Source organism: Streptomyces sp. NPDC051940, from assembly GCF_040680895.1.
GTDB lineage: Bacteria > Actinomycetota > Actinomycetes > Streptomycetales > Streptomycetaceae > Streptomyces.
In genome coordinates, this window is the sequence record NZ_JBFAXR010000013.1 from 57,672 (window position 1) to 102,704 (window position 45,033).

The 45,033-nt window shown below is 73.1% G+C and carries 38 protein-coding genes (1 of these 38 cut by a window edge); 11 read left to right on the forward strand and 27 right to left on the reverse strand.

What is annotated here, in order from left to right; translation table 11 throughout:
• The 3 genes from AB0M28_RS08470 to AB0M28_RS08480 all read right to left on the reverse strand — a co-directional run.
• Window positions 1–967, reverse strand: partial view of an immune inhibitor A domain-containing protein gene (locus tag AB0M28_RS08470; RefSeq protein WP_365399790.1) — the beginning only. It extends 1,895 nt beyond the left edge of the window; the window shows 967 of its 2,862 coding nt (coding positions 1–967); it begins with the start codon at window positions 965–967; its stop codon lies beyond the left edge, outside the window.
• Between the two features lie 189 nt (window positions 968–1,156).
• The gene (locus AB0M28_RS08475) at window positions 1,157–1,618 is read right to left on the reverse strand and encodes a DUF4259 domain-containing protein (protein ID WP_365399793.1); all 462 of its coding nucleotides are present in this window, start codon (window positions 1,616–1,618) and stop codon (window positions 1,157–1,159) included.
• 700 nt (window positions 1,619–2,318) lie between these two features.
• Window positions 2,319–3,731, reverse strand: coding sequence for a cation:dicarboxylase symporter family transporter (locus AB0M28_RS08480; RefSeq protein ID WP_365399796.1), 1,413 nt, complete (start codon window positions 3,729–3,731; stop codon window positions 2,319–2,321).
• A 119-nt stretch (window positions 3,732–3,850) separates the two neighbouring features.
• On the opposite strand from AB0M28_RS08480, the gene AB0M28_RS08485 reads away from it, so the two are divergent.
• The 5 genes from AB0M28_RS08485 to AB0M28_RS08505 all read left to right on the forward strand — a co-directional run bounded on the left by AB0M28_RS08485 (window position 3,851) and on the right by AB0M28_RS08505 (window position 9,605).
• Window positions 3,851–5,560, forward strand: a complete 1,710-nt coding sequence (locus AB0M28_RS08485) for a sensor histidine kinase (RefSeq protein WP_365399799.1) — start codon at window positions 3,851–3,853, stop codon at window positions 5,558–5,560.
• Complete coding sequence (locus AB0M28_RS08490) at window positions 5,557–6,276, forward strand: response regulator (protein ID WP_365399801.1); 720 nt, start codon at window positions 5,557–5,559, stop codon at window positions 6,274–6,276. The genes AB0M28_RS08485 and AB0M28_RS08490 overlap by 4 nt, the downstream gene beginning before the upstream one ends.
• A gap of 183 nt (window positions 6,277–6,459) precedes the next feature.
• Window positions 6,460–7,824 carry an extracellular solute-binding protein gene (locus AB0M28_RS08495; protein WP_365399910.1) on the forward strand — a complete coding sequence of 455 codons (1,365 nt, stop codon included), beginning with the start codon at window positions 6,460–6,462 and terminating at the stop codon, window positions 7,822–7,824.
• Window positions 7,825–7,904: 80 nt separating this feature from the next.
• Window positions 7,905–8,759 (forward strand): sugar ABC transporter permease, encoded by an 855-nt coding sequence (locus tag AB0M28_RS08500; RefSeq protein WP_365399913.1) that lies wholly within the window; start codon window positions 7,905–7,907, stop codon window positions 8,757–8,759.
• Window positions 8,760–9,605: a carbohydrate ABC transporter permease gene (locus AB0M28_RS08505; RefSeq protein WP_365399803.1), complete on the forward strand. Its 846-nt coding sequence runs from the start codon at window positions 8,760–8,762 to the stop codon at window positions 9,603–9,605. It abuts the gene before it with no gap.
• A 74-nt stretch (window positions 9,606–9,679) separates the two neighbouring features.
• Here the strand turns inward: AB0M28_RS08505 and pyk are convergent, their stop codons facing one another.
• From pyk to pta, 3 genes are read right to left on the reverse strand one after another with little or no spacing between them, the layout of a single operon-like run.
• Window positions 9,680–11,107, reverse strand: coding sequence for a pyruvate kinase (gene pyk / locus AB0M28_RS08510; protein ID WP_365399806.1), 1,428 nt, complete (start codon window positions 11,105–11,107; stop codon window positions 9,680–9,682).
• A 51-nt stretch (window positions 11,108–11,158) separates the two neighbouring features.
• Window positions 11,159–12,313 carry an acetate kinase gene (locus AB0M28_RS08515; RefSeq protein WP_365399809.1) on the reverse strand — a complete coding sequence of 385 codons (1,155 nt, stop codon included), beginning with the start codon at window positions 12,311–12,313 and terminating at the stop codon, window positions 11,159–11,161.
• Between the two features lie 37 nt (window positions 12,314–12,350).
• Window positions 12,351–14,471 carry a phosphate acetyltransferase gene (gene pta / locus AB0M28_RS08520; protein WP_365399812.1) on the reverse strand — a complete coding sequence of 707 codons (2,121 nt, stop codon included), beginning with the start codon at window positions 14,469–14,471 and terminating at the stop codon, window positions 12,351–12,353.
• 510 nt (window positions 14,472–14,981) lie between these two features.
• On the opposite strand from pta, the gene AB0M28_RS08525 reads away from it, so the two are divergent.
• Entirely contained in the window at window positions 14,982–16,007 is a 1,026-nt protein-coding gene (locus AB0M28_RS08525) for a 6-phosphofructokinase (RefSeq protein WP_365399815.1), read from the forward strand.
• Window positions 16,008–16,092: 85 nt separating this feature from the next.
• Here AB0M28_RS08525 and AB0M28_RS08530 read toward each other — a convergent pair whose 3' ends face one another.
• The 4 genes from AB0M28_RS08530 to AB0M28_RS08545 form a co-directional block, all read right to left on the reverse strand.
• The gene (locus AB0M28_RS08530) at window positions 16,093–17,286 is read right to left on the reverse strand and encodes a hypothetical protein (RefSeq protein ID WP_365399818.1); all 1,194 of its coding nucleotides are present in this window, start codon (window positions 17,284–17,286) and stop codon (window positions 16,093–16,095) included.
• Entirely contained in the window at window positions 17,276–17,896 is a 621-nt protein-coding gene (locus tag AB0M28_RS08535; protein ID WP_365399821.1) for a DUF6114 domain-containing protein, read from the reverse strand. Before AB0M28_RS08535 ends, AB0M28_RS08530 begins: the two co-directional genes overlap by 11 nt.
• Window positions 17,897–17,990: 94 nt before the next feature.
• A complete protein-coding gene (locus AB0M28_RS08540; RefSeq protein WP_365399824.1) occupies window positions 17,991–18,626 on the reverse strand; it encodes a DUF6230 family protein in 636 nt (211 codons plus the stop codon).
• 490 nt (window positions 18,627–19,116) lie between these two features.
• Entirely contained in the window at window positions 19,117–20,097 is a 981-nt protein-coding gene (locus AB0M28_RS08545; protein WP_365399827.1) for a tetratricopeptide repeat protein, read from the reverse strand.
• A 235-nt stretch (window positions 20,098–20,332) separates the two neighbouring features.
• Between AB0M28_RS08545 and AB0M28_RS08550 the strand changes: the two genes are divergently transcribed.
• A complete protein-coding gene (locus AB0M28_RS08550) occupies window positions 20,333–21,016 on the forward strand; it encodes a TetR/AcrR family transcriptional regulator (protein WP_365399830.1) in 684 nt (227 codons plus the stop codon).
• On the opposite strand, the gene AB0M28_RS08555 is transcribed toward AB0M28_RS08550, so the two are convergent.
• From AB0M28_RS08555 to AB0M28_RS08635, 17 genes are all read right to left on the reverse strand, one after another.
• Entirely contained in the window at window positions 21,013–26,253 is a 5,241-nt protein-coding gene (locus AB0M28_RS08555) for a fibronectin type III domain-containing protein (protein WP_365399833.1), read from the reverse strand. The genes AB0M28_RS08550 and AB0M28_RS08555 overlap by 4 nt on opposite strands.
• Before the next feature lie 118 nt (window positions 26,254–26,371).
• A complete protein-coding gene (locus AB0M28_RS08560) occupies window positions 26,372–27,154 on the reverse strand; it encodes an enoyl-CoA hydratase/isomerase family protein (protein ID WP_365399836.1) in 783 nt (260 codons plus the stop codon).
• Window positions 27,151–27,585: a DUF1707 domain-containing protein gene (locus tag AB0M28_RS08565; RefSeq protein WP_365399839.1), complete on the reverse strand. Its 435-nt coding sequence runs from the start codon at window positions 27,583–27,585 to the stop codon at window positions 27,151–27,153. The genes AB0M28_RS08560 and AB0M28_RS08565 overlap by 4 nt, the downstream gene beginning before the upstream one ends.
• Window positions 27,578–28,798 (reverse strand): FAD-dependent monooxygenase, encoded by a 1,221-nt coding sequence (locus AB0M28_RS08570; protein WP_365399842.1) that lies wholly within the window; start codon window positions 28,796–28,798, stop codon window positions 27,578–27,580. The genes AB0M28_RS08565 and AB0M28_RS08570 overlap by 8 nt, the downstream gene beginning before the upstream one ends.
• A complete protein-coding gene (locus tag AB0M28_RS08575) occupies window positions 28,795–29,766 on the reverse strand; it encodes a zinc-binding dehydrogenase (protein ID WP_365399845.1) in 972 nt (323 codons plus the stop codon). Before AB0M28_RS08575 ends, AB0M28_RS08570 begins: the two co-directional genes overlap by 4 nt.
• Window positions 29,763–30,152: a hypothetical protein gene (locus AB0M28_RS08580; protein ID WP_365399848.1), complete on the reverse strand. Its 390-nt coding sequence runs from the start codon at window positions 30,150–30,152 to the stop codon at window positions 29,763–29,765. Before AB0M28_RS08580 ends, AB0M28_RS08575 begins: the two co-directional genes overlap by 4 nt.
• Complete coding sequence (locus AB0M28_RS08585) at window positions 30,149–32,518, reverse strand: beta-ketoacyl-[acyl-carrier-protein] synthase family protein (protein ID WP_365399851.1); 2,370 nt, start codon at window positions 32,516–32,518, stop codon at window positions 30,149–30,151. Before AB0M28_RS08585 ends, AB0M28_RS08580 begins: the two co-directional genes overlap by 4 nt.
• Window positions 32,519–32,521: 3 nt before the next feature.
• A complete protein-coding gene (locus AB0M28_RS08590; protein WP_365399854.1) occupies window positions 32,522–33,604 on the reverse strand; it encodes a hypothetical protein in 1,083 nt (360 codons plus the stop codon).
• Entirely contained in the window at window positions 33,601–34,125 is a 525-nt protein-coding gene (locus AB0M28_RS08595) for a 3-hydroxyacyl-ACP dehydratase FabZ family protein (RefSeq protein WP_365399857.1), read from the reverse strand. Before AB0M28_RS08595 ends, AB0M28_RS08590 begins: the two co-directional genes overlap by 4 nt.
• Complete coding sequence (locus AB0M28_RS08600; RefSeq protein ID WP_365399860.1) at window positions 34,112–34,393, reverse strand: phosphopantetheine-binding protein; 282 nt, start codon at window positions 34,391–34,393, stop codon at window positions 34,112–34,114. The genes AB0M28_RS08595 and AB0M28_RS08600 overlap by 14 nt, the downstream gene beginning before the upstream one ends.
• 70 nt (window positions 34,394–34,463) lie before the next feature.
• Complete coding sequence (gene fabG, locus AB0M28_RS08605) at window positions 34,464–35,222, reverse strand: 3-oxoacyl-ACP reductase FabG (protein WP_365399863.1); 759 nt, start codon at window positions 35,220–35,222, stop codon at window positions 34,464–34,466.
• Complete coding sequence (locus AB0M28_RS08610) at window positions 35,219–36,226, reverse strand: ACP S-malonyltransferase (RefSeq protein ID WP_365399865.1); 1,008 nt, start codon at window positions 36,224–36,226, stop codon at window positions 35,219–35,221. Before AB0M28_RS08610 ends, fabG begins: the two co-directional genes overlap by 4 nt.
• 685 nt (window positions 36,227–36,911) lie before the next feature.
• A complete protein-coding gene (locus AB0M28_RS08615; RefSeq protein WP_365399868.1) occupies window positions 36,912–37,442 on the reverse strand; it encodes an SCP2 sterol-binding domain-containing protein in 531 nt (176 codons plus the stop codon).
• Complete coding sequence (locus tag AB0M28_RS08620; protein WP_365399871.1) at window positions 37,439–38,602, reverse strand: ABC transporter permease; 1,164 nt, start codon at window positions 38,600–38,602, stop codon at window positions 37,439–37,441. The genes AB0M28_RS08615 and AB0M28_RS08620 overlap by 4 nt, the downstream gene beginning before the upstream one ends.
• Window positions 38,595–39,809, reverse strand: coding sequence for an ABC transporter permease (locus AB0M28_RS08625; RefSeq protein WP_365399874.1), 1,215 nt, complete (start codon window positions 39,807–39,809; stop codon window positions 38,595–38,597). Before AB0M28_RS08625 ends, AB0M28_RS08620 begins: the two co-directional genes overlap by 8 nt.
• On the reverse strand, window positions 39,802–40,794 hold the full coding sequence (locus tag AB0M28_RS08630; RefSeq protein WP_365399878.1) for an ABC transporter ATP-binding protein: 993 nt from the start codon (window positions 40,792–40,794) through the stop codon (window positions 39,802–39,804). The genes AB0M28_RS08625 and AB0M28_RS08630 overlap by 8 nt, the downstream gene beginning before the upstream one ends.
• A 151-nt stretch (window positions 40,795–40,945) precedes the next feature.
• Entirely contained in the window at window positions 40,946–41,593 is a 648-nt protein-coding gene (locus AB0M28_RS08635; protein ID WP_365399881.1) for a hypothetical protein, read from the reverse strand.
• A gap of 511 nt (window positions 41,594–42,104) precedes the next feature.
• Between AB0M28_RS08635 and AB0M28_RS08640 the strand changes: the two genes are divergently transcribed.
• The 4 genes from AB0M28_RS08640 to AB0M28_RS08655 all read left to right on the forward strand — a co-directional run bounded on the left by AB0M28_RS08640 (window position 42,105) and on the right by AB0M28_RS08655 (window position 44,987).
• Window positions 42,105–43,085, forward strand: coding sequence for a helix-turn-helix transcriptional regulator (locus AB0M28_RS08640; RefSeq protein WP_365399883.1), 981 nt, complete (start codon window positions 42,105–42,107; stop codon window positions 43,083–43,085).
• Window positions 43,086–43,422: 337 nt separating this feature from the next.
• On the forward strand, window positions 43,423–43,617 hold the full coding sequence (locus AB0M28_RS08645) for a hypothetical protein (RefSeq protein ID WP_365399885.1): 195 nt from the start codon (window positions 43,423–43,425) through the stop codon (window positions 43,615–43,617).
• Between the two features lie 78 nt (window positions 43,618–43,695).
• Window positions 43,696–44,007, forward strand: coding sequence for a hypothetical protein (locus AB0M28_RS08650; RefSeq protein ID WP_365399888.1), 312 nt, complete (start codon window positions 43,696–43,698; stop codon window positions 44,005–44,007).
• Between the two features lie 41 nt (window positions 44,008–44,048).
• Entirely contained in the window at window positions 44,049–44,987 is a 939-nt protein-coding gene (locus AB0M28_RS08655; protein WP_365399891.1) for a winged helix-turn-helix transcriptional regulator, read from the forward strand.
• Window positions 44,988–45,033: the final 46 nt, after the last annotated feature.

A 45,033-nucleotide genomic window follows, 5' to 3' on the forward strand; every position in this document is an offset into this window, starting at 1 on the left:
CGAGGGCCTTGACCGCGTCGATCGCGAGCTGTCCGGGGCCGGACGGGTTGTCCGGGTGGCCGTTCATGTCCTGCTCGGCGCCGGCCACCCAGTTGCCGTTCGCGTCCTGGGTGCAGGTGTCAGCGCCGTACCACGCCTCGGAGTGCGGGACGGTGATCCACTCGGTGGCCTCACCGGTCACGGTGTAGCGGCCCTTGGACATCTCGGAGTACATGTTGGCCATGGTGTTGCCGGAGATGTCGATGCCCTTGCGGCCGTCGGGGCCGGTGAGGTCGGGGCGGACGCGGTCGGTGTAGCCGCGCTTGGTGTAGAGGATGTCGTTGTAGTAATCGGGCGAGAAGTCCGGGATCCACAGGGAGTTGTTGTCCTTGTGGGCCGCCGTCGCCGGGTTGGGGATGTTGTTGTGCACCGGGCCGTTCTGCACGGCCGGGAAGTTCGGGTTGTCCTCCGCGGGTATGCACTCGCGCTCGTCGACGTCCGGAGTCAGGTCGTCGTCGAAGGTGGCGCGGGGGACCATGGTGCCGGTGAAGTCGTCATTGGCGTTCTGGTCGAACTCGACCAGGATCGTGAGCAGCTTCGCCTTCTGGGTCTCGCTCGCGCTCTTGAAGCGCTGGTCCTGCGGGCTCTTCCCCGAGCGCTGCCACTCCCGCTCCTGCTGCGCCAGGACCCGGCCGGTGCGGGGGTTGCCGTTGGCGTACTTGCCGAGCTGCTCGGCGAGTTCGGTCGGCTCGCTGCCGTAGATGGGCTTCCCGTCCGGCGTCCTGCCGACCTGCACCTCCTTGCTCAGCAGCTGGCCGTCCTCGGGATCGGCGTAGTTGATATAGGCGTCACCGGCATTGGGTACGTAAGTCTGCTCCGCGGCGCCGGCGCTGATCGCGACACCGCTCGTCGTGCCCGTCAGGCCGCCGACGAGGAGCGCGGTGACTCCTAATGCGGCGGAAAGTCTGAGTCTCTTGGAACGAACCATTGCCCCGGGCAATGTCTCCTCCTCGGTCGTGAAGGAAGCCTCGATCGGATCGCGTCACAACAAACTCGAACCCCTGACGCAATCACACGGTCGGACTATTCCAGCTCCCGCACGGCATGGGGAGGGGGCGAAACGCGGTATCTCCGGTTATGTACGGGGGTAGTTGGCCGTGTGGGGCGATCACCCAGGTCAGGACCGGGGGCCGCCCAGATCCTCCGCCCCGTAACCCCACAGGCCCTCCTGCTCGAGCCCCCGGGCCGCGAGCACCCGGCGCAGGCGGCGTATGACGGAGCGCCACTGAGGGCCGTGCTCCGTGTCGTCCCACAGCTCCGCCAGCTCCGATTCCGGGCCGGTTATCCGGTCCAGGGCCTTCAGCGCCAGGGCCGGCATCCAGTCCGGAATCGCACCGAGCGGCTCCTCAGGCCCGTACACGCCCACGGGGTCACCGCCGGGGAGGTCCGCGGCGATGACGGCGGCCGCGGCCACCGCGTGATCGCCGATGTCCGCCGCGAGCTCGCCCTCGGACTCGGCCGCGACCAGCAGCGCCTTCTCAACGGCCCCGATCCGCTCCCCCACCGGCAGCTCGTCGAGATCCCCCGCAAAGTCCGCCGCGTGATCGTTGTCAAACGGCCCCATACCCCAAGTACCCATACCCAGATCCTCGCAGCCACCACTGACAATCCCCCCGACCTGCGACGCCGCCGCCCGCCGCCCGCCGTCACGAGGCAAGAGGCACCAGGCACCAGGCACCAGGCACCAGGCATCGGGGCGAAGGTCGCACTCAAGCCCGTCCGGCGTTTGAGGACGAGGCGCGCACCGCCGACAAGCCGGCCACCAGGCAATAGGGCGAAGGACGCACCCCAGCCCGTCCGGCGTTTGAGGACGAGCGCCGCAGGCGCGACGCGGGCGCAGCCCGCAAAGGGGGCCCGGGGGCGAAGCCCCCGCAGCGCAACGCAACATGCAGCCCGTCCGGCGCTCGAGGACTCCGGCCGAAGGCCGGATGCGCGTCAGCCGACGCAAACGCAACCCGAAGCCCGTCCGGCGCTTGAGGACGAGGCGCGCACCGCCGACCACGCCGACCGACCGGCGGCAGGGCGAAGACCCCAAACCCAGCCCGTCCGGCGCCCGACGACGAGGCGCGCACCTCCGACGACGCCGGCCGCCCGGCGACAGGGCCAAGGCCCCAAACCCAGCCCGTCCGGCGTTTGAGGACGAGCGCCGCCAGGCGCGAAAGCGGGCGCAGCCCGCAAAAGGGGGCCCGGGGGCGGAGCCCCCGCAGCGGGAGGCGACGGGCCGGGCCCCACCCGAAGGGGAAGGCGGGCGGGGTCCGGACCCGGGGCGGGGGTACGGGTCAGGCCCGGGTGTGCTCCGCCGACGCCGCCCCACCCGGCGCAGGCGCCGGAAGAGGCACACCCGCCCCCTTCGAGAGGTCCGCCGGCGCGGACTCATCGAGCAACGTCCGCTCATCGAACGGCAACCGCCCGGCCAGCACCTCCGCCGCCCGCTCCCGATCGATCTCCTTCGTCCACGTACCCACGAGCACGCACGCCACCGCGTTCCCCGCGAAGTTGGTGAGCGCGCGGGCCTCGCTCATGAAGCGGTCGATGCCCACGATGAGCCCGACGCCGTCGACCAGCTCCGGCCGGTGCGACTGCAGTCCGCCGGCCAGCGTCGCCAGCCCCGCTCCCGTCACACCCGCCGCGCCCTTCGACGCCACGATCATGAACAGCAGCAGCGAGATCTGCTCCCCCAGCGACAGCGGATCACCCGTCGCCTCGGCGATGAACAGCGACGCCATCGTCAGATAGATCGCCGTACCGTCCAGGTTGAAGGAGTACCCCGTCGGCACCGTGATGCCCGCGACCGGACGGGACACCCCGAGGTGCTCCATCTTCGCGATGAGCCGCGGCAGCGCCGACTCGGACGACGAGGTCGACAGGATCAGCAGGAACTCCCGCGCCAGGTACTTCAGCAGCGACAGCAGGTTGATCCCGGTGACCACGCGCAGCAGCACGCCCAGCACACCGAAGACGAAGACGAAGCACGTCGCGTAGAAGCCGAGCATGATCACCGCGAGGGACTTCAGCGCGTCCACGCCCGTCTCCCCGACCACCGCCGCGATCGCGCCGAACGCGCCCACCGGCGCCGCCCACATGATCATCGCCAGCACCCGGAACACCAGCCGCTGCAGATGCTCGACCCCGCGCAGCACCGGCTCCCCGACGGAGCCCATCATCTGCAGCGCGAACCCGCACAGCAGCGCCACGAGCAGCGTCTGCAGCACCTCGCCCTCGGTGAACGCCGAGACCAGCGTGGTCGGAATGATCCCGAGCAGGAAGTCCGCGGTCGACTCGCTCGCCCCGGCGGCCTGCTCCGCGCCGACGTCCTTCGTCGCCTCGGTGAGGTGCAGACCGCTGCCCGGGTCGAGGAGGTTGCCGACGACCAGGCCGATGGCCAGGGCGACGGTCGACATGATCATGAAGTAGCCGAGCGCCAGCCCGCCGACCGCGCCGACCTTGGCGGCCTTGCGGACGGAGCCGACGCCGAGCACGATCGTGCAGAAGATGATGGGCGAGATCATCATCTTGATCAGGCTCACGAAGCCCGTGCCGATCGGCTTCAGCTCCACCGCCGTGTCGGGGGCGGCGAGGCCGACGAGGATGCCGAGCAGCACGGCCCCGATCACGGCGAGATAGAGATAGTGGGTACGGTCTCGTCTGCTGCGCTCAGGCGCGTGCGTCGTCCCGGACGGCTGCGCGGACACGGCGGTCTCCCTGTCGTCGAAGGGGTTTCGATGTCCCGGCGACTATCCATCCCGGTGTGAGCGGGGTCACTGTTACGTTCATTGAGTTCATCGATCGCGCGGAAGGCAGACTGACTACCATGCGCGTCCCCCGCCCCCGCAGCCTCGCGGGGCAGCTCTTCGCCATGCAGGTGGTGCTGATAGCCGCCGCCGTGGCGGGCTGCTCGCTGTTCGTGTACGTCAGCGAGCGCAGCCGCGCGGAGCGCTCGGCGGCCGCCCAGGCGCGGGCGGTGGCGGTGTCGGTCGCGGACTCACCCGTGGTCACGGACGCCCTCACGGGTCCCGACCCGTCGGCGGTCCTGCAGCCGTACGCCGAGCGCGTACGGCGGGACGCGCGCGTCACGTTCATCACGATCATGGCTCCGGACGGCACCCGCTTCACCCATCCCACCCCGGAGCGGATAGGCGAGAAGTTCGTCGGCCACCGGGAGCCGGCCCTGCGCGGCGAGACGTTCAGTGAGACGTTCACGGGCACCCTCGGCCCGTCCGTGCGGGTCGTCACGCCCGTACGGGCCGCGGACGGCCGGATCACCGGCCTGGTCAGCGCGGGCATCCTGCTGGAGCGGATCAGCGAGGAGGTGAGCCGGCAGGTCGTGTCGATGCTGTGGGTCGCGGTGGGGGCCCTGGCGCTGTGCGGGGCGGGCACGTACGTCATCAACGACCGGCTGCGCCGGCACACCCACGGCATGAACGCCGCGGAGCTGAGCCGCCTCTACTCGTACCACCAGGCCGCCCTGCACGGCGTACGCGAGGGTCTGCTGCTGCTCGACGGACAGCGGCGGATCGCGCTGATCAACGACGCGGGCCGGGAGCTGCTGGGTCTCACCGGCGATCCCGTCGGCCGCCCGGTGGTCGATCTGGGCCTGCCCCCGCCGCTCAACGGGGCGCTGCTCGCCGCGGAGCCCCGGGTGGACGAGCTGCACCTGACCGCCGAGCGGATCCTGGTCGTCAACACCTCACCGGTGAGCGGCGGCGAGCGCCGCGGCACGGTCGTCACGCTGCGGGACCACACGGAGCTGCAGGCCCTGTCGGGCGAGCTGGACTCCGTACGGGGCTTCGCGGACGCGCTGCGCTCCCAGGCGCACGAGGCGGCGAACCGGCTGCACACGGTCGTCTCCCTCATCGAACTGGGCCGCTCCGCCGAGGCGGTGGACTTCGCCACGCACGAGCTCGAGCTGGCCCAGGCCCTGACGGACCAGGTGGTCGCGGCGGTCGGCGAGCCGGTGCTGGCGGCGCTGCTACTGGGCAAGGCGGCGCAGGCGAACGAGCGCGGCGTGGAGCTGGTGCTGGATCCCGACAGCCGGATCGACGACGGCGTGCCGCCGGCCCTCGCGGGCCGCGACCTCGTCACCGTGCTGGGCAACCTCCTCGACAACGCGATCGACGCGGCGCAGGGGGCGCAGACCCCGCGGGTGACGGTCACGGCCCGGGCGGCGGACGGCGAGCTGCTGCTGCGGGTGTCGGACACGGGGCCCGGCCTGGACCCGTCCCTCCGGGAGGAGATCTTCACCCGGGGCTGGACGACGAAGGCGGGGAAGGGGCACGGTATCGGCCTGGCCCTCGTCCACCAGGTGGTACGGCGTGCCTCGGGCACGGTCACGGTGACGGAGTCCGCGACGGGCGGAGCGGAGTTCACGGTCCGCCTGCCGCTGCGCGACGGGACGCCGGAGCCCGCGGGGCGTCCGGCCGCGGGGGACGACACGGCCGTGCCGTACGACGGCGACCCGCCCCAGGCCCCGCCCCAGCCCCTCCCCGCACAGCGCGACCGCACCCCGCAGGAGACCCGGTGACCATATCCGTGCTGATCGTCGAAGACGACCCCGTAGCCGCCGACGCCCACAAGACGTACGTCAACCGCGTCCCGGGCTTCACGGTCGCCGACACCGCCCGTACCCGGGCCGACGCCGTCCGCGTCCTCGACCGCACCCCCGTCGACCTGATCCTCCTCGACCTCTACCTCCCCGACGGCCACGGCCTCCAGCTGCTCCGCGCGCTGCGCGCCGCCGGCCACCGCGCCGACGTGATCGCCGTGACGTCCGCCCGCGATCTGGCCGTGGTCCGCGAAGGGGTCTCCCTGGGCGTCGTCCAGTACGTACTGAAGCCCTTCGCGTTCGCCACCCTCCGCGACCGGCTGGAGCGCTATCTCGACTTCCGGGCCGCCGCGGGCGGCGAGGCCGGCGGCCAGGAGGAGGTCGACCGCGCCCTGTCGGCGCTGCGCGCCCCGCAGCCCGCCGCGCTCCCCAAGGGCCTGAGCGCGCCCACGCTCAGCGCGGTGACCACCGCCCTGCGCGACGCGGACGACGAGGGTCTGACCGCGTCCGCCGCGGCCGCGGAGCTGGGCATCTCCCGGATCACGGCCCGGCGTTATCTGGAGCACCTGGTCGAGACCGGCCGCGCCGAGCGCGCCCCGCGGTACGGCCAGGTGGGCCGCCCGGAGCTGCGCTACCGCTGGCGGCGGCACCTCCCGGCCGCGACGGCGGGCACCAGCGCGCCGGAACAGGCGTAACAGCCGCCCCTCGCGGGCAACTACAACGTTGTCATCAATGTCGGCACACCCTATTGACCGGTCATTAGCACGCGCTTACGGTCACCGACATCTCAAAGCGCGCCACCCCTGATCCGTAAGAGATCCAGCGCAGTCCCAGAGCCGAGCCACGTCTCCCCCCGACCCGAGCCGCCTCAGGAGGTCCTGCCCGTGCGCCCCTCGCTACGCCCCCTCCCCCTGCTCCTGACCGCCGTGCTCGCCGCCACCGCCCTCAGCGCCTGCGGCAGCGACTCCGGCGACGACCAGAACACGGTCAAGATCCAGTACAAGCGCTCCACCGACGCCAAGAACAAGATCTTCGACCGTGAACTCGAGTCGGTGAAGAAGGAGTTCGAGGCCAAGTTCCCGGACAAGAAGGTCGAGCTGATCCCCCTCAAGGTCCCGGACGAGCAGTACTACACCAAGGTCCAGCAGATGATCAGGTCCAAGAAGACCGCCCCGGACCTGGTCTACGAGGACACCTTCCTGATCAACTCCGACATCACCGCCGGACTGCTCACCCCGCTGGACGACTACCTCAAGGACTGGGCCGACTGGGACAAGTACATCGACACGGCGAAGACCGCCGCCCAGGGCCAGGACGGCAAGGTCTACGGCGTACCGGACGGCACCGACACCCGCGGACTCTGGTACAACAAGGAGCTGTTCAAGCAGGCGGGCCTGCCGGAGGAGTGGCAGCCGAAGACCTGGGACGAGGTGCTGGGCGCCGCCCGCACGATCAAGGAGAAGCTGCCGGACGTCATCCCGATGAACGTCTACACCGGCAAGGCGGTCGGCGAGGCCGCCAGCATGCAGGGCTTCGAGATGCTGCTGTACGGCACCGAGGACACCCTGTACGACGAGAGTGCCAAGAAGTGGGTGGCCGGCAGCCAGGGCTTCAAGGACGCGCTGCAGTTCGTCGAGACGGTCTACAAGGAGAAGCTGGGCCCCGACCCGCAGGACGCCCTCGACCCGAACGTCGGCACCAAGGTCGCCACCGAGTGGCTGCCGGAGAACAAGCTGGCCATCAACCTCGACGGCTCCTGGATGTCGAACAACTGGCAGGAGACCGGCGCCAAGCCGTGGCCCGAGTGGACGGACGTCCTCGGCCAGACGGCCATGCCCACCCAGAACGGCCAGGCCCCCGGCCGCGTCTCGATGTCCGGCGGCTGGACCTGGGCCATCCCGGCCAACGCCGGCAACAAGGACCTGGCCTTCGAGTTCATGAAGGTCGCCCAGTCGCAGAAGAACTGCACCCGGCTGACCATCGCCAACGGCCAGATCGCCGTACGCGAGGACGTGGCGAGCGACCCGGACTACCAGGGCTACGTGCCGGGCATCCAGTTCTTCACCGACCTGGTGGCCGCCACCCACTACCGCCCCGCGCTGCCCGTCTACCCGCAGGTCTCCACCGCCATCCAGGAGGCGATGGAGGTGGTCACCACCGGTGACTCCTCGGTGGACGACGCCGCCAAGGCGTACGACGAACAACTGGACTCGATCAGCAAGGGCGAGGTCGTCCAGAAGTGACCGCACCCACCACCACCCCGGGTGCCGCCCTCGCGGCGGCGCCCGGGCGGGCCGGGCCGGCGCGGCCGCCGAACCGGGTCCTGCGTGCCCTGGTGCGCGGGCTGCCGGTCGGCCCCTCGCTCGCCCTGCTGCTGCTCTTCCTGGCCGGCCCGATCGCGTACTGCGTCTATATCGCCTTCACGGACCTGCAGCTCAGCGGCCAGGCGGAGTCGTCCTTCGTGGGCCTTGAGAACTTCCGCAGGGCCTTCTCCGACGACGGTTTCACCAACGCCGTCTATCTGACCCTGGTGTTCACCCTGATCTCCTCCATCGCCGGCCAGAACACCCTGGGCCTGGCGCTGGCGGGCCTGATGCTGCGGGCGTCGAAGGCCGTCCGCACCGTCACCGGCGCGATCGTGATCACCGCCTGGGTGGTGCCGGAGGTGGTGGCGGGTTTCCTGCTGTACGCCTACTTCCGCCGCGACGGGTCGCTCAACGAGATCCTCGACTGGCTCCATCTGCCCACCCAGAACTGGCTGTTCACCTGGCCGATCCTGGCGGTGTCGTTCGCCAACATCTGGCGCGGCACCGCGTTCTCGATGCTGGTCTACTCGGCCGCGCTCTCCGAGATCCCCAAGGAGATCACCGAGGCCGCCGAGGTGGACGGCGCGGGCGGCTGGCGCCGGGTCTGGCATGTCACGCTGCCGATGATCCGCCGCTCCATCGGCACCAACCTGATGCTCAACACCCTGCAGACGCTGTCGGTCTTCGGCCTGATCTGGGCGATGACCCGCGGCGGGCCGGGCGACCGCAGCCAGACCCTGCCGCTGTTCATGTACGAGCAGGCGTTCAAGAACAACCTGATCGGCTACGGCACGGCGGTGGCCCTGCTGCTGTTGCTGGTGGGCGCGCTGTTCTCGCTGGTCTATCTGCGCATGCTGCGCACGGAGGTGTGAGTGTCCTCGCTGCTGACGAACCGGGCGCGACGCCACTCCCGCCGGCTGGCCGCCGACGCCGGACTGCTCGTCGCGTCGCTGGCGTTCGCGCTGCCGCTGCTGTGGCTGGTGCTGTCGAGTCTCGACACCGACGCCGGGCTGACGGTGAAGCTGCCCGACGCGTACACCTGGGACAACTTCGACCAGGTGCTCACCCCCGAGATGACCTTCACCCCGCTGCTCAACAGCCTGCTGCTGTGCGGCGGGGCGACGCTGGTGACGGTGGTGTGCGCGGCGCTCGCGGCGTATCCGCTGTCGCGCTTCCCGTCCCGGCTGAACCGTCCGTTCATGCTGACGATCCTGTTCACCACCAGCCTGCCGATCACCGCGATCATGGTGCCGGTGTACGGCCTGTTCGTACAGATCAATCTGATCGACACGATGTGGGGCACGGCGCTGTTCATGGCCGCGGCCCAGCTGCCCTTCGCCATCTGGCTGATGAAGAACTTCATGGACGGCGTGCCGAAGGTGCTGGAGGAGGCGGCCTGGACGGACGGGGCGTCCTCGATGCAGGCGCTGGTGCGGGTGATCCTGCCGCTGATGGGGCCGGGCGTCGTGGTCGTGACGATCTTCTCGTTCATCATGATGTGGGGGAACTTCTTCGTCCCCTTCATGCTGCTGCTGACCCCGGACCAGTTCCCCGCGTCCGTCTCGATCTTCGAGTTCTTCGGCAACACGGGCTCGGTGGTGTACGGGCAGCTGGCGGCGTTCTCCATCATCTACTCCACGCCGGCGGTGCTGCTGTACGTCCTGATCGCCCGCCGTCTCGGCGGCGGCTTCGCGCTGGGCGGCGCGGTCAAGGGGTGAGGCGCGGCCGGTCGCCGTCACGCGTCAGGGGCACCCCTTCGCCGATGGGGTGCCCCTGAGGTGTGTACCGGGCGTCAGCCCTGCTCGCCGCCCAGGTGGTGGACCCGGACCATGTTGGTGGTGCCGGGGACACCGGGCGGGGAGCCGGCCGTGATGATCATGACGTCGCCGCGGTTGTAGCGCTCGAGGCGCAGCAGCTCGGCGTCCACCAGGTCGACCATCGCGTCGGTGTTCTCGACGTACCGCACCTGGATCGGCTCGACGCCCCAGCTGAGGGTGAGCTGGTTGCGGGTGGAGGCGTCCGTGGTGAACGCGAGGATCGGCTGGGAGGCCCGGTAGCGGGAGAGCCGGCGGGCGGTGTCGCCGGACTTGGTGAACGCGACCAGGGTCTTGGCGTCCAGGAAGTCCGCGATCTCGCAGGCGGCACGGGCCACGGAGCCGCCCTGGGTGCGCGGCTTCTTGCCCGGCACCAGCGGCTGCAGACCGCGCGAGAGCAGCTCGCCCTCGGCGGCCTCGACGATCCGCGACATGGTCTTCACGGTCTCGATCGGGTACTTGCCGACCGAGGACTCGGCGGAGAGCATCACCGCGTCGGCGCCGTCGAGGATGGCGTTGGCGACGTCGGAGGCCTCGGCGCGGGTCGGCCGCGAGGAGTTGATCATCGACTCCATCATCTGGGTCGCGACGATCACCGGCTTGGCGTTGCGCCGGCACATCTCCACCAGGCGCTTCTGCACCACCGGGACCTTCTCCAGCGGATACTCCACCGCGAGGTCGCCGCGGGCGACCATGACGGCGTCGAAGGCCAGGACGACCTCCTCCATGTTCTCCACGGCCTGCGGCTTCTCCACCTTGGCGATGACGGGGACCCGGCGGCCCACCTCGTCCATCACCCGGTGCACGTCGCGTACGTCGCTCGCGTCGCGGACGAAGGACAGGGCCACCATGTCGGCGCCCATCCGCAGGGCGAACCTGAGGTCCTCGATGTCCTTCTCGGACAGGGCGGGGACGTTCACCGCGACGCCGGGCAGGTTGATGCCCTTGTGGTCGGAGATCACGCCGCCCTCGATCACGATGCAGCGGACCTCGGGCCCGGCCACCTCGGTGACCTCCAGGGCCACGGCGCCGTCGTTGATCAGGATCCGCTCGCCGGGCGAGCAGTCGCCCGGCAGACCCTTGTAGGTGGTGCCGCAGATGGTCTTGTCGCCGGGGACGTCCTCGGTGGTGATGGTGAACTCGTCGCCGCGCTCGAGTTCGACCGGCCCCTCGGCGAAGGTCTCCAGGCGGATCTTGGGGCCCTGCAGGTCGGCGAGGACGCCGATGGGCTTCCCGGTCTCCTCCGACGCCTTGCGGACGCGCGCGTAGCGCTCCTCGTGCTCGGCGTGGCTGCCGTGGCTGAAGTTGAAACGGGCGACGTTCATGCCCGCCTCGACCAGCGACTTCAGCTGTTCGTAGGAGTCGACGGCGGGACCCAGGGTGCAGACGATTTTGGCTCGGCGCATGACGACGATCCTATCGGTTTGTTTCGATGGGGAATTTACTGGGTTCTCTCTTCACGATGTCCTGCCGCCCAGCAGAGAGTACGCCTGGGTGGCGATCTCCAGCTCCTCGTCGGTGGGTACGACGGCCACGGCCACCCGGCTGTCGTCGGCGGAGATGACCCGGGCGGCCGTGCTGCGCAGGGCGTTGCGTACCGGGTCCAGCTCGATGCCGAGGGCGCCCAGCCCCCGCATCGACGCCTCCCGGACGGCGGCGGAGTTCTCCCCGACCCCGGCGGTGAAGGCGATCGCGTCGACCTCGCCGAGGACGGCGGTGAAGGCGCCGACGTACTTGCGGATCCGGTGGCAGTACACGTCGAAGGCGAGGCGGGCGGAGGCGTCGCCCTCGCCGATCCGGCGGCCGATCTCGCGCATGTCGTTGTCGCCGCACAACCCGACAAGGCCGCTGCGCTTGTTCAGCAGGCCGTCGATCTCGTCGATGCCCATACCGCCCGTACGGGCCAGATGGAAGATCACGGCGGGGTCGACATCGCCGCTGCGGGTGCCCATCACCAGCCCTTCGAGCGGGGTGAGCCCCATCGACGTATCGACACAGCGACCCTGCTCGACGGCGGAGGCGCTGGCGCCGTTGCCGAGGTGCAGCACGATCACGTTCACCTCCTCGGGCGCCCGGCCCAGCAGCGCGGCGGTGGCGCGCGAGACGTACGCGTGGGAGGTGCCGTGGAAGCCGTAGCGGCGGATCTGGAAGCGGTCGGCGGTGGCCGCGTCGATCGCGTAGCGGGCCGCCGCCTCCGGGATCGTGGCGTGGAAGGCCGTGTCGAAGACGGCGACCTGCGGCAGGTCGGGGCGCAGCGCGCGGGCCACCTCGATGCCGGTGATGTTCGCCGGGTTGTGCAGCGGGGCCAGCGGGACGAGCTTCTGCATCTCGGCGACGACCTCGTCGTCGATGAGGGTGGGCTCGGTGAACCGGGTGCCGCCGTGCACGGCGCGGTGGCCGATCACCGCCAGCCGGGGGTCGTCCAGCCCGTGCCCGGCGGCGGCCAGCTCGGCGGAGACGATGCGCAGCGCCTCGGTGTGGTCGGCGACCTCGCCCTCGCCGATCCGCTCCACGATGCCCTGGGCCAGGCGGTTGTGTGTCGCCATGTCGATGAGTTGGTACTTCAGGGACGAGGACCCCGAGTTGAGGACCAGGACCCGGGTCGCGGTCATGGGGTCCGGTCTCCTTGCTCTCCGTGCGCCTGGATCGTCATGGGCTCTGCTCTCCCTGCGCCTGGATGGCCGTGATGGCCACGGTGTTGACGATGTCCTGTACGAGCGCCCCGCGCGAGAGGTCGTTGACCGGCTTGTTCAGGCCCTGCAGCACCGGGCCGACGGCGATCGCGCCGGCGGAGCGCTGGACGGCCTTGTAGGTGTTGTTGCCGGTGTTGAGGTCGGGGAAGACGAGCACCGTCGCCTGGCCGGCGACCGGGGAGCCGGGTGCCTTGGCGGCGGCCACGGTCGGGTCGACGGCGGCGTCGTACTGGATCGGCCCCTCGATCAGCAGATCGGGGCGCCGGCTCCTGACGATCTCCGTCGCCGCGCGCACCTTGTCCACGTCCGCTCCCGTACCGGACGTGCCCGTGGAGTACGACAGCATGGCCACCCGCGGCTGGACGCCGAACTTGGCGGCCGTCGCCGCCGACTGGATCGCGATGTCGGCGAGCTGCTCCGCGTCCGGGTCCGGGTTGATGGCGCAGTCGCCGTACACGAGGACCTTGTCGGCCAGGCACATGAAGAAGACGGACGAGACGATCGACGCGCCGGGAGCGGTCTTGATCACCTCGAACGCGGGGCGGATGGTCGCGGCCGTCGAGTGCACCGAACCGGAGACCATGGCGTCCGCCAGGCCCTCCTGCACCATCAGGGTGCCGAAGTAGTTCACGTCGGCCACCACGTCGTGGGCCAGCTCGACGGAGACGCCCTTGTGCGCGCGGTACTTGGCGTACACCTCGGCGAAGGAGTCGCGCAGCGGCGAGGTCGCGGGGTCGATCACGCGGGCGTGCGCGACGGCCGGGTCTTCGGGCTGCTCGCCCGCGGCCAGCAGCCGCAGGCCGATCCCGAGCTCCGCGACGGCCTTGCGGACGGCCGCCTCGTCGCCGAGCAGCGTCAGATCGCAGACGTTGCGCCGCAGGATCACCTCCGCCGCGCGCAGCACGCGCTCCTCCGTCCCCTCCGGCAGCACCACGTGCCGACGGTCGGACTGCGCGCGCTCGATCAGCATGTGCTCGAACATCATCGGGGTGACGCGGCCGGTGGGCGCCACGCTCAGCCTGCTGGTGAGCTGCGCGCCGTCCACGTGCGACTCGAAGAGCCCCAACGCGATGTCCGCCTTGCGCGGGGTGGCGGCGGTGAGCTTGCCCTCCAGGGCGACCAGCTCCGCGGCGGTGGGGAAGGACCCGCCCGGGACGGCGAGCAGCGGCGTCCCCGGCGCGAGCCGGGCCGCCAGCGCCATGGTCTCCTCGCCCGGCCGCAACCCAAGGGTGAGCAGCACGCCGGCGATCGCGGGCGAGCCCGCGGAGTGCGCGGCCAGGGCGCCGATCAGCAGGTCGGCCCGGTCGCCGGGCGTGATCACGAGCGCGCCGGGCTTCAGGGCGGGCAGGAACGCGGGGAGCATCGCGCCGCCGAAGACGTAGTCCCGCACGTCGCGGGCCAGACCCGAGGCGTCGCCCATCAGCACCTCGGCGCCGAGGGCGGCCTTGACCTGGGAGACGGTGGGGGCGGACAGCGCGGGGTCCTCGGGCAGGACGTAGACGGGCACCGGCAGATGACCGCCGAGTTCGCGCGCGGCCTGCTGCGCGTGGGCGTCGTCGACGCGGTTCGCGACCATCGCCAGTACGTCGCAGCCCAGCGACGTGTACGCGTGGTGGGCGTTGCGGACCTCGGCGACGACGGTGTCGGCCTCCTGGCCGCTGCCGCTGACGACGGGGATGACGACGGCGCCGCACTCGTTCGCGAGCCTCGCGTTGAGGGCGAGTTCGGCGGGGATGTTGGTGTCGGCGTAGTCGGTGCCCAGGACGAGGACGGCCTCGTAGTCGGCGGCGATGTCGTGGTAGCGCTGCACGAGCCTCGAGACGAGCTCGTCGCTCCCGTGCTCGGCCTGTACGGCGGACGCCTCCGCGTAGCCCATGCCCAGCACGGAGCCGGGCGGCTGGCCCAGCCGGTACCGCGCGCGCAGCAGGTCGAACACCGGGTCCGTGCCGTCGTGGGCCAGCGGCCGGAACACGCCGACGCGGTCGACCTGCCTCGTGAGCAGCTCCATCATGCCGAGCTCGATCACCTGGCGGCCGTCGCCGCGGCCGACGCCGGTGACATAGACGCTGCGAGTCACGTTCTGACGTCTCCGTTACGTAGCGTTACGCGCGGTGTGCGGCAGTATCCGCGGTCTGACCATACCTTCGGGGGGATGCGCGTCGCGCGCTGGGTGGGGTGGGTCGGGGTGCGGGGTGGGGTCGGAGCCGGGTGGGTGGGGGTGCCGTAGGTGGGGGTGCCGTGGGTGGGGGTGCCGTGGGTGGGGGTCCGGTGGGTGGGGGTCCGGTGGGTGGGGGTCCGGTGGACGGGGGTCCGGTGGGCGGGTTACGCCGGGCGCCACCAGCCCCCTTCAGCGTGACCCGCGCCGATCCAGCCCGTCCGGCGTTTGAGGACGAGGCGCGCAGCGCCGACCCGCGTCAGCCGGCGTGAGGCGACCTGCCCGCGGAGGCGTTCGAGGACCCGGCCGGAGGCGCGGCACCCAGCCGCCGGCGTGAGGCGACAAGCGTTACGCAAGCCGGGCGTGAAAGAATCGATTCCGCGCACACAATCGCACCAATCGACGCAAACCGACCAGGAACCCGGGAGAACCATGCGCATCGGAGTGCTCACCGCGGGCGGCGACTGCCCCGGCCTGAACGCGGTCATCAGGTCGGTGGTGCACCGCGCCCTTGCCGGGCACGGCGACGAGGTCATCGGATTCGAGGACGGCTTCAAGGGCCTGCTGGAAGGCCGCTACCGCAAGCTCGACCTCAACGCCGTCAGCGGCATCCTGGCGCGCGGCGGCACCATCCTCGGCTCCTCCCGGCTGGAGCGCGCCCGGCTGCGCCAGGCCTGCGAGGAGACCGAGGACCTCAGCCGCGAGCTGGGCCTGGACGCCCTGATCCCCATCGGCGGCGAGGGCACCCTCACCGCCTCCAGCATGCTCGCGGACGCCGGGCTGCCCGTCGTGGGCGTGCCCAAGACCATCGACAACGACATCTCCGCCACCGACCGCACCTTCGGCTTCGACACCGCCGTCGGCGTCGCCACCGAGGCCATCGACCGGCTGAAGACGACCGCCGAGTCGCACCAGCGCGTGATGGTCGTCGAGGTGATGGGGCGGCACGCCGGGTGGATCGCGCTCGAGTCGGGCATGGCCGGCGGCGCGCACGGAATCTGCCTGCCGGAGCGCCCGTTCTCCGTGGACGCGATCTGCAGGATGGTGGAGGAGCGCTTCTCCCGCGGCAAGAAGTTCGCCGTGGTCTGCGTCGCCGAGGGCGCCCACCCCGCCGAGGGGCAGATGGAGTACAAGAAGGGCGAGATCGACCAGTACGGCCACGAGCGCTTCCTGGGCATCGGCAACCGGCTCGCCGGGGAGCTGGAGAAGCGCCTCGGCAAGGAGGCCAAGCCGGTCATCCTCGGCCACGTCCAGCGCGGCGGCGTCCCCACGGCGTACGACCGCGTACTCGCGACCCGCTTCGGTTGGCACGCGGTGGAGGCCGTGCACCGCGGCGACTTCGGCATGATGACCGCGCTGCGCGGCACGGACATCGTGATGGCCCCGCTCGCCCAAGCGGTCACCGAGCTGAAGACCGTGCCGGGGAACCGGATGGACGAGGCCGAGTCCGTCTTCTGAGCCCCACAGGACCACAGCGCAGAGGGGCGCCACCCCGTCCAGGGTGGCGCCCCTCGCGGCTCCCGGAGGTTCGGGGCCCCGCGTACTACTCGATCGTCTGGTCCATCCCGTGCAGCGTCAGCGTGCCGCCGAACTGGCCCGCCTGCTTGACCGTGGCGTGCGTGAAGAACACCTCTTCGATCTGCACCGGCGGCGGGAAGCCCGGGCTGAACTGGATCGGGATGACCCCGAACAGCAGGCCCGTCAGCGACTCGGTGTACATCGTCACGACGCCGTCCGTCATCGTGGACGTGGAGCCCTCGTCCGTACGGACGTGGGTGGTCCTCTCCCCCGGGCCCTGCACGATCTGGTGCAGGTCCTTGATCTCGACGCCCTTCGCGGCCGTGAACTTCAGGACCGGCTTGATGGTGCCGTCCTGCGTCTTGACCTTCACGATGCCCTCGTACTTCAGGCCGTGCAGGTCCAGGCGCGTGGTCTTCAGCGTCCACGGCTCGTTCGGCAGCAGCGGGATGCCCGGCTCGACGTCCGCGTCGGCGAGCGCCTGCGCGTCCCTCTCCGGGCACGGGAAGCGCTCCTTGCCGTCCTCGCCCGTGGTGGAGTCGGAGCCGGACTCGGCGGTCTTCGTCTCCGCGGTCTTCTCCACCTCCTTGACCTCCACGCCGGCCTTCTCGGCCGCCTCGCGGATCTCGTCCTCGGTCGAGGCCGACGGCGAGGTGCTGTCGGAGGTGGACGGGTCCGAGGCGGCGGGCGCCTCGGTCTCCGTGGTGGTCGTCGTCTCCGTCGTCTGCGCCGTGTCGTCCGGCGCGGAGAGCAGGTCGCCGATCGCGTCGCCTATGCCCAGCGGGTCGAGCGGGTTCGTCGTCTCGCTCTGCGTGGGGCTCGGCGACGGGCTCGCCGTGCCGTCGGAGTCCGGGGCCGTCTGCGTCTGCGCTGTCGGCGACGATGTCGGGTCGGGCGAGGCGCTGGCCGACGGGGACGGCGAGGCGTCCGGCTTCGCGGTCTCCTCCGGCTTCGCCGTCTGCTCCTCCTCCGGCTGTACGTCGGGCTGCGTCACGCACGGGCCGGGGGCGTACGGGTTGACCGGGTTGTCGTCGGCGACGGCCGGCCGGGGGCTGAGCGTCAGCCCCAGCAGGACGGCCGTGGGCATCGACGCCAGCGCGGCCGCCTTGCCCGCCTGCAGCTTGTACTTGGACAGGAGGGACTTGCGGGGCGCCGCGTGCCGCGGACCCGTGCGCCGCAGCGGCATCTGCTCGTCGGAGACGGGCTGCTCACTGCGCATACGATCCCCCACTGGGCGCCTTGGTCACGGAGATGGTCGCGCTGCTGCGGCCGGCGTCCTCCGGGCCGGGCTCCTCGGCCTGCGGCTCGGACGCGGCGGGCTCGGGGGTGTACGGGGCCGCGCCCGGCAGCAGTTCCTGGCCGGAGACGTACTCGGCCTCGTCCGGGTCCGTGCCGTGGGAGCCCTCGGGGCCGGCCGGCTCACCGGCGGGCGTGGTCCCCGGCGCCCAGGCGATGGCCAGTGCGCCGCCGACCATCGCGAGCATGAAGCCGATGATGAGGCCGCCGAAGTTGGAGACCGGAATCGACACCAGGGCCAGCACCACGGCGGCCACACCGGCGAAGACCCGGACGATGGAGTGGTACCACATGGTCAGGCCGAGGGTCACCAGCAGGACGCCGATGATCAGCGCGCCGGCTCCGGCGGTGGTGGCCATCCGTACGGTCAGGGTGCCCATCTGCAGGTTGTGGTACGGCAGATACCCGATCGGGACTCCGCCGAGGATGGTGAAGAGACCCGCCCAGAACGGCCGGGTGCCGCGCCAGGTCCGGAACCGGCGCCGCCAGTGACGCAGCCAGTGCTCGTCCTGGAGGGATGGCTCGACGCTCATGGAAAAACAGCTCCCTGGTACGGCAGTACAAATCAGAGGTGGTGGGGGGAGGGGCGGGACGCCGGGCGTCCCGCCCCTCTTCAGCCTTGACGGCTCAGTAGCACTGCTTGTCGTCACCCATGTGCAGACGCAGCTTCAGGCCGCTGAGCTTGAAGGTGCCCGCGGAGGTGGCCCACGCGGTCTGCTTGACGTCCGTCAGGACGGCCTTCTCGGCCTCCTGCGCGAAGCCGCCGGGCAGCGCGGCGTCGCCGGTAGCGATACCGGGACCCTTGCTGCTGTGGTTGGCCGCGACACCGATGTTGATGTTGGTGAACACGGCGTCGGCGTCGAGCGCCGAGGAGTCGATGTAGATCTTGCGAGCGTCGACCTTGGTGCCGCTGCCGCCGGCCTCCAGCCGCAGCGTGACCTTCCCGAGACCCGGGATCGGCGTCACGACGGACTGGCACATGTCGGTGATGAGCGCCCGGTTGAAGCCGGACACCGCCACCGGGTGGTGCTGTCCCTCGTTGCCCGCCAGGTCGGTGCCCGAGTCCACGGCACCGTACTGCACCATGCCGAAGCCCTCGAGCTTACCGGCGGTGACCTTGAACTCCTGGCCGGAGACCGCGAAGGAAGCCGCGAGGGCCCCCTGCGCCAGGGCGACGCCTATCGCCGCGGTGGCGGCTACAGACGGAACCATGACCACGGCAAAGCGCTTCCATCTGGTCCCACCACGCACCTGGGACTCCATACGTTCCTCCTTCTCGGACGTACGGGAAGGAGAGCGCCGCAGGCCGGCGCGGGCAAATTCCGCCCCAGCACCGGCGATCAACTCCCGAGCGACAACCGCCGGCCGTACGTCGCGTACGGCCCATTTCGGACAGGCGCCGCCCGTTGGCAGCGACCCCCCTGTCCGCTCGGTGGGGTTCCCCTTCTCTGCGGCCGCGGCCGGATGCCGGACCGTGGTCGGGGGACCGAGCTCAGGCGAGCTTGGTGCATCTCTCGGGGGGTGCACAAGAGGTTCGTTACTTGCGAGTAACGCCCTCGTGTCGACTTACCGTCGAAGAGAAGGAGGGCAGGTACGCAGAGTCGCGGAAGATGACGACAAATCCACCGGGCAAGGTGGGGCAAAATCCGACAATCGCTGTTGTGATACTCACCGTCAGTAACGGCGGCCGCCTTTGTCAAGATTTGGCAAAGTCACGGCCGCCGTTATGCCTGTGTTATCACTTCAGAACAGCTCAGAAGAGCACGCGGGACAGCGCCATCCGCGCCTTGACCACGCGCGGGTCGTCCCCGCCGATCACCTCGAACAGCTCCAGCAGCCGCACCCGGGCGGCCTGCCGGTCGTCCCCGGCGGTGCGCGCCACGGTGTCCACGAGCCGGCCGAAGGCGTCCTCGACGTGACCGCCCACCAGGTCCAGGTCGGCGGCCCTCAGCTGCGCCTCGACATCGGACCGGTCGTCGGCCGCGGCCTTGCGCACCGCCTGCGCGTCCAGACCCTCCACCCGGCGCAGCAGCAGCGCCTGGGCCAGGCCCAGCTTGGCCTCGGTGTTGCCCGGGTCCTCCGCCAGCACGTTCTCGTACGCCTGGACGGCACCGCCCAGATCGCCGCGGTCCAGCGCCTCGGCGGCGGCGGTCAGCGGACCGTCGTACGGACCGGCCGGGACCTCGCGCTCGGCGGGGGCGGCGCCGTCCCCGGCCGGCAGGCCGACGATCCCGAACTGCTGCTCGGCGACCTCGATCAGCTGGTCCAGGACCTGGCGGATCTGCGGCTCGGGCGTGACACCGGTGAACAGCGGTACGGGCTGGCCCGCCACGATCGCGACGATCGCCGGGATGCCCTGGATGCCGAGCTGCTGGCTGAACGCCTGGAAGACCATCTGGTTGGCGTCGACGTCGATCTTCGCCAGCACGAAACGGCCCGCGTACTCCTCGGTCAGCCGCTCCAGCACCGGGCTGAGCTGCTTGCAGGGCTGGCACCACTCGGCCCAGAAGTCGATGACGACGGGCACCTCGGTGGAGCGCTGCATGACCTCCTGCTGGAAGGTCGCCTCGTCGACGTCGACGACCAGCGGGACGGCCGGCGCCGGCGCGCCGCCGGCGGCCTGCTGCCGCTCGCGTTCCGCGCGGGCCTGCTCCGCCTTCTCCTTGGCCTCGGCGGCCGCCTTCACCGCGGCGAGGTCGACGGCGCCGCTCATGGACATATTGCGTGGCTGCATACGTCCATCCTCCCCGATGTCCGGGCCTGCCGGGCCCTGCCCCCGATGGTTGCGGGGAACTCGGCCCGGCGGCGGCCGGTTTGCGGCTGTTTCACGTGCTACGCCCTGTTCGCACCGGAATGCGGTGCTTTCATAGCTCAGCCGGGTCCCCACCCAGCAGCGTGCGGTTGTCGCTCGGTTTCGCTACGGGTCGTAGCGTAACTCATTCGCGCTACTCCGGGGTAGGGTCCGCGGCATGAGCCGCAGCACATCGGCCGCCGGTACGGACCCGGGGCCGGGAACACCGCAGGACCCGGGCGCCGCCGCCCGCCGCACCGGCCGCCCGCGCAGTGCCGCCGCCGACCGCGCGATCCTCGGGGCGACCCGGGCGGCCCTGGTCGAGCTGGGCTGGAGCAGGCTGACGCTGGGGGACGTCGCGGCCCGGGCCGGCGTCGCCAAGACCACCCTGTACCGCCGCTGGCCCGGGAAGAACGAGCTGGTCGTGGACGCGCTGGCGGAGCTCTTCGACGAGCTGGAGCTGCCCGCCGACGGGGGCAGCCTGGACGCGGACATCGCCGGGGTGGTGCTGCAGTTCGCCGCGCTGCTGGAGCGCCCCGAGGTGCGCACCGCGCTGATGGCGGTGGTCGTCGAGGCCACGCACGACGACGAGCTGCGCACGCGCATCCGCCGGGCGATCGTGGACCGGCAGAAGCGCCTGGTGCTGCAGGGCCGCGCCCGCGCCCGCCGCCGCGGCGAGCTCGCCCCGGACGAGGATCCGGCCGAGGCGGCCCGCCAGGCGGACCTGATCTTCGACGTGGTGGCCGGCACGGTCGTCCACCGCACCCTGGTGAGCTGCGAGGACGTGGACCCGGCCTGGGCCCGCTCGCTGGCCGCCCTGGTGGCGGCCGGACTGGGAGCGGGCCCGGCGGACCGGACCTAGGTAGCGCTCACCACCCTCACCTTGAAGGACCCGGTCGCGACCCCCGGCGGCAGGACGGCCAGCAGGTACGTCCCGGTCTCCGGCAGGTCCACGGGGTCGAACAGGGTGGGCGGGCTGCCGCAGTCGCCGAAGGCGACCAGCGCCCCGGAGGGGGCGAGCAGCAGATAGTCCACGTAACCGTCGCCCAGGTCGGTGACCGTCTGCGAGCAGGTCGCCGAGATCCGCTGCCCGGCGGTGCCGGAGAAGGCGACGTACGCGTCCTGGCCGATCGCGGTGGTCGCGAAGGACACCTCGGGCCCGTCCACGGCGGCGTCCGCGAAGACGTCGTCGGGCACCGCGTACAGCCGCATCCTGAGCGTGCCGTAGGAGACGCCCGGCGGCGCGACGGAGATCGTGTACGTCCCGTCCGCGGGCAGCGCGGTCGTGTCGAACATCGTCGGCGGCGCGAAGCAGAGCCCGAACTGCACCTGGTTGCCGTCCGGATCGGAGAGCACGTAGTTGACGAAGCCGTCCTCCGGCCGGTCCGTGAGCGTCTCGGCGCAGCTGACGTAGATCCGCTGTCCGGCGCTCCCGGTGAAGGTGACGCTCGCCTTCTGGCCGGGCGCGGTCGTCGTGACGCCGACCTCGGGACCGCCGACGGACGCCGTGGCCGACACGTCGGGCGGCGGGGAGTACAGCCGTACGGTGAAGGTGCCGGTGGCGATGCCCGGCGGGCTGACATGGATGGTGTACGTGCCGGTGGCCGGCAGCGTCTGGGTGTCGAAGAGCAGCGGCGGCGACGCGCAGTCGCCGACGGTGATCACCGTGCCCCCGGCGTCCCGCAGCTGGTACGTCGGGTTGAGTCCGGCGTTGTTCTGCAGGGTCTGCGCACAGCTCACGTACAGCCGCTGCCCGGCGCTGCCGGAGAAGGTGAAGCGCGCCTTCTGGCCGGTGGCGGTGGTGGTGAGCGTGACCGGCTGGCCCCCGATGGCGGCGGTGGCGGTGGCGTCCGGCGGCGGTGAGTAGAGCCGGACGGTCATGGTGCCCGTCATCAGCGCCCGGGGTTTGAGCCACAGCTTGTACGTGCCCGTCTTCTCCAGCGTGAGCGTGTCGAACAGCACGGGCTTGCGGTCGCAGTAGCCGGGCGTCGCCGCGTAGTCGAAGGCGCCGCCGGGGCCGTTGAGCACGTACAGCGGGAGCTTGCCGGCCGCGTTGAGCATGGTGTGGCTGCAGGTGACGAAGAGCCGCTGGCCGGCCGTGCCGTCGAAGGTCACCCAGCCGGACTGGCCGACGGCGGTGGTGGTGACGGAGACGTCCGGACCGCCCGGGGTGGCCGTCTTGAGGATGTCCGGCGGCACCCGGTAGATCGTGATCGTCGTGCTGACCGTGACGAGGGCCGAGGGGTCGATCCTGATCTGGTAGGTGCCCGTCGACTCCAGCGTCTGGGTGTCGAAGAGCGTGGGCGCGATGGTCAGCTGGTAGGGGTTGAGGGGCTGGTTGCAGATGCTGGCGGAGTTCATGAAGTCGGTGGTCGCGTTGCCGATCGGGTCGTACAGCTCGTACATCACGTAGTCGCCCGCGGTGTTGCCCGTCATCTTCTGCGTGCAGGTGACGTGGATGCGGTCGCCGATGGCCGCGTTGAAGGAGAGGGTGCCCTCCTGGCCGGGCTTGACGGTGGCCAGGACGGTGGCGCCGCCGCCGATGGCCGCGGTCGCCGTGACGTCCGACGGCACGGCGTACAGGCGCAGGGCCGCCGTACCGGTCGAGGCGGCGGAGGGGTAGACGCGCAGGGTGTAGGTGCCCGTGGTGGCGGTCGTCACCGTGTCGAAGAGGGCGCCGTTGGACATGCACTCCTCGGCGCTGTAGTTGAGCTGGTTGCCCGCCGGGTCGAAGAGGTAGTAGTCGGTCCAGCCCCAGTTGGTGCGGGGGATGTCCTGCGTGCAGGCGATGTAGAGCCGCTGTCCGGCGGTGCCGGCGAAGGTGACGGTCCCGGTCTGGCCGGGGGCGGTGATCGTCACGGGCGCCGCCGGTCCGTCCACCTGCGCCGTCGCGGTGGCGGGGGCGGGAACGGAGTGCAGCTGGACGGTGACGGTGCCGGTCTCGCCGTAGTAGGGGGAGCTGAAGCGCACCTTGTACGTGCCGGTCGAGGGCAGCGTGACCGTGCCGAGGCTCGGCCCGTCGCCGCAGCTGCGCGAGCTGCCGACCGCCGCGCCGGTGGGGCCGTAGATCCGCTGGTCGCCGCGGGCGGTGCTGGTGCAGGCGACGTACATCAGCTGTCCCGCGGTGCCGCTGAAGCTGAACTCGGCGTACTGGCCGGGCACGGTGGTGGTCGCCGACGCCGCCGACCCGTCGACGGCGGCGGTCGCGGTGGCGGGGTTCGGCACCGCGAGGACGCGCAGCTTCGCGCCGCCGGTGCCGTCGTCGCTGTCGACGCTCATCCGCAGGGTGTGGGTGCCGGTGTCGGAGAGCTCGACACCGGGCAGCATCGCCGGGGTGCCGGGCTCGCAGCTGCCCGAGTCGCTCCAGTAGCCGTCGGGGTCGTACAGCGTGAAGTCGACGGCCGGTCCGTCCGGGTCGGTGGGGACGCAGGTGACGGTGATCCGCTGCCCCGCCGTGCCGGCGAAGGTGACGCTGCCCTGCTGCCAGCGGGCCGTGGTGGTGAGGGTCACCTCGGGTCCGCCGACGGTCGTGCTGAGCGTGACCGGAGCGGGGCGCAGGCCGAGGACGGCCTCCACCGTGCCCGCGCCGTCGCCCGTGGGGGTCACCAGATAGGTGTACGTACCGGTGGCGGGGACCGTGAAGTCGCCGCCGTAGCCGAGCCAGTTGCCGACGGAGTCCAGGATGTAGGAGCTGGTGCCGGACGCGCCTGCGGCCAGCGACGACTCCAGCCGGGCCTGCTGGCCGGCCTGTGCGGAGAAGGTGAAGCGGACCGACTGGCCGTAGGTGACGGTCGTGGCGTACGTGCCACCGTCGAGCGCCGCGCTCACCGTCTTGTCCCCCGGCACGGTCAGCAGGCTGAGGGCGAGGGTGCCGGTGGCGGCCTCCTGCGCGTTGACGAGCACGGTGTACGTGCCGGACTGGGCCAGGGTCACCGTGCCGATGTAGCCGCTGCCCGACTCCACGCAGGAGCCGGTGCTGAGGATCGCGCCCGACGGGTCGAGCAGCTGCCCGCCGAGGCACTCGCCCCACGCTCCGGAGGTGCCGGAGACGGTGTAGCGGGTGAACAGCCGGGTGCCGGCGGTGCCGTTGAAGGTGACGCGGCCGACCTGGCCGGGGGCGCTGATCTGCACCTGGGCGGGCGCGCCGCCGACGGTGGCGGTGGTGCTGACGTCGGCGGGCACGGTGGCCACCTTCGCCTTGTACGTGGCCAGTCCGGCCTCGGGCGTGATGGTGAGGGTGTACGTGCCGGTGGCGGTCAGGGTGAGCGGGCCGAGCAGCTCGGACGCCTCGTAGGTGTAGAAGAGGTACGGGCGGGAGGCGAGCGTGTTCCCGGCGGGGTCCCGCAGGACGACCGAGGCGGATTCGAGGGCCGAGACGGTCATGGCCGTGACCATGATGCGGCTGCCGGACTGGCCGGTGAAGGTGAAGACGGACGCCTCACCGCTCGCGGTGGTCGTCTGCGCGACGGCGGGACCGTCGACCGTCAGCGAGGCCGTCGACTCGGTGCCGGCAAGGGCCGCGGTGGGCCGGGCCGTCGCCAGCGGGGTGACGGACCCGGACTTGGCGGAACGCGCGCCGGTACCCGTCTCGTTGGCGGCCGTCACGGTGAAGGTGTAGCGCGTGCCGTTCTTCAGCCCGGTGACGACGGCGCTGGTCGCGCCGGTGGTCCGCGCCCGCACCCCGCCGGGCGAGGCGGTGACGACGTACCCGGTGACGGCGGCGCCGCCGTCCGACGCGGGCGGCCGCCAGCTCACGGTGGCCTGCCCGGGTCCGGCCTCGGCGCGGACCTTGGTGGCCCTGCCGGGGGCGGCTGCCTTACGGAAGTACCCGCGCGCGCCGACGTCGACCGCGGCCTGCGCGGAGGCGGACACCGCGATGCCGCCGGCCGCGGAGGGCGGTACGAGATCGAGCCCGGCGGCGGACTCCCGGGCGCCGAAGCAGGCCGCCGGGGCGGTCCGCGCCCTGACGCCCGCGGGCGGGCGCGCGGTGACGCAGCCCGCGCGGGCGGCGCCGTCGGCCGTGGTGTGGACGGCGTACGCCTGGACGTCCTCGGGGCGGACCGAACCCGGTGCGAGGGGGCCGGACTCGGCGCTCCCGGTCCGGGAGCGCAGCACCGTCCGGGGGGTGAGGGCGTGGAAGACGGACCCGGCCCGCGGGGAGGTGGGGCGCAGGTAGTAGCCGCGCAGCCGGACGGTCAGCGAGGCACCGGCGTCGGCGGTGAGGGCGAGCCTGCCGCCGCGCGCGACGGCCAGGGTGTCGAAGGCGGTGGTCCGCTCCCCCGGCGCGAAGCACAGGGACGGCCCGCCCGCGCCGCGGGCGCTCACACAGCCGGCGTCCTTGGCCGCGCGGACGTCGAGGCTGACGGCCACGGCGGCGATCTCGTCGGGGTCGGGCAGCGTGCCGAGGTCCTTCAGCCGGACCTCGGCCGCCTTGCCCGCGGTCAGGGTGCGGCCGTCGAGCAGCGTCGTCGCGGGCTGCGAGACGAAGGTGCCGCCCGGTGTACGGGTCCGGGCGGAGGTGTAGTAGCCGCGCAGCCGCAGCTCGACGCGGGCGGAGGCGGAGGCGCGCACGGCGATCCGCCCGTCGGCGGCGGGGCGGACGATCTCGTACGTCACCGAGTCGCGCCCCCGGACCAGCGGCGCGGTCTGCGTCAACGTCCGTCCCGGGGCGCCGAGTTCGAGGGTGCCCGCGCCGCCGGGGGCGGTCACCCGCACGCTCACGGCCAGTGCCTGCACCTCGGCCGGCGCGGGCAGTCCGGTCAGTCCGGCGGCGGAGGTCACCGCCGTCTCCCCGGCGGTGAGGGTGCGGGCCAGCAGGGGGGTGCCGGGGAGGGTGACGTACTGTCCGGCGGCCGGGCGCAGCACCGGTCGGCCGCCCTGCGGGGCGCGGGACTCCTTGCCGACGGGGTCCTTCTCCGGCGTGGGGCCGGGTTTCGCGGAGGGGCCGGGTTTCGGCGACGGGTCCGTCTTCGCGTCCGGTTCCGCGGTGGCGGCCGCGGCCCGGTGGGGCTGGTCGGGGGCCGCCGCGGCGGCGTTCTGGAGCGGCAGCAGGACTAAGGCGAGCAGGGCGGCGCACGCGCCCAGGGGCAGGCGTCTCATGGGGGCAGGTCCTCGTTCTCCAAGGCCGGTTGTACGGGGCGGTGGGGGCCGTACGGGTCCGGGGGCGGGCCGCCCGGTCTGCCCGCGGCCCGTGGGGGACGGACCGGCCGGACAGGCCCTACTCGCCGGCGAACACCGCTGCGCGCGGACCTTGGTGCAAGAACGACTCCACACCATGCCGTAGATCGCTCGACTCGAACAAGGGCGCCACGGTGCCCGGCAGTTGGCCGTCCGCGCGGGCCACGCCGCCCGTCCGCCAGTCGCGCAGCACCTGCTTGGCGGCCGCGTACGCCCGGGTGGGCCCGGCCGCCAGGCCCCGGGTGAGCCGCAGGGCGCGCTCGTCGAAACCGGCGGCGGGCAGCAGCCGGTCGACCACGCCCCACCGCTCGAGGGTCTCGGCGACGACGATGTCGCCGGTCAGCACGAGCAGCCGGGCGCGTCCGGGGCCGGCCCGCTCGGCCAGCCGCTGGGTGCCGCCCATGCACGGGGTGAGGCCGACCGTGCGCTCGGTGAGGCCGAAGCTGGCCCGCTCCGAGGCGACGATCAGATCGCAGGCCAGGGCGAGTTCGAAGGCCCAGGTGAGGCAGATGCCGTGGGCGGCGAAGACCGTCGGGCAGGGCAGCGCCTCGACGGCCGCCGTCAGCGCCAGGAACTCCGCGCACAGCGCGGCCCCTTGCCGGGCGTCCGTGGTGTCACTGAACAGCTGGACGTCGACGCCCGCGCTGACCATCCGGCCGGTGGCGCGGAAGTGCACGGCGCGCGGCGGGACGGCGGCGAGCCCGGCGAGCGCGGCGGGGAGTTCCTCGCGCATCGCCGCGTCGTAGAGGTTGCGCGGCGGCGAGCGGAAGGTCACGACCGCCAGGCCGTCGTCGCGGTCCACGCTCAGGGTCTTCCCGTTCATCGCCGGTTCCTCCTGCGGGTGCGTACCGTCCTGGCCCGCCAGTACGGGCGGGTGCTGAGGGTGAGCGCCGCGAGGGCGGCGCCCGCCGGGCCGGCGACCCACAGCGGCCAGGGGTAGCCGGGGTGCGCCGTGGTCACGGTGACCAGGGCGTAGACGACGGTGCTGACCGCGGTGCCCGTGGCGTACAGGGTCCACAGCAGCCGCAGCGCCCCGGGCATCCGGCGGCGTGGAGGTGACGCTGTCAGCGCGCCGCCGGGCGTCGGCAGGTCGCCCACCAGCGGGCGGAGTTCGCCGTGGGTGCGCACCTGGTAGAGGCGGCCGAGCCGCTGCTCGTGCTCCGTCCGGTCCAGCCGCCCGTCGGCGTAGCCCGCGGCGAGCAGCGCGGCGGCGGTGTCCCGTTCCTGGTCGGAGATCCTGCGCTGGTCATGCACGGCTGATCGCCTCCTCCGCGGCCGTCCGGGCTGTCGTCGGCGCGGCGCACACGCACCGCCCGGTTTCGTGGTGGTCGAGATAGCAGGCGAGTTCGCGGGCGGCCCGGTCCAGGTCCGCCGGGTCGCCGTTCGAGTGCGCCCGGCTGAGCAGTCGAACGGTCCCGAACCGTTCGCGCGCCCACCGGCCGGTGGCCTCGCCGGCGGTCCGGCGCTCCGTCTCGTACTCCGTGAGCAGCCCGGGTCCGCCCCGGCCGCGCACCAGCGCGGTGAGCCGTCCGGTCAGCGCCGCCACGTCCGCCAGCCCCAGGTTGAGCCCCGAGGCCCCGGTCGGCGGCAGTTCGTGCGCCGCGTCCCCGGCCCGCACCACGCGGCCCACGGCGTACCGCTGGGCGACGCGGTGGGCGGAGTCGGAGAACCGCACGCCGCGGACCGCCACGTCCGGCACGGGCCCCCCGGTGACGGCCGCCAGCAACTCCCGTACCCGCGGCAGGGGGTAGTCGGCGGCGGTCTCGGTCCGGCCCGCGAGGGTCATCAGGATCCAGTCCCGGTCGCCGTCGACCACCAGCAGCGCCACCGGCTGCCGGTCGCCGAGGAGATAGCTGATGAACGCCTCCCGCCCCGCCACCAGCGGCCTGAGCGGGGCGTCCACCCGGATGCTCACCTGGCGCATCATCCGGCGCCGGATCCCCGCCCCCGGCAGGGCGTCGCCGGCGCCGAGGCCCCGGCAACCGTCGGCCAGCACGACGTAGTCGGCCGTGGGCCGGACCACCCCGCCGTCCGGTGTGCGGACGGTCAGCGTGACGTGGTCCGGCGCCTGGTCCACGGCGAGCGCCGTGCAGGAGTGGTGCACCGCGCCGCGCACGCGGGCGGCGAGGACGTGCTCCAGCCGGTCCTGGGTGCACAGCACCCGGTCCGGACGGGCGGAGGACTCGATACGGAGCAGTTCGGGGCCGGTGAGGTCGCGGGCGGCGAGGATGCGCTCCGTCCAGTCGCCGGGCAGCGCGGCGGCGCGGACCGCCGGGCCGGCGCCGAGTGCGTGCAGCAGCGCCATCGAACGGGCGCTGACCACCCGGGCCTTGGGGTAGTCGGTGGGGCCGGTGCCCCGGTCGACGGCCGCCGCGTCCACGCCCGCGCGGCGCAGGGCGAGCAGCGCCGCCATGCCCACGGGGCCGGCGCCGGCGATGAGCACCTCGTGGTGCCGGTCGGGGGTCATGGCCGCAGCACCAGCTTCCCCTCGCTGGAGCCCGACTCCAGCAGGGCGTGCGCGTGGCGGGCCGCGGAGAGCGGGAGTTCGGTCACCGGCAGGGTGATCCGGCCGGCGGCGGCCTCGGCGACGAGTTCGCGCAGGGCGGGGGCGATCTCCTTGGCGCTGAGGGTGAGTTCGCGGCCCAGGAACCAGGTGCGCAGGCCCAGGTTGCGGCGTACGTCGAGGAAGGCGGCGGGCAGTTCGCCGAGGTCGGGCGGTCCGCCCGCGCGGCCGTAGAGCACGGCGGTGCCGCCCGGGCGCAGCATGCGGAAGGAGTCCGCGAAGCCGGGCCCGGCGACCGGGTCCAGCACCACGCACGCCCCGTAGCCCCAGGCGGCGCGGCGCACGGCCCGCACGGGGTCGGCCGTGCGGTCCACGGTGTGCGTCCAGCCCGCCGCGCGGGCCAGTTCGGCCTTGCGGGGCGAGGAGACGAGACCGATGGAGCGTACGGGCCGGCGGGCCAGGAGCCCGCCCAGCCAGTGGCCGACGCCGCCCGCCGCCGCGTACGCCGCCACGGCGCGGGTGCCGGCGGGGACGAAGCGTTCCAGCAGGAACCAGGCGGTGAGCCCCGCCGTCGGGATGCCCGCCGCGAGCGCGTCGTCCACCCCGTCGGGCAGCTTCGCGGCCGTACGGGCCCACGCCAGGGCGTACTCGGCGCACCCGCCGCCGCGGGCGAGGGCGACGACGCGGTCGCCGGGGGCGAAGTCCGTCACCCCCGGGCCCGTCTCCTCGACGACGCCCACCACGTCGGTGCCGGGCACGGTGGGGAAGGCCAGGCCCTCCTCTCCGCGGCGCCGGTTCTCGACGTCGTGGAAGTTCAGGCCGATGGCCGTCACGCGGACCAGCAGGGTGCCCGCCCGCACCTCGGGCACGGGCAGGTCGGCGGTCCGCAGCACGTCGGTGCCGCCGACGCCGGTCTGCACCAGCGCCCTCACGGCACACCGCCCAGCAGCGCCGCCACCGCGAGCCCGTCGCTGTGGGCGAGGGACAGCGACGGCGGCGGGCCGTCAAGGCCCGCGATGCGCAGGGCGGGGGCGCAGCCGTGGCGCCGCAGTACCTCGACGTCCCTCGCGGTCAGGCCGGGCAGCAGGCGGAGCACCGCCAGCTTGGCGGCCATGATCGCCGCGGCCCGCTCGGCGGGGCGGGCGGTGCCGAGCGAGGCCCGTTCGGTGGCGGTGAGGGACGCCGCCCAGCCGGGGTCGGGGAGCGGTCCGTAGGGGACGGCGGCGAAGGCGGCCGGGTACGGGACCGGGCCGTGGAGCACGGCCGCCGGGTACGGGGCCGGGCCGTCGGGTACGGCGGCCGGGTACGGGGCGTTCACCGTCCCACCACCAGCGAGCCGTAGGTGCCGCCGATGGAGAACGCGTTGGCCATCACCGCGTCCCGCCCCAGCTCCGCGGTCGTGCCGTGCGCCACGTGCGCCACCCGGCCGGCGCCCACCGGATCGGTCAGCCCCGCCGTCGGCGGGATCCGGCCGGTGTCCAGCGCGACGAGCGCCGCGAGCAGCGCCACCGCCCCGCTCGCCCCCTGGGTCTCCCCCACGGCCGCCTTGGTGGCCGAGACGGGGATGCGCGGGCCGAACACCCGGGACAGCACGCCCGTTTCGAGCGAGTCGAGCATCAGCGCGCCGCTCGCCACCGCCGAGACGTACCCGATGTCGTCGGGGGTGAGCCCCGCCCGCCCGACCGCCCGGTGCAGCACGGCCTCCCACTGGGTGCCGCGCGGGTCGAGCTCCTTGCGCCGGGCGTCCTTCGGCAGCGCGTCGCCGCCGACGGCGGAGCCGAGCACCGCGCCGTAGCGGCGGGCGCCCCGCCGCGCGGCCGACCCGGCGCGCTCCAGGATGAACGCGACGCCCGCCGAGCCGAGGTTGATCCCCGCGCTGCCGCGCTGGAACGGCAGCGCCCGCTCGTCGGCCATGTACCGCTGCTGCGGGCCCGGGGTCGACAGGTGCAGCCGGGTCAGCTCCTCGGCGCCGATCACGATGGCGTGCTCCACGTCGCCGCGGGCCACGAGGGTACGGGCGTACTCCACGGCGTGCACCGCGGCCACGGAGCCGGAGCTGAACGTGGAACGCGGGCCGCGCAGCCGCATCGCCTTGCAGACGTGCCCGGAGGCGGAGGTGAACACGGTGTTGGGGAAGAGCACCGGGCTGGGCTCGCCCGCCCGGATGCTGTCGGTGAACTTGGCGATGGCGCCCAGCGGTCCGGTCGCGGTCGCCAGGATGACGGCGGTGCCGGTGCGCTCCGCGGCGGTCAGCCGCAGTCCGGCGTCGGTCCACGCCTGGCGGGCCACGGTGAGCGCGAGCCGGCCGAGGGTGTCCATCTGCCGCCAGTCGCCGAGCGAGGCCACCCCGCGCGGGTCGAGGGCGGGCAGTTCGCCGACGTGCGCGGCGGGCAGACCGGCGGCGTCGAAGCCGCGCGCCGGGCCGAGTCCGTGCCGGCCGGCGAGCAGCGCGTCGCGCCACTCGGCGTAGCCGCTGCCGATGGGGCCGACGGCGCCGACGCCGGTGATGACGACGTCGTCCGTCCACCGCGAGACGGGCTCGGGGCCCAGGCCCGGACGGCAGAAGACGAGCGAGCTGTTGTCGCCGCCGAACGCGAAGTTGTTGGAAACGGCGACGTCCAGCCGCCCCGTACGGGCGGTGTTCGGCACATGGTCCAGGGCCGGTTCGGCGCCCTCGGGGAAGCCCGCGGTGGGGAACAGCGTCTGCTCGCGCAGCGCCAGCACCGTGGCGGCCGCCTCGATCGCGCCGGTCGCCCCGAGGGTGTGGCCGGTGACGGGCTTGATGCTGGTGAGCGGCACCCCGGGGGCGCGCTCGCCGAACATCAGCCGGTGGGCCTTGGTCTCCATCCGGTCGTTGGGCGGGGTGCCGGTGCCGTGGCCGCACACGTAGTCCACGTCGTCGGCGACGAAACCGGCCCGGTGCAGCGCCCGCGTCATGGCGAGCACGGCCCCCTTGCCGCTGGGGTCGGGGGCGGTGATGTGGTACGCGTCGCCCGACGAACCCCAGCCCTTCAGCTCGGCGTAGACCGTCGCGCCGCGCGCCTTCGCCCGCTCCCACGGCTCCAGCACCAGGATCCCGGCGCCCTCGCCGAGCACCAGCCCGTCGGACTCGCTGTAGGCGCGGCAGCCGTCGGGCGACAGCGCCTGAAGGCTGGTGAAGCCGTGCCAGGTCGGCGCGAACAGCTGGTCCACGCCGCCCGCGATCATCAGGTCCGTCTCCCCGGCGAGCAGCCGCTCCGCGGCCTGGCCGAGCGCGGCGGCACCGGCCGTGCACGCGGTGGAGACCACCGTGCGCGGACCGGTGACGCCGAGCTCCGCGGCGACGTGGTCGGCGCTGGCGTAGAGGAACTGGGCGTACCCGTCGTCGTAGAAGCCCGCCTGGCACTGGCCGAGCGAGATGCCGACGCGGGAGGGGTCGTACGAGGGGAGGTCGGCGCCCGCGTCGGCGACCGCCTCGCGCAGGGCGGCGAACAGCAGCTGCGCGACCCGGTCGCGCTCGTCGCCGACGCCGCTGTACGGCAGGTCCGCGACCTGGCCGCCGATCCGGCAGGGCGCGGAGCCGAGGTCGAGTCCGTGCACCGTGTCCACGGCGCTCTCCCCCGCGGTCAGCCGCTTCCAGAACTGCTCGGTCCCGTCGGCGCCCGCACAGCGGACGCCGATCCCGGTCACCACGACGCGGACCACGTCTCACACCTCCATCGGGGTGGTCCAGCTGGCCGGCACCACGTACGGCGCGGCGAGCGTGACGGCGCGGGCCCCGGCGGCGCTGGTGAACTCCAGCCGCGCCGCCTGCCACTGGGGGTGCACCTCGGCGATGCCGAGCTGGCCGCCGTAACCGGGCGAGTGCACGACGTGCCGCACCCGGCCGACGTGCTCGCCCGCGACGAACAGCTCGTCACCCGGCGCCAGTTCGCCCTCGGCGACGCCGATGCCGATCGGACGGGTGCCGCGCGCCGCGGCGCGCTGGGCGAGGACGGCGTCGCGGCCGGTGAACTCCTCCTTGGACAGGTCCACCAGCCAGTTCAGCCCGGTGGTCAGCACCGTGGAGTCCGGGCCCGCCTCGCGGTGCAGCACCGGCTGGCGGACCTCCAGCATCGCCGTCTCCAGCGCCCGGTGGCCGACCACGACGGCCCGCTCCTCCAGGGCCTCCCACACGCGGGGTGCCACTTCCCGGGGGACGAAGAGGGTGTAGCCGTACTCGCCGGTCAGGCCGATCCGGGCCAGGACCGCCTCCACGCCGTCGAGTTCGGCCGGCAGCAGCGACTCGTAGGCCAGCGACACGTAGTCCTCGCCGAACACCTCGGCGACGGGCCGCCACGCCTGCGGGCCCTCGATGGCGTACACGGCGTACTCACCGGCCAGGTCGGCCGCCTCGGCGAGGAGGTCGTCGCCGGCCGCCGCGTCGTGCAGCGCCCGCAGGACGGCGTCCGCGCGGCCGGGGCCGCAGTGCACGAGGTAGTCCTCCTCGGCGACGGACAGCACGACCACGACGTCGACGAGGCCGCCGTCCTCGCGCAGCACCAGCGAGCTGCGCGCCTGCTCCGGGGCGAGGAACTCCACGTCCCGCGAGAGCGCCCGGTTCAGCAGGGCCGCCGCGTCCGGGCCGCTCACCCGGAGCGGACCGGAGCCGCTCAGGTCCAGCAGGCCCACGGCGGAGCGCAGCGCCGCGTACTCCTCCTCGTACGAGCCGAGCTGCCAGAGCACCCGGCCGCCCCCGATCTCCGCGAACTCGGCTGCCTGCGCAGACCGGTCCACCGCGACGGTGTTCATGATCCCTCCTTGACGAAACCGATCTGCAGCGAGCCCTCCGCGACCAGCACCTGGCCGACGCGGGCGCTCACACTGAACTCGAATGCCTGACCGAGCCCGGCCACCAGCGTGGTGCGCAGGCTGACGACCTCCCCGGGCGCGACGAAGTGCCGGAAGCGGATCCGCTTCACACCCGCCAGTACGCCGAGACCCGCCACGGTCCGCGGCGGCAGCGTCCCCTCCATGGCCCCGCTCCACAGCACCACCCCCGACAGCTGCCCCAGCGTCTCGATGAGCAGGACGCCGGGCAGCACGGGCCGGCCGGGGAAGTGCCCGTCGAAGTACGGCGAGCTGCGCGACGGCAGCATGACTCCGGCCGCCCGCCGCCCGGCCTCCACCTCGTCCACCCGGTCCAGCAGGGCGAACGCGGAGCGGTGCGGCAGGATCTCCGCCAGATCGGCGGCCGTCAGCGGCAGCGGCCTGCCCGCCACCTGCGGCACGGCCGGACGCCTCACCCGCAGGGCGCGCTCAGAGCTGCTCATGGACCCGCTCCGCCAGCTTGGCCACCGAGCCGAACGCCTCGCGGTCGTCGTCGTGCACGCTGACGCCGAAGAGCGCGGTCAGGCCGATGGAGATCTCCAGTGCGTCGACGCTGTCCAGCTCCAGGCCGCGGCCGAAGAGCGGCTGGTCGTCGGTGATCCACTCGGTGTCGAACGGCAGGTCGAGCCGGGTGACGAGCATCTCCCGGATCCGGCCGCACAGTTCCTGCTGCTGCTTGGCGCGCAGCCGCATGTCCTCCAAGGACGACATTGCTGTTCCCTCCATCTGGTGTGTTGTGCGCGCCGCCGTTCGGCGCGGCTGCCGGGGGCCCGGTCCGGGGTCAGTGCCGGGACAGCCCTCCGTCCACCACGAGCGTGGTGCCGGTGACGTAACTGGACTCGGGGCCGGCCAGCCAGGACACGGCCGCGGCCACCTCCTGCGGGGTGCCGGCCCGGCCGAGCGGCACGCGGGCCAGCTCGGCGCCGAGGGTGGCCTGCGGGACCGCCTTGAGCATGTCGCTCTCGACGAAGCCGGGGACGACGGCGTTGACGCGGATCCCCTGGTGCGCGACCTCGGCGGCGAGGGAGCGGGTGAGGGCGATCAGACCGGCCTTCGCGGCGGCGTAGTTGGCCTGGCCGGGCGGCCCGACCAGACCCGAGACGCTGGAGATGTTGACGACGGCGCCGGCGCCGGCCGCGGCCATCAGCCGGGTGCCCTCGCGGGCGCAGCGGAAGGCGCCGGTCAGATTGGTCTCCAGTACGGAGGACCACTTGCGGTCGCTCATCATCAGCAGATAGCCGTCGGCGGTGATGCCGGCGTTGTTGACCAGGACGTCGAGCCGGCCGCGGGAGCGGCGCACCCGCTGGAACAGCGCGCGCACCTGCTCCTCCTGCGCCACGTCCGCGGTCACCGCCTCCGCGCTGCCGCCCGCCGCGACGATGTCGTCGACGACGGCCTTGGCCTTCGCCTGCCGGGTGCGGCAGGTGAGGAAGACGTGGTGGCCGTCGGCCGCGAGCCGCGCGGCGACCGCGGCGCCGATGCCGCGTGAGCCGCCGGTGACCACGGCCACGGGGACGTCGGGGGTGCCGGTGGCGTTCATGCCCTGCCTCCTGTGGTGGCCTCGAGGACGGTGCCGGTCGCGCCGCCGGACACGTCGGCCGGGGCGAGCCCGGCCCGCAGCCGGGTCAGTACGTGCGGCTGCGCCATGCTCACGACGCGCAGGCGCTGCGCCTGTTCGCCGTCGCGGGCCGCGTCGCCGGCGAACAGGCGCAGCACCTTGCTGTCGCCCGTCTCGACCGCCGTGCCCGCGCCGAGGCGGGCCAGTCCTTCGGTGACCAAGTCCCAGCGCACGGGCTGGGTGAGCTGGTCGACCAGGTAGTCGCGCAACTGCCTGCGCTGGACGAGCGGTTCGCCGGTGGTGTCGGCCACGACGGGGACGGCCGCGTCGCGCAGCGGCAGCGCGGCGACGGTGTCCCGCCAGGCGGGCAGGGCGCCGGCCATCAGCGGCGAGTGGAAGGCGTGGCTCACCTCCAGCGGCACCGCGCCGGCCGCGCCGTCTTCGAGCAGCCGCTCCGCCGCCAGGTCCACGGCCTCGCGGGCGCCGCTGAGCACCACCCGGGAGGCGCTGTTGACCAGCCCCACGACCAGGGGCAGCGCGAGCTCGCGCGCCGTCTCCCGGACCACGTCCCGGACCCGGTCCGCGGCGGCGCCCGCCACGCTCGTCATCGCGCCGCCGCCCGGCAGGGCGCCCATGATGCGCCCGCGCCGCGCGGCCAGCCAGAGCACCTGGGCGTCGGTGAGCGCCCCCGCCGCGGCGAGCGCCGCGAGCGCCCCGACGCTGTGACCGGCGACGGCCTGGTAGCGCACGCGGGCCTTACGCAGGACGGCGAGCGCGGCCAGATCGACGGTGATCACGGCGACCTGCGCGTTCTCGGTCCGCCGCAGCGTGGCCGCAGGCCCGCGCCGCAGCATGGCGCCCAGCCCGATCCCGGTCTCGCTCTCGGCCAGCCGCAACACGGCCCCGGCCTCGGCAAACCCGTGAAACAGGGCCTGCCCCATCCCGGCCCGCTGAGTCCCCTGCCCGGGGAAGACCAGGGCACTCATACGACCACCCCGGCCACAACCCACTCCCCGAACACGGCATGCCAGGCATGCCCGGCCGGCAGCCCGGGCCCAGGGGAAACGGAGCACACGTGCCCACTGCCGCCGACAGCCACCCCGAGGTCGTCGGCGAACCGGCGGGTGACGCATTCCAGGAAGCCCGTCGCAGAGGGGAGTGCTGAGTCGTCCGCCCCCTCCCGCGCCCCGGCGGGGAAGCCGCCCTCCGATTCCCCCGGTGCCCCGGCGGGGAGACCGCCCTCCGATTCCCCCGGTGCCCCGGCGGGGAGACCGCCCTCCGATTCCCCCGGCGTAACAGGGCGACGCACGCAAACCAGCCCGTCCGGCGTTTGAGGACGAGCGCCGCCAGGCGCGACGCGGCCGCAGGCCGCAGGGGGGCCCGGGGGCGCAGCCCCCGCAGCGCAACCGCAGCCGACGCACGGCACCGCGCACCGCGCACCGCACAACCCCCCGAGGTACGCCGCGGACGAGAACCGCCACCCGGCCGGCCGCCGGCCATACGCCTTGAGCCAGGCCTCCTTCGCCCCGACAGCCGCGGCCAGCACCACCGCACCCCCGAAGGGCTCCGCGGCCAACTCAGGGCCGCTGAGCAGCAACGACCGCGCCGCCTCACCGTAATCGCGGCTGATCCGCTCCATCCGGTCCAGCCGGACCACATCGATGCCGATCCTCATGACCGCGCCCCGTCCGCAACGGGCCACTCACCGTCCACGACGCTGGGCACCGCGAACCACTGGTCCAGGCTGGTGGCCAGGAAGACGTCCCCGTCCAGGTCCGTCTCCCCCCGCAGATACGCGTCGTTCCCGTCGAGGTACTTGAACGCGATCCGCAGAAACGTGGCGACCGAGATCATGATCACCGCATCGGGCCGGCCCGGCCCCGCCTCCGCGAGGACAGCACACGAACCGTCCCCGAACGACAGCCGCAACCCGTGCTCGACACCGGCCACATCGATCCGGAACTCCACGAGCCCCGTCTCCGCCCCCGCCTCCTCCGGCCGGAAGGCCGAAGGTATGCCGTACACGATGAGCGCGAGCGCACCGAGCGGCCCTCCGGGAAGCCCCGCCAGCCGCGCCAGCAGCTGCGCGTCGTCCGCGGCCGACTCGACGAGGGCCTCCAGCCGCGCCATCTCGTCGGTGGCCCGCCGCAGCGCCTCGTCGTGGTCGAGCCCGACGAACGCGGGCACAGGGATGGTCGTCATTGCACACCTGCCTTCCTGATGACCAGGGCGGCGGCCAGCAGTACGGCCAGCCCCATCCCGCCGGTCACCAGGACCGGGGTCACGACGGACGTGAGCCCGCCGCCCGTGTTGATGAGCGTGATGTAGCCGTCCATGGCCCAGGCGTGGGGCGTGACGTGGCCGACGGCGGTCATGGCGTCGCCGGTGATCGACAGCGGCCACATGCAGCCGCCGAGCATCCCGAGCGCCACGCCGACCGGCGGCCCGATCGCGATGGCCTGGGCCGTCGTACGGGCGAGGAACCCGACGAGCAGTCCGGCCGCGGCGCCGAAGAGGCACAGCGAGCCGGTGAGCACGGCGACCGCGAGCGGGCTGCCCCACTCGACGCGGAACACCAGGGCGCAGAAGGCCCAGATGACGGCGGCCTGCGCCACGGCCACGACGATCCGGCCGAGGAACTCCCCGCCCAGGACCGCTCCCCGGCCGGCCGGCATGGCGAACAGCCGCCGCAGCACGCCGCTCTGCCGGGTCTCGATGAGCGCGGCGGCCGAGGTGAGGGAGGTGAGGATGGTGAACAGGGTCAGGTTGGAGGGGCCGGTGTAGTCGAAGCCGAGCCTCATGGCGTCGTCCTTCGCGACCGCCTCGACCCGCACCCCGGCCCGTTCGACGCCGGGCGAGAGCTCCGCGGCCCGCTTCAGCTCGCCGGCCGCCGGGCGCCCGGTCTGTGCGGCCGAGAACTGCCCGGCCTGCAGGGTGGCGACCTGCTCGCTGATCAGCGACTGGACGACGGAGCGGACCGTGGGCGCGGCGTCCTGCCGCGGTGTGGTCACGAACCGGACGACGGCCTCGCGCCCGGCGGGCAGCAGGTCGCCGTACCCCGCGGGCACGACCACCCCGGCGGCCACCTGGCCGCGCCGCACCGCACGGCGCAGCGCCGCCTCGTCGTCGTACGCGATCGTGTCGAGCGCGGGCGCGGCCTGGATGCCGTGGACGAGCTCGCGGCCCATCGGGTCGTGCGCGAGGGAGACCACGCCCACCCGGGGCGTCTCGGCGCTGCCGCCGAGGGCGACGCCGATGATGGTGATGATCGCGAACGGCAGCGCGAGGGTGGTGAAGAGCATCACCGGCTGGCGGACCAGCCGCCGCAGGTTGTTCACCGCGATCAGCCAGGCCCTAGACATGTGCCCTCCGAACCGTGCGCCGGGCGAGCACCGCGGTGGCGCCGCCGGTGAGGACCGCGATGCAGCCCAGGGCGAGCAGCGGGCCGCCAAGCGCGGACCAGGGGTGCGCGCCGGCGCCCGCGAGGTCGGAGAAGCCGCGCGCCGCCCAGCCGTTGGGGGTGGCCAGCGCGAGGTTCTGCAGCCCCGGGGAGAGCCGCGACGGCGGGACGAAGCTGCCGCCGAGGACCGCCAGCACGAAGGCGACCGTGGTGCCGAGCGCCCCCGCGTGCTGCTCGGTGCGGGCCACCAGGACGACCAGGGAGGAGACCCCGATCATCGCCAGCGCCGCGAGCAGTACGAGCACCGCGAGCGCCGCCGGATCGCCGAAGCGGGTGCCGAAGGCGCTGAAGGTGCCGAGCAGGACGGCGGCGGCGGTGACGCCGGTGAGCAGCGCGGCCGTGTACTTGGCGAGCAGCACCCGCCAGCCGGGCGCCGCGGCGACGACCATCCGGGCCAGGGTGCGCCGGGCCCGCTCGGCCACCAGGCCGCGGGCGGCGATCTGGCCGCAGAAGAACAGCGCGAGTACGAGCATCGCGGGCGCGAAGTAGCCGGCCGGGCGCAGGGTGCGCGGGGCGGCGCTGACGTTCTCGATGACGACCGGGGAGCGCAGTTCGCCCGCCGCCGCGGCCAGCCGCTGGTCGCCCTTGCGGGCGCCGGGTCCGGTGGTGGCGGTCTCCATGGCCAGGCTGACCGCGCCGGTCTGCGCGGCGAAGCCCTGCAGCACGGCCTTCGTGACGGGCGCGCCGATCGAGCCGTCGCCGCCGGTCAGCAGGCGCAGCACGGGCGGGTGGCCCTCGCGCAGGCCGGCGGCGAAGCCGCCGGGGATGACGATCGCGGCGGCCAGCTCGCCGTCGCGGGTGTCGGACTCGGCCTCGGCGTCCGTCAGATACAGCTCGGTGGTCACCAGGCCGCGGCCGTCGACGGTCAGCTCCGGCAGGATCTCGCGGACCAGGGTCTGGGCCGCCGAGCCGCCGTCGTGGTCGACGACGCCGACGGTGACGGCGCCGGCGGAGTCCAGCCGGGCGAACGCGGCGGTGGTGATGCCGGCCAGCAGCAGCGGGACGACGAAGACCAGGATCAGCACCGACCGGTCGCGCCAGCCGTGCCGCAGCTCCTTGCCGAGGACGCCGCGGAACACGGCGGCGCGCGGGGGGCGGACGTCACTCATCGCGCAGCGCCTTCCCGGTCAGCTGGAGGAACACGGACTCCAGATCGGCCTGTTCGACGGAGAGTTCGCCGACGGTGGCGTCCATCGCGTCGAGCCGGGCGAGTACGGCGGGCAGGGACCGGGTGACGCCGGAAGCGGCGAAGGAGATCCGGCCGCCGCTCACGCGCACGTCCGACACCCCGGGCACACCCGCGAGCAGGGCCGCGGCGTCGTCCGGCAGCCCGTCGCAGACCGCGTTCACCCGTACGCCGCCCGCGTCGTGGCGCAGCAGCTCGGCGGGCGTGCCGCTGGTCAGCACCCGGCCCTCGTCGAGGATGGCGATCCGGTCGGCGAGGCGCTGCACCTCGGCCATGTAGTGGCTGGAGTACAGCAGTGCGACGCCCTCGGCCTTCAGCCGCTCCAGTCCGTCGAGGATGGCGTTGCGGCTCTGCGGGTCGACGCCCACGGTCGGCTCGTCCAGGACGAGCAGCGCGGGGCGGTGCAGCAGGGCCGCGGCGATGTTGAGCCGCCGCTTCATGCCGCCGGAGTAGGTGGCGGCGCGGTCGTCGCCGCGGTCGCGCAGGCCGACGAAGTCGAGCGTCTCCTCGCAGCGTTCGCGGGCGGCGCGCCGGCGCAGGCCGTACATGCCGGCGAAGAAGCGCAGGTTCTCGCGGCCGGTGAGGTCGTCGTAGACGGCGATCTCCTGCGGGACGTAGCCGATGGTCCGGCGGGCCGCGGGGTGGCCGGCGGGCAGTTGGCGCTCGCCCAGACGGACGCTGCCGCGGTCGGGCCGCAGCAGGCCGCAGACGGTCATGATGGTGGTGGACTTGCCTGCTCCGTTTGGTCCGAGCAGTCCGAAGCACTCGCCGGCGGACACGGTGAAGCTCACCGCGTCGACGGCGGTACGGGCGCCGAACCGCTTGACGACCTTCTCGGCCCGCAGCAGGGGGGCCCCGGCCGGTGCGCGGTCCACGCGCGGTCCGGCCTGTTCGCTGAGCACGCTCATGGGACGGAACACCTCCTCGCGCGATGTGTGGCTCAGCCCTGCTGAGCGCGGGAACTGTGCGGGGGGCGGGCGGGAAGACCCCGCTACGCTGATCGGAGTGCGGCGGAGCCGCTTTCCCCGGCTCCGCCGCGCCTCCCTCTGCGATGGCGCCTCAGCGGACCAGAGTGCTGGTCAGCGTGCCCGTGTCGGGCGAGTAGCAGCTGGCCGGGGCGACCAGCGGATCGGCGCCCTGCTCCATCACGCCGGTCACCCGGATGCCCGGGTCGTCGTAACCGGAGCCGGTCAGGCTGGTGGTGATGGTGCCGGTGGTGGTGCCGGCCCGCAGGGTGAAGTTGACCGTCGGCAGTTCGACGATGCTGCCGGGCGCGAGCGGCCCGGGCACGTTGACCGTGACGTCGTTCCCGTTGCGGGTGATGGACGGCGTGCCGGTGCCCAGGTTCGAGCCGCCGGAGATGGTGGCGTTGCTGACGGTCGCCGGACCCGAGACGCGCAGGGTGAGCGCGTAGTCCTGGATCTCGATGACCGGCACGCCGTTCAGCTCGGACGGCACGGTCCAGGGCTGGGACACACCGCTGCCGGTGAGGACCGAGCCCTTGGTGACGGAGAGCGGGGCCGTGCCCTCGAAGGTGGTGGAGATGTCGAACGGGTCGCCGGTGAGCGGCTCGTCGACCTTGCACGACTCCGTGACCGCCAGGGTCGTGGTGGCGACGGCCGCGCCGGAGGTCGAAAAGACCGCCGCCATGGCTATGCCGGCCGCGGCCACCGCGGTACCGCCGACACCCCATACGCGCTTACGCATAAGCCATCCTCTCGATGGATTTCTCTGCGGAATCGCCGAAACGCCGACCGGCCTTTCGGCGTGGTGCGTTATTCGCCGTGCGTATGCCGGCACTTTCCCGCCGACCTGACTCACGGCAAGTGCCTTACCCTGATCACTTCTCCCGAATGGCCTTTCCCTCGGGCGGAATTGACGTTACGGCCGTCCCGCGAGAAGCGTCAACGAGCGTCCAACCCACCGTTCAACTGCACATCGCACCGCCGGAATAAGACGCTTCCGGGAAAAACGCCCGAACGCGGACGCGGACCGCCGCCCGGACCGGTGCGGCGAGCTCGCGGGCCCGAGTGGCCGAATACGGCCGCAGGCCACCAGGAGGCCGGGAACCGGGGCTCCGGCCTCCGGACCCGCACCGGACCACCGCATGGCCCCTAAGTGACATTTAGGCGCCGCGAGTTGTGAGCCAATCACTTTTCGGAGAAACTGTGTCGCCTGGCGATAGCGGTTGCTGGATCCTCGAGAAGGCAGGCGATTCGTGCTGGAACCACTGGGTTTGGAAGCGGACGCGGAAACGGTCTACCGACTGCTGCTGGAGCAGCCCGACTGGAGCGTCGAGGACATGGCGGCCCATCTGAACCTCGCCCCGGCGGCCGTGCACGAAGCCCTGGACGCGCTCGCCGATCTGCGCCTGCTGGTCCCCAGCGACGACGGGCCGGGCCGGCTGCTCCCGGTGAGCCCGGAGGTGGGGCTGGCCGCCCTGCTCAGCCGCAAGGAGCTGGAACTGCACTCCCTGCAACGGCAGATGGACTCCACCCGGGCCGCGGTCGCCGACCTCACCACCCGGTACGGCGGACGCAAGCAGTACGCGCCCGAGATGGTGCACACGCTCTTCGGCCTGGACGCGGTGCGCAACCGGCTCGCCGAGCTCGCGGAGGCGGCGCGCACCGAGTGCCTGTCGTTCTTCCCCGGCGGCTCGCAGCTCCCGGACACCATGGAGTCCAGCAAGCCGCTCGACCAGCTCGCCCTGGAGCGCGGCGTGGCGCTGCGCACGCTCTACCAGGACAGCTTCCGCAATGATCCGGCCACTTTGCAGTACGTACGCTGGCTGGCCTCCCTCGGCGGCCAGACCCGTACGGTGCCGTCGCTGCCCATGCTGATGGTGCTGGTCGACCGCGAGGTCGCACTGGTGCCGATCGATCCGGACGACGGCAGGCGCGGGGCCCTGGAGTTACGCAGCCACGGTGTGGTCGCGGCCCTGCACGTGCTGTTCGAGCGGTTCTGGGCGAGCGCCCAGCCGTGGCACGAACCGGACCAGCCCGACGACCGGGGCCTGACCCGGCGCGACCGGGAGCTGCTGACGCTGCTGGCGAGCGGGCACACGGACGAGTACATCAGCCGCAAGCTGGGGTTGTCCCTGCGCACCGTGCGCCGCAGCGCGTCCGCGCTGATGGAGCGCCTGCAGGCCCGCAGCCGGTTCGAGGCCGGCGTCCTCGCGGTCCGGGCCGGCTGGCTCTGACCGGCCGCTCCCGCCGTAACCCCCCACCCGCCCCACGCTCCCCCTCCGCCCCGTGGCCGGACGCGGCGCACGTGACATGACCGTGCCTGGCCGCATAGTGACACCGGCCGAAAGCCCCTGGCCAGGCCCCTGACGGGGCGGAATCGATCTCGTCACCTCCCTGCCAGTCCTCTTGGTGCAACCGGAACTTGCTGACATGGCCGCTTCATGTCAGCAAGATGGATCTCAGCGGCAAGGAAATACGGAAAGCCCTCCGGAAAAGTCCGCAGAGCTCCGGAAAAAGGCCGCCGCCAATCCTCTTCTCCCGCCAATCCGGCCTGCCCGAAAGGACACTGCGATGAACGCTGCCCTGACCCAGTCCGCCCGCTCCCTGATCGCTTCCGCCCTGCTGCTCGGCGCAATTGCGGCCGGCTCGGCGTACACCGTGGGCGCGATTGCCGACGACGGGCACCACCCGGTGGTCACCGCGGACGGCGAGGACACCGGCACCACCCCCGACCCCACCGACGACGACGGCTTCGGCTGGGGCTGAGCGCCGGGCCGGCGACGGCCCCGCCGCCATCCACTCCACCGACCCGACCAACGAACCGGGGGCACAGTTGTGTACATCGTGGGCGCGGTACTCCGCTCGGCGCCGGACGGTCCCGGCACCCCGCCCGACGCGGCGGCTCTCACCGACATCTGCTGGGCGTACGCCCTGCCGCAGGACGGGGTCGAGCACGTCCGCTGCGCGGTCCGGCCCCGCCGCGCGGACCTCGTGCTGTTCGTACAGGGCCCCAGCGCGGCGGACGCCGCGCTGGCCGCCGGACGGGTCTGCCTGCGGATGCTGACCGGCAGCCGGCAGCTCACCGGCTGGTACCTCCAGACCTGCGAAGGCATCACCCCCGAGTCGCTGACCGGCTGCGCAGGCCGCCCCGAGTGAACCCCCCGCCGCCCGGCGGCCAACCGTGAACGGAGAATCCCGTGCGCACCCCCCTGGCCGAGCCGCCCACCACCGCCTTCGACGTCGCCGGCCCCGAGGCCCTGCGGCTGGACCTGCTGCCACGGGCCACCCTCCCGCTGGACGGGCTCCGGGCCGGCGGCTCCCCGCGGCAGCGGGGGGTGGACGACGAGCACTGCCGGCTCCTCGCGGAGAACGGGCAGGACCTGCCGCCCATCCTGGTGCACGTGCCGACCCTCGAGGTCATCGACGGACTGCACCGGGTGCACGCCGCCCGGCTGCGCGGCCGCACCGAGATCGAGGCCAGGCTGTTCGACGGCCCCGCGCAGGACGCCTTCGTGCTGGCCGTACGGCTGAACATCCAGCACGGGCTGCCGCTTTCGCGGGCCGAGCGGGCGGCCGCCGCGGCCCGGATCGTCCGCTCCCACCCGCAGTGGTCGAACCGGCTGCTCGCCTCCGCGACCGGACTGTCGGCGGGCACGATCGCGGGCATCAGGGCCCGTACGACGGCTGCCGGCGGCGAACCCGAGACCCGGGTGGGCAAGGACGGCCGGGTCCGGCCGGTGGACGGCTCCGCGGGCCGGTTACGGGCGCGCGAGCTGCTGCGGGCCAACCCCACGGCGTCGATCCGGGAGATCGCCCGGCGCGCCGGGGTCTCCCCCGCCACCGTCCACGACGTACGCCGGCGGCTCAGCGAGGGCGGCGAGGCGGTGCCGCCCCGGCCGCCGGTCCGCCAGGAGCCGGCGGCCGCGGACGGACAGGGCGGGACGCCGGCGCCGGCCGGCACCGATCCCGCCGAGATCCTGCGGGCCCTGACCAAGGACCCGTCACTGCGCTACACCGACACCGGCCGCGCCCTGCTGCGCTGGCTCGACCACGCGCGCCGGGTCCTCGCCCAGTGCGCGCAGGCCGCCGACCCTCCGATACCGGCGCGCTCGCCCTGTATCTACGCGTCGGTATGAAGGTTCGACACAGCTCCACGGTCTACAGGAAGAGCCTGTGCAAGCC

Coding starts and splice junctions, on each gene's coding strand:
- AB0M28_RS08635 (WP_365399881.1), bottom strand. CDS start 41,593: ATGCGTAAGCGCGTATGGGGTGTCGGCGGTACCGCGGTGGCCGCGGCC.
- AB0M28_RS08545 (WP_365399827.1), bottom strand. CDS start 20,097: ATGCAGCCACGCAATATGTCCATGAGCGGCGCCGTCGACCTCGCCGCG.
- AB0M28_RS08535 (WP_365399821.1), bottom strand. CDS start 17,896: ATGAGCGTCGAGCCATCCCTCCAGGACGAGCACTGGCTGCGTCACTGG.
- AB0M28_RS08595 (WP_365399857.1), bottom strand. CDS start 34,125: ATGAGCAGCTCTGAGCGCGCCCTGCGGGTGAGGCGTCCGGCCGTGCCG.
- AB0M28_RS08615 (WP_365399868.1), bottom strand. CDS start 37,442: ATGACGACCATCCCTGTGCCCGCGTTCGTCGGGCTCGACCACGACGAG.
- AB0M28_RS08555 (WP_365399833.1), bottom strand. CDS start 26,253: ATGAGACGCCTGCCCCTGGGCGCGTGCGCCGCCCTGCTCGCCTTAGTC.
- AB0M28_RS08560 (WP_365399836.1), bottom strand. CDS start 27,154: ATGAACGGGAAGACCCTGAGCGTGGACCGCGACGACGGCCTGGCGGTC.
- AB0M28_RS08590 (WP_365399854.1), bottom strand. CDS start 33,604: ATGAACACCGTCGCGGTGGACCGGTCTGCGCAGGCAGCCGAGTTCGCG.
- AB0M28_RS08515 (WP_365399809.1), bottom strand. CDS start 12,313: ATGACCGCGACCCGGGTCCTGGTCCTCAACTCGGGGTCCTCGTCCCTG.
- AB0M28_RS08625 (WP_365399874.1), bottom strand. CDS start 39,809: ATGAGTGACGTCCGCCCCCCGCGCGCCGCCGTGTTCCGCGGCGTCCTC.
- AB0M28_RS08600 (WP_365399860.1), bottom strand. CDS start 34,393: ATGTCGTCCTTGGAGGACATGCGGCTGCGCGCCAAGCAGCAGCAGGAA.
- AB0M28_RS08550 (WP_365399830.1), top strand. CDS start 20,333: ATGAGCCGCAGCACATCGGCCGCCGGTACGGACCCGGGGCCGGGAACA.
- AB0M28_RS08645 (WP_365399885.1), top strand. CDS start 43,423: ATGAACGCTGCCCTGACCCAGTCCGCCCGCTCCCTGATCGCTTCCGCC.
- AB0M28_RS08610 (WP_365399865.1), bottom strand. CDS start 36,226: ATGAGTGCCCTGGTCTTCCCCGGGCAGGGGACTCAGCGGGCCGGGATG.
- AB0M28_RS08630 (WP_365399878.1), bottom strand. CDS start 40,794: ATGAGCGTGCTCAGCGAACAGGCCGGACCGCGCGTGGACCGCGCACCG.
- AB0M28_RS08540 (WP_365399824.1), bottom strand. CDS start 18,626: ATGGAGTCCCAGGTGCGTGGTGGGACCAGATGGAAGCGCTTTGCCGTG.
- pyk (WP_365399806.1), bottom strand. CDS start 11,107: ATGCGCCGAGCCAAAATCGTCTGCACCCTGGGTCCCGCCGTCGACTCC.
- fabG (WP_365399863.1), bottom strand. CDS start 35,222: ATGAACGCCACCGGCACCCCCGACGTCCCCGTGGCCGTGGTCACCGGC.
- AB0M28_RS08525 (WP_365399815.1), top strand. CDS start 14,982: ATGCGCATCGGAGTGCTCACCGCGGGCGGCGACTGCCCCGGCCTGAAC.
- AB0M28_RS08620 (WP_365399871.1), bottom strand. CDS start 38,602: ATGTCTAGGGCCTGGCTGATCGCGGTGAACAACCTGCGGCGGCTGGTC.
- AB0M28_RS08485 (WP_365399799.1), top strand. CDS start 3,851: ATGCGCGTCCCCCGCCCCCGCAGCCTCGCGGGGCAGCTCTTCGCCATG.
- AB0M28_RS08570 (WP_365399842.1), bottom strand. CDS start 28,798: ATGACCCCCGACCGGCACCACGAGGTGCTCATCGCCGGCGCCGGCCCC.
- AB0M28_RS08530 (WP_365399818.1), bottom strand. CDS start 17,286: ATGCGCAGTGAGCAGCCCGTCTCCGACGAGCAGATGCCGCTGCGGCGC.
- AB0M28_RS08475 (WP_365399793.1), bottom strand. CDS start 1,618: ATGGGTACTTGGGGTATGGGGCCGTTTGACAACGATCACGCGGCGGAC.